Annotated in this window: 48 protein-coding genes, 1 tRNA gene and 3 rRNA genes (2 of these 52 only partly in view); 23 read left to right on the plus strand and 29 right to left on the minus strand. The window is 69.7% G+C overall.

Annotated features, from left to right (window positions below; all coding sequences use genetic code 11):
* Positions 1-106: the 3' end of an SDR family NAD(P)-dependent oxidoreductase gene (locus tag ACFPLC_RS25430; protein ID WP_378193723.1), read on the plus strand. Its footprint begins 641 nt before the window's first position; the window shows 106 of its 747 coding nt (coding positions 642-747); its start codon lies off the left edge, out of view; the stop codon is at positions 104-106.
* Here ACFPLC_RS25430 and ACFPLC_RS25435 read toward each other — a convergent pair whose 3' ends face one another.
* Positions 107-1318: an alpha-hydroxy acid oxidase gene (locus tag ACFPLC_RS25435; protein ID WP_378193243.1), complete on the minus strand. Its 1212-nt coding sequence runs from the start codon at positions 1316-1318 to the stop codon at positions 107-109. It lies immediately after the preceding gene.
* Between the two features lie 71 nt (positions 1319-1389).
* Positions 1390-4185 (minus strand): pyruvate dehydrogenase (acetyl-transferring), homodimeric type, encoded by a 2796-nt coding sequence (gene aceE / locus ACFPLC_RS25440; protein ID WP_378193238.1) that lies wholly within the window; start codon positions 4183-4185, stop codon positions 1390-1392.
* Between the two features lie 414 nt (positions 4186-4599).
* On the opposite strand from aceE, the gene ACFPLC_RS25445 reads away from it, so the two are divergent.
* From ACFPLC_RS25445 to ACFPLC_RS25465, 5 genes are all read left to right on the plus strand, one after another.
* Positions 4600-5031 carry a DUF3052 domain-containing protein gene (locus ACFPLC_RS25445; RefSeq protein WP_003084504.1) on the plus strand — a complete coding sequence of 144 codons (432 nt, stop codon included), beginning with the start codon at positions 4600-4602 and terminating at the stop codon, positions 5029-5031.
* 73 nt (positions 5032-5104) lie between these two features.
* On the plus strand, positions 5105-5569 hold the full coding sequence (locus ACFPLC_RS25450; protein ID WP_378193235.1) for a peroxiredoxin: 465 nt from the start codon (positions 5105-5107) through the stop codon (positions 5567-5569).
* A gap of 39 nt (positions 5570-5608) precedes the next feature.
* Positions 5609-5683 (plus strand) — tRNA-Val (locus ACFPLC_RS25455).
* A 16-nt stretch (positions 5684-5699) separates the two neighbouring features.
* Positions 5700-6461, plus strand: coding sequence for an arginase family protein (locus tag ACFPLC_RS25460; RefSeq protein ID WP_378193232.1), 762 nt, complete (start codon positions 5700-5702; stop codon positions 6459-6461).
* A gap of 42 nt (positions 6462-6503) precedes the next feature.
* Entirely contained in the window at positions 6504-7397 is an 894-nt protein-coding gene (locus tag ACFPLC_RS25465) for a class I SAM-dependent methyltransferase (RefSeq protein WP_378193229.1), read from the plus strand.
* On the opposite strand, the gene ACFPLC_RS25470 is transcribed toward ACFPLC_RS25465, so the two are convergent.
* Both ACFPLC_RS25470 and ACFPLC_RS25475 read right to left on the minus strand, forming a co-directional pair.
* Positions 7384-8829 carry an MFS transporter gene (locus tag ACFPLC_RS25470; RefSeq protein WP_378193226.1) on the minus strand — a complete coding sequence of 482 codons (1446 nt, stop codon included), beginning with the start codon at positions 8827-8829 and terminating at the stop codon, positions 7384-7386. The two genes, ACFPLC_RS25465 and ACFPLC_RS25470, sit on opposite strands and share 14 nt — an antisense overlap.
* Positions 8830-9072: 243 nt before the next feature.
* Positions 9073-10101, minus strand: a complete 1029-nt coding sequence (locus ACFPLC_RS25475) for a hypothetical protein (protein WP_378193223.1) — start codon at positions 10099-10101, stop codon at positions 9073-9075.
* Between the two features lie 81 nt (positions 10102-10182).
* Between ACFPLC_RS25475 and ACFPLC_RS25480 the strand changes: the two genes are divergently transcribed.
* Positions 10183-10821, plus strand: a complete 639-nt coding sequence (locus ACFPLC_RS25480; RefSeq protein WP_378193220.1) for a short chain dehydrogenase — start codon at positions 10183-10185, stop codon at positions 10819-10821.
* 7 nt (positions 10822-10828) lie between these two features.
* Here ACFPLC_RS25480 and ACFPLC_RS25485 read toward each other — a convergent pair whose 3' ends face one another.
* Positions 10829-11323, minus strand: coding sequence for a carboxymuconolactone decarboxylase family protein (locus tag ACFPLC_RS25485; RefSeq protein WP_378236282.1), 495 nt, complete (start codon positions 11321-11323; stop codon positions 10829-10831).
* Positions 11324-11448: 125 nt separating this feature from the next.
* Here ACFPLC_RS25485 and ACFPLC_RS25490 point away from each other — a divergent pair, with 125 nt between their 5' ends.
* Positions 11449-11913: a MarR family winged helix-turn-helix transcriptional regulator gene (locus ACFPLC_RS25490; RefSeq protein WP_378193217.1), complete on the plus strand. Its 465-nt coding sequence runs from the start codon at positions 11449-11451 to the stop codon at positions 11911-11913.
* A gap of 9 nt (positions 11914-11922) precedes the next feature.
* Here the strand turns inward: ACFPLC_RS25490 and ACFPLC_RS25495 are convergent, their stop codons facing one another.
* Together ACFPLC_RS25495 and ACFPLC_RS25500 are read right to left on the minus strand one after the other, a co-directional pair.
* On the minus strand, positions 11923-12216 hold the full coding sequence (locus ACFPLC_RS25495; RefSeq protein WP_378193214.1) for a hypothetical protein: 294 nt from the start codon (positions 12214-12216) through the stop codon (positions 11923-11925).
* 322 nt (positions 12217-12538) lie between these two features.
* Positions 12539-12955 (minus strand): cupin domain-containing protein, encoded by a 417-nt coding sequence (locus tag ACFPLC_RS25500; RefSeq protein WP_378193211.1) that lies wholly within the window; start codon positions 12953-12955, stop codon positions 12539-12541.
* A gap of 61 nt (positions 12956-13016) precedes the next feature.
* Between ACFPLC_RS25500 and ACFPLC_RS25505 the strand changes: the two genes are divergently transcribed.
* From ACFPLC_RS25505 to ACFPLC_RS25515, 3 genes are read left to right on the plus strand one after another with little or no spacing between them, the layout of a single operon-like run.
* Positions 13017-14153: an acyl-CoA dehydrogenase family protein gene (locus ACFPLC_RS25505; protein ID WP_378193208.1), complete on the plus strand. Its 1137-nt coding sequence runs from the start codon at positions 13017-13019 to the stop codon at positions 14151-14153.
* A gap of 40 nt (positions 14154-14193) precedes the next feature.
* A complete protein-coding gene (locus tag ACFPLC_RS25510; protein WP_378193205.1) occupies positions 14194-15141 on the plus strand; it encodes an SDR family NAD(P)-dependent oxidoreductase in 948 nt (315 codons plus the stop codon).
* Between the two features lie 44 nt (positions 15142-15185).
* A complete protein-coding gene (locus ACFPLC_RS25515) occupies positions 15186-16109 on the plus strand; it encodes a S1 family peptidase (protein WP_378235935.1) in 924 nt (307 codons plus the stop codon).
* Here ACFPLC_RS25515 and ACFPLC_RS25520 read toward each other — a convergent pair.
* A complete protein-coding gene (locus ACFPLC_RS25520) occupies positions 16106-17275 on the minus strand; it encodes an aminotransferase class V-fold PLP-dependent enzyme (RefSeq protein ID WP_378193199.1) in 1170 nt (389 codons plus the stop codon). The genes ACFPLC_RS25515 and ACFPLC_RS25520 overlap by 4 nt on opposite strands.
* A gap of 44 nt (positions 17276-17319) precedes the next feature.
* On the opposite strand from ACFPLC_RS25520, the gene ACFPLC_RS25525 reads away from it, so the two are divergent.
* Complete coding sequence (locus ACFPLC_RS25525) at positions 17320-17946, plus strand: GntR family transcriptional regulator (RefSeq protein ID WP_378193197.1); 627 nt, start codon at positions 17320-17322, stop codon at positions 17944-17946.
* The gene (locus ACFPLC_RS25530) at positions 17943-18701 is read left to right on the plus strand and encodes a metallophosphoesterase (RefSeq protein ID WP_378193194.1); all 759 of its coding nucleotides are present in this window, start codon (positions 17943-17945) and stop codon (positions 18699-18701) included. Before ACFPLC_RS25525 ends, ACFPLC_RS25530 begins: the two co-directional genes overlap by 4 nt.
* Before the next feature lie 49 nt (positions 18702-18750).
* On the opposite strand, the gene ACFPLC_RS25535 is transcribed toward ACFPLC_RS25530, so the two are convergent.
* The 5 genes from ACFPLC_RS25535 to ACFPLC_RS25555 are packed head-to-tail and all read right to left on the minus strand — an operon-like array spanning position 18751 to position 24788.
* Positions 18751-20376, minus strand: a complete 1626-nt coding sequence (locus tag ACFPLC_RS25535; protein WP_378193191.1) for a CocE/NonD family hydrolase — start codon at positions 20374-20376, stop codon at positions 18751-18753.
* A 50-nt stretch (positions 20377-20426) separates the two neighbouring features.
* Complete coding sequence (gene aspA, locus ACFPLC_RS25540; protein ID WP_378193188.1) at positions 20427-21818, minus strand: aspartate ammonia-lyase; 1392 nt, start codon at positions 21816-21818, stop codon at positions 20427-20429.
* Positions 21815-22726 carry an asparaginase gene (locus tag ACFPLC_RS25545; protein ID WP_378193185.1) on the minus strand — a complete coding sequence of 304 codons (912 nt, stop codon included), beginning with the start codon at positions 22724-22726 and terminating at the stop codon, positions 21815-21817. Before ACFPLC_RS25545 ends, aspA begins: the two co-directional genes overlap by 4 nt.
* A complete protein-coding gene (locus tag ACFPLC_RS25550; protein WP_378193182.1) occupies positions 22723-24144 on the minus strand; it encodes an amino acid permease in 1422 nt (473 codons plus the stop codon). The genes ACFPLC_RS25545 and ACFPLC_RS25550 overlap by 4 nt, the downstream gene beginning before the upstream one ends.
* Positions 24141-24788 (minus strand): FadR/GntR family transcriptional regulator, encoded by a 648-nt coding sequence (locus tag ACFPLC_RS25555; RefSeq protein ID WP_378193718.1) that lies wholly within the window; start codon positions 24786-24788, stop codon positions 24141-24143. Before ACFPLC_RS25555 ends, ACFPLC_RS25550 begins: the two co-directional genes overlap by 4 nt.
* Before the next feature lie 390 nt (positions 24789-25178).
* On the opposite strand from ACFPLC_RS25555, the gene dnaE reads away from it, so the two are divergent.
* The 6 genes from dnaE (at position 25179) to rrf (ending at position 37413) form a co-directional block, all read left to right on the plus strand.
* Positions 25179-28766, plus strand: coding sequence for a DNA polymerase III subunit alpha (gene dnaE, locus ACFPLC_RS25560; RefSeq protein ID WP_191316853.1), 3588 nt, complete (start codon positions 25179-25181; stop codon positions 28764-28766).
* Positions 28767-28832: 66 nt separating this feature from the next.
* A complete protein-coding gene (locus ACFPLC_RS25565; protein WP_378193179.1) occupies positions 28833-30302 on the plus strand; it encodes an MFS transporter in 1470 nt (489 codons plus the stop codon).
* A 427-nt stretch (positions 30303-30729) separates the two neighbouring features.
* On the plus strand, positions 30730-31911 hold the full coding sequence (locus ACFPLC_RS25570; protein ID WP_378193176.1) for a low temperature requirement protein A: 1182 nt from the start codon (positions 30730-30732) through the stop codon (positions 31909-31911).
* 359 nt (positions 31912-32270) lie between these two features.
* Positions 32271-33791 (plus strand): 16S ribosomal RNA (locus ACFPLC_RS25575).
* Positions 33792-34101: 310 nt separating this feature from the next.
* Positions 34102-37223 (plus strand): 23S ribosomal RNA (locus ACFPLC_RS25580).
* Positions 37224-37296: 73 nt separating this feature from the next.
* Positions 37297-37413, plus strand: a 5S ribosomal RNA gene (rrf, locus tag ACFPLC_RS25585).
* Together the 16S, 23S and 5S rRNA genes form the textbook arrangement of a ribosomal RNA operon.
* A gap of 381 nt (positions 37414-37794) precedes the next feature.
* Here the strand turns inward: rrf and ACFPLC_RS25590 are convergent.
* The 6 genes from ACFPLC_RS25590 to ACFPLC_RS25615 form a co-directional block, all read right to left on the minus strand.
* A complete protein-coding gene (locus tag ACFPLC_RS25590) occupies positions 37795-39006 on the minus strand; it encodes a L,D-transpeptidase (protein WP_378203617.1) in 1212 nt (403 codons plus the stop codon).
* A gap of 104 nt (positions 39007-39110) precedes the next feature.
* On the minus strand, positions 39111-39980 hold the full coding sequence (locus ACFPLC_RS25595) for a patatin-like phospholipase family protein (RefSeq protein WP_378203614.1): 870 nt from the start codon (positions 39978-39980) through the stop codon (positions 39111-39113).
* Between the two features lie 17 nt (positions 39981-39997).
* Positions 39998-40645 carry a DedA family protein gene (locus ACFPLC_RS25600; RefSeq protein ID WP_378203611.1) on the minus strand — a complete coding sequence of 216 codons (648 nt, stop codon included), beginning with the start codon at positions 40643-40645 and terminating at the stop codon, positions 39998-40000.
* A gap of 44 nt (positions 40646-40689) precedes the next feature.
* The gene (gene lipA, locus ACFPLC_RS25605; protein WP_378203608.1) at positions 40690-41691 is read right to left on the minus strand and encodes a lipoyl synthase; all 1002 of its coding nucleotides are present in this window, start codon (positions 41689-41691) and stop codon (positions 40690-40692) included.
* Positions 41692-41715: 24 nt separating this feature from the next.
* A complete protein-coding gene (locus tag ACFPLC_RS25610; protein WP_378203605.1) occupies positions 41716-42666 on the minus strand; it encodes an oxidoreductase in 951 nt (316 codons plus the stop codon).
* 18 nt (positions 42667-42684) lie between these two features.
* Positions 42685-43206 (minus strand): hypothetical protein, encoded by a 522-nt coding sequence (locus tag ACFPLC_RS25615; protein ID WP_378203602.1) that lies wholly within the window; start codon positions 43204-43206, stop codon positions 42685-42687.
* A 130-nt stretch (positions 43207-43336) separates the two neighbouring features.
* Between ACFPLC_RS25615 and ACFPLC_RS25620 the strand changes: the two genes are divergently transcribed.
* Together ACFPLC_RS25620 and ACFPLC_RS25625 are read left to right on the plus strand one after the other, a co-directional pair.
* Entirely contained in the window at positions 43337-43948 is a 612-nt protein-coding gene (locus ACFPLC_RS25620) for a TetR/AcrR family transcriptional regulator (RefSeq protein ID WP_103342363.1), read from the plus strand.
* Positions 43949-43952: 4 nt separating this feature from the next.
* Entirely contained in the window at positions 43953-44888 is a 936-nt protein-coding gene (locus ACFPLC_RS25625) for an LLM class F420-dependent oxidoreductase (protein WP_378203599.1), read from the plus strand.
* A 96-nt stretch (positions 44889-44984) separates the two neighbouring features.
* On the opposite strand, the gene lipB is transcribed toward ACFPLC_RS25625, so the two are convergent.
* The 5 genes from lipB to lpdA form a co-directional block, all read right to left on the minus strand.
* Entirely contained in the window at positions 44985-45728 is a 744-nt protein-coding gene (lipB, locus tag ACFPLC_RS25630) for a lipoyl(octanoyl) transferase LipB (protein WP_191316985.1), read from the minus strand.
* Positions 45725-46348 (minus strand): phosphatase PAP2 family protein, encoded by a 624-nt coding sequence (locus tag ACFPLC_RS25635; protein ID WP_378203594.1) that lies wholly within the window; start codon positions 46346-46348, stop codon positions 45725-45727. Before ACFPLC_RS25635 ends, lipB begins: the two co-directional genes overlap by 4 nt.
* Positions 46345-47220 (minus strand): TIGR01777 family oxidoreductase, encoded by an 876-nt coding sequence (locus ACFPLC_RS25640; protein WP_378203591.1) that lies wholly within the window; start codon positions 47218-47220, stop codon positions 46345-46347. The genes ACFPLC_RS25635 and ACFPLC_RS25640 overlap by 4 nt, the downstream gene beginning before the upstream one ends.
* A 271-nt stretch (positions 47221-47491) precedes the next feature.
* Positions 47492-49294, minus strand: coding sequence for a 2-oxoglutarate dehydrogenase, E2 component, dihydrolipoamide succinyltransferase (gene sucB, locus ACFPLC_RS25645; RefSeq protein WP_378203588.1), 1803 nt, complete (start codon positions 49292-49294; stop codon positions 47492-47494).
* 55 nt (positions 49295-49349) lie between these two features.
* The gene (gene lpdA / locus ACFPLC_RS25650; protein ID WP_378203585.1) at positions 49350-50723 is read right to left on the minus strand and encodes a dihydrolipoyl dehydrogenase; all 1374 of its coding nucleotides are present in this window, start codon (positions 50721-50723) and stop codon (positions 49350-49352) included.
* Positions 50724-50906: 183 nt separating this feature from the next.
* Here lpdA and ACFPLC_RS25655 point away from each other — a divergent pair, with 183 nt between their 5' ends.
* The gene (locus tag ACFPLC_RS25655) at positions 50907-51251 is read left to right on the plus strand and encodes a hypothetical protein (RefSeq protein ID WP_003071911.1); all 345 of its coding nucleotides are present in this window, start codon (positions 50907-50909) and stop codon (positions 51249-51251) included.
* Here the strand turns inward: ACFPLC_RS25655 and ACFPLC_RS25660 are convergent.
* The 5 genes from ACFPLC_RS25660 to ACFPLC_RS25680 form a co-directional block, all read right to left on the minus strand.
* Positions 51248-51700 (minus strand): GNAT family N-acetyltransferase, encoded by a 453-nt coding sequence (locus ACFPLC_RS25660; protein ID WP_378203580.1) that lies wholly within the window; start codon positions 51698-51700, stop codon positions 51248-51250. The genes ACFPLC_RS25655 and ACFPLC_RS25660 overlap by 4 nt on opposite strands.
* Positions 51701-51710: 10 nt before the next feature.
* Positions 51711-52802 carry an SMI1/KNR4 family protein gene (locus tag ACFPLC_RS25665; RefSeq protein WP_378203577.1) on the minus strand — a complete coding sequence of 364 codons (1092 nt, stop codon included), beginning with the start codon at positions 52800-52802 and terminating at the stop codon, positions 51711-51713.
* A 10-nt stretch (positions 52803-52812) separates the two neighbouring features.
* Positions 52813-53790: a TAXI family TRAP transporter solute-binding subunit gene (locus ACFPLC_RS25670; protein WP_378203574.1), complete on the minus strand. Its 978-nt coding sequence runs from the start codon at positions 53788-53790 to the stop codon at positions 52813-52815.
* Positions 53787-55751, minus strand: coding sequence for a TRAP transporter permease (locus tag ACFPLC_RS25675; RefSeq protein ID WP_378203571.1), 1965 nt, complete (start codon positions 55749-55751; stop codon positions 53787-53789). Before ACFPLC_RS25675 ends, ACFPLC_RS25670 begins: the two co-directional genes overlap by 4 nt.
* Before the next feature lie 123 nt (positions 55752-55874).
* A complete protein-coding gene (locus ACFPLC_RS25680; RefSeq protein WP_378203568.1) occupies positions 55875-57374 on the minus strand; it encodes a leucyl aminopeptidase in 1500 nt (499 codons plus the stop codon).
* A gap of 107 nt (positions 57375-57481) precedes the next feature.
* Between ACFPLC_RS25680 and ACFPLC_RS25685 the strand changes: the two genes are divergently transcribed.
* On the plus strand, positions 57482-57671 hold the 5' end (the start) of the coding sequence (locus ACFPLC_RS25685) for a hypothetical protein (RefSeq protein WP_378203565.1). The gene runs 656 nt beyond the window's last position; 190 of the gene's 846 nt are visible here — the first part of the coding sequence; its start codon is at positions 57482-57484; its stop codon lies beyond the right edge, outside the window.

The raw sequence follows: 57671 nt of genomic DNA on the forward strand, positions 1-57671 counted from the left end.
TGAACCGGCGGAAATCGCGGCCGCGGCGCTGTTCCTGGCGTCGGAGGAGTCGAGCTTCGTCAACGGCGTCGAGTTCTTCGTCGACGGCGGCCTCGCGCAGGTCTGATCAGCGCAGGGTGGCGTGGGAGGGCTTCAGGTCGGCGAGGGTGCGGACGCCGAGCAGCTGCATCGTGCGGACCATCTCCGTCCGCAGGATGTCGACGCAGCGCTGGACGCCGCGCTCGCCGCCGGCCATGAGCCCGTACAGGAAGGCGCGGCCGATCAGCACCGCGTTCGCGCCGCGGGCGAGGGCCGCCACGATGTCGCCGCCGGAGAGGATGCCCGTGTCGATCCAGACCTCCGCGCCGTCCTGGACCTCGTCGAGGACCGCCGGGAGCAGCTCCAGCGGCGTCGGCGCGCGGTCGAGCTGGCGGCCGCCGTGGTTGGAGATCAGGACCGCGTCCGCGCCGTGCTTGACGACGTCGCGGGCGTCGTCGACGTTCTGGATGCCCTTGACGACCAGCTTCCCCGGCCAAATCTGGCGGACCCAGTCGAGGTCGTCGAAGTTCAGCGTCGGGTCGAAGAGCTTGTTCAGCAGCTCCGCGACCGTGCCGCCGAAGTGGTTGAGCGAGGCGAACTCGAGCGGCTCGGTGGTGAGCAGGTTGAACCACCACGCCGGGTGCAGCGCGCCGTCGAGGAACGTCTTGAGCGTGAGGGCGGGCGGGATGGTCAGGCCGTTGCGGACGTCGCGCAGGCGGGCGCCGCCGACCGGGGTGTCCACGGTCAGCATGAGCGTGTCGTAGCCCGCGGCCCACGCCCGATTCATCAGATCTTCACCCGCGCCGTGGTCGCGCCAGACGTAGAGCTGGAACCACTTGCGCGCGCCCGGCGCGGCCTCGGCGAGATCCTCGATCGACGTCGTCGCCATCGTCGAGAGCCCGACCGGGATGCCGGTGCGCTCGGCGACGCGGGCCACCGCGCGCTCGCCCTCGTGCTGCATCATGCGGGTGAAGCCGGTGGGGGCGAAGGCGAACGGCAGCGCCGACGTCTTGCCGAGGATCTCGCGGGTGGTGTCCACATCGGACACCCCGCGCAGCACGTTCGGGTGGAACTCGATGCGGCGGTACGCCTGCCGGGCCCGCAGCAGGCTGTCCTCGAGCTCGGCCGCGCCGTCGGTGTAGTCGAACGCCGCCCGCGGGGTCCGCTTGCGCGCGATCATCCGCAGGTCGGCGATGGTGTGCGCGTTCGCGAGCCGTCGGTCGGTCGGGTTCAGCACGATCGGCTTGGGCCGCAGGATCTGCTGCAGCTCGCTCGGCTTCGGCAGTCGGCGCTTCGTCACCTACATCAACTCCCTACGCGCAAGGGCCCGGCAGACATCGGATGTCTGCCGGGCCCGAACCTAGCACCCGATCACGCGTTCCCGGAATCCGACGTCTGCGGCCCGGCGGCCGCGATGTCGTCGAGCCGGTACTTCGTGGCCGCTTCGAGGACCTTCGCCTGGTCGACCTCGCCGCGCTTGGCGAGGATCGACAGCGCCCCGACGGTGATCGACTCGGCGTCGACCAGGAACTTCCGCCGCGCCGCCGGCCGGGTGTCGGAGAACCCGAACCCGTCGGTGCCCAGCGTCAGCATGTCGGTCGGGACGTACGGGCGGATCAGGTCCGGCACCGCGCGCATCCAGTCCGACACCGCCACGACCGGCCCGTTCGCGCCCTTGAGCGCCTCGGTGACGTACGGCACGCGCGGCTCGCTGCCCGGGTAGAGCAGGTTGTCGTGGTCGATCTCGACGGCTTCGCGCCGCAGCTCGGTCCACGACGTGGCCGACCACACCGCGGCCCGCACGCCCCACTCCTCGGCCAGCAGCTTCTGCGCCTTCAGCGCGTCCGGCATCGTGACGCCCGAGACCAGGATCTGCACCTCGGGACCGTCGCCCTCGGGGGCGTCGGCGTACTTGTACAGGCCCTTCAGCAGGCCGTCGACGTCGAGGTTCTCCGGCTCGGCGGGCTGCTGGTACGGCTCGTTGTAGATCGTCATGTAGTAGAAGACGTTCTCGCCGTTGCCGTCCGGGCCGGTCTCGCCGTACATCCGGCGCAGGCCGTCCTTGACGATGTGCGCGATCTCGAACGACCACGCCGGGTCGTAGGCCACCGCGGCCGGGTTGGTCGCCGCCAGCAGCAGCGAGTGCCCGTCCGCGTGCTGCAGGCCCTCACCCGTCAGGGTGGTCCGGCCGGCGGTGGCGCCAAGGACGAACCCGCGGGCCATCTGGTCGGCGGCGGCGTACAGGCCGTCACCGGTGCGCTGGAACCCGAACATCGAGTAGAAGATGTAGATCGGGATCATCGGCTCGCCGTGCGTCGCGTACGACGTGCCGACGGCGGTGAACGACGCGGTCGAGCCCGCCTCGTTGATGCCCTCGTGCAGCAGCTGGCCCTTCTCGGACTCCTTGTAGGCCAGCATCAGGCTCGCGTCGACCGAGGTGTACGTCTGGCCGTGCGGGTTGTAGATCTTCGCCGTCGGGAACATCGAGTCGAGGCCGAAGGTGCGGGCCTCGTCCGGGATGATCGGGACGACGCGCTTGCCGATCTCGGAGTCCTTCGCCAGCTCGCGGACCAGCCGGACGAACGCCATCGTCGTGGCGACCTCCTGCTTGCCGGAGCCCTTCCGGATGCCCTCGTAGACCTTGTCGCCGGGCAGCACCAGGGCCTTGGCGGCCTTGGGACGGCGTTCCGGCAGGAAGCCGCCGAGCGCCTTGCGGCGGCCGATCATGTACTCGATCTCGGGCGAGTTCGCGCCCGGGTGGTAGTACGGCGGCAGCTTCGGGTTGCGCTCGAGCTCCTCGTCGCTGATCGGGATCCGCTGCGAGTCGCGGAACAGCTTGAGGTCGTCGAGGGTGAGCTTCTTCATCTGGTGCGTGGCGTTGCGGCCCTCGAACGCCGGGCCCAGGCCGTAGCCCTTGATCGTGTGGGCCAGGATCACCGTCGGCTGGCCATGGTGCTCCAGCGCCGACTTGTACGCCGCGTACACCTTGCGGTAGTCGTGGCCGCCGCGCTTGAGGTTCCAGATGTCGGCGTCGGAGAGGTCCTTGACCAGGTCCTTCGTCCGCGGGTCGCGGCCGAAGAAGTGCTCGCGGACGAAGGCGCCGTCGTTGGCCTTGTACGTCTGGTAGTCGCCGTCCGGGGTGACGTTCATCAGGTTGACCAGCGCGCCGTCGCGGTCGGCGTGCAGCAGCGAGTCCCACTCGCGGCCCCAGATCACCTTGATGACGTTCCAGCCGGCGCCGCGGAAGTACGACTCCAGCTCCTGGATGATCTTGCCGTTGCCGCGCACCGGGCCGTCGAGCCGCTGCAGGTTGCAGTTGATCACGAAGGTCAGGTTGTCGAGGCCCTCGCCGGCGGCGACGTGGATGAGGCCCCGCGACTCGGCCTCGTCCATCTCGCCGTCGCCGAGGAACGCCCAGACGTGCTGGTCGTCGGTGTTCTTGATGCCGCGGTCGCGCAGGTAGCGGTTGAACCGGGCCTGGTAGATGGCGTTCATCGGGCCGAGGCCCATGGACACCGTCGGGTTCTCCCAGAACTCCGGCATCAGCCGCGGGTGCGGGTACGACGGCAGGCCGCCGCCCTCGCCGGCGTGGCTGTACTCCTGGCGGAAGCCGTCGAGCTGCGACTCGGAGAGGCGCCCCTCGAGGAACGCGCGGGCGTAGATGCCGGGGGAGGCGTGACCCTGGATGTAGATCTGGTCGCCGCCGCCGGAGTGGTCCTTGCCGCGGAAGAAGTGGTTGAAGCCCACCTCGTAGAGCGCGGCCGAGGAGGCGTAGGTCGAGATGTGGCCGCCGACGCCGACACCCGGGCGCTGCGCGCGGTGCACCATGATCGCCGCGTTCCAGCGGATCCAGGCGCGGTAGCGGCGCTCGATGTCCTCGTCGCCGGGGAACCAGGGTTCGTTCTCGGTGGGGATCGTGTTGACGTAGTCCGTCGAGGTCAGGGCCGGGACGCCGACGTTCCGCTCCCGCGCGCGCTCGAGGATGCGCAGCATCAGGTACCGGGCCCGCTGCTGCCCGCCCCTCGCCAGAGCCTCGTCGAAGGAGTCCAGCCACTCGGCGGTCTCCTCCGGGTCGATGTCGGGCAGGTGCGCCGCCAGTCCGTCACGGATGACGCGTACGCGTGCCGGGGTCTCCTTGCCGGAGGCGCCGTCGTTCTGCGGGGCCAAGGGGTCTCCTTGCGAAAAGTTGTAGCCGGTGGTGCTCGTACGCGGGGGTGTACGACTCTCCATCGTCGTCTTCCGTCCCGGCTTCCGCACCGCTACTTGGCGGTAACATAGGCCGACCCGGTCGAGCCACTCCCTGCGCGCGGTGTATCGCGCGCGCGTTTACTTCCTCCCCACCCTAGGGGACGACCCTCGGAGGGGTGGCAGACCGGGGGCGCCAGGTACCCGAAACGCCGTCGCGGCGGCCCGGTGGCGGGCCGTATCCTGCGACACGAGTTGTCACAGATCCGGTGTGGACGGTTGCGCGCGGAGCCTCACCAGTGTTCGCTATCGGCAACCGGGTAGCCGAGTGTGGCCCAGACGTACCCTCCGGGGTGTCCGACGCCACGCTCCGTCGTAGTTGGAGGAGTGAAAGCAGTGGTCGCCGCGGGAGACGCTGATCAGAGCAGCGTCGCCGAGAGGCTCGGCATCAAGCCCGAGATGGTGGTCCAGGAGATCGGCTGGGACGAGGACGTCGACGACGACGTCCGCGCGGCGATCGAGGAGCAGATCGGCGGGGACATCCTCGACGAGGACGCCGACGAGGTCATCGACGTGGTGCTGCTCTGGTGGCGCGAGGACGACGGCGACCTGGGCGACGCGCTCATCGACGCCAGGGGCCCCCTGGAGGAGACCGGCGTGATCTGGGTCCTCACCCCCAAGACGGGGCAGCCCGGGCACGTCGAGCCGAGCGAAATCGCCGAAGCGGTGCCCGCCGTCGGACTGGCACAGACCGCCAACATCAGTGTCGGCCCGAACTGGATCGGCACCCGCCTGGTGTCGCCGAAGTCGAAGTCGAAGCAGCGCTGAGCCGGTTTCGCCGGACGGACACGATAGGGTTGTCCTCGCAGGCACGTGTCCGTTCGGGAGAGGAAACGCTGGTATGACCGTCAAGGTCGGTTCTGAGGCCCCTGACTTCACGCTCAACGACTACAACAAGCAGCCGGTCCAGCTGTCGTCGTTCCGGGGTGACAAGCCGGTGCTGCTGGTCTTCTACCCCTTCGCGTTCAGCGGCATCTGCACCGGCGAGCTGTGCCAGCTCCGCGACGAGTTCGCCGACTACGACAACAAGGGCGTCCAGGTCCTGGGCGTCTCGGTCGACACGCCGTTCGCGCTCAAGGCATGGGCCGAGAAGGAGGGCTACCAGTTCCCGCTGCTGTCCGACTTCTGGCCCCACGGCGAGGTGGCTCAGGCGTACGGCGTGTTCAACTCCGACGCCGGCCTGGCGGTCCGCGGCACGTTCCTGATCGACAAGGACGGCGTGGTCCGGTTCGCGGAGGTCAACGGCCCGGGCGAGGCTCGCGACCAGCAGGGCTGGAAGAAGGCCGTGGCCGAACTGACGGCATGAGTTTCCCGGCGGCGGTCTGGTTTCGGGCCGCCGCCGACCGGGCGCATAGCTCAGCGGAAGAGCACTCGGCTTACACCCGAGCGGTCGCAGGTTCGAACCCTGCTGCGCCCACCAGCGAAAACGAGGTTCCATGACCATCGTCGTGCCCTATCACCAGGATGAACGGCTGCCCGGCAGCAGCATTCCGCTGCCCGGGGGAGCCGTCGTCGATGCGTCCTTGCCCGAAGGAGACGTCTGGACCCGGCTCGTGGCGTTGTTCGACGTGGTCGCGGACCTCGTGGCTGCCCGGCTGGGGAAGCCGGAGGCCGACGTCCCGGTGGTGGTGTCCGGGGACTGCCTGGTCGCCGGCGCCACGATCACCGGTGCGCAACGGGCGGGCCTCGACCCGTCGGTGGTCTGGTTCGACGCGCACGGCGACGTGCACACCCTGCGCAGCTCGACCTCGGGCTACCTCGGTGGCCTCGCGCTGCGGCTCGTCCTCGGCGCGCACGAGGAGCTGTTCGCGGGGCCGCTGGGGCTTCGTCCCCTGGCCGAACGCCAGGCGGTGCTGGTCGACGCGCGCGACCTCGATCCGGCCGAGGCCGACTTCCTCGCCGGCAGCGACGTCCGCCGTCACGGGGTCGAGGAGCTCCAAGCGGAAATGGTGCCCGGCGGACCGCTCGTGCTGCACGTCGACGTGGACGTGGTCGACACCGCCGAACTGCCGGGGACGCGCTTTCCCGCCCCGAACGGACCCACGCAGCGAGCCGTCCTCGACGCCGTGCGGCGGGTGCTGGCCACGGGCCGGGTCGTCGCCGTCGACATCGCTTGTCCCTGGCACCCCGCCCGTGACGAGCAGGAGACCGCCGCCCGTGCCCGCCTGCTCGCCGAACTCCTCGCCGCGGCGGCGTAATTCGCTGGCCTGCCCGGAGGCCGCGTCACTAGCGTCTGCCGGGTGATCCACGAAGATCCGCGTGCCTACCTGCTGGGGCTCGAGGGCATGGCGCTGCTGCGGGCGTTCACCGGAGAGTTCGGCCGCGACTTCGTCGAAGCCCGGATCGCCGAGGTCCGCCGGGTGCTCGCCGACGAGGCGCTGGCGGACGCCGCCGTGGACGTGGACCGGGTCGACACCGTCACCGGCTATCGGTGGTGGTCGGCGACGTACGACCGGCCCAACTCGGCGTTCGACCTCGACGAGCCCGTGGTCCGGGAGATCGTGGACGGCCTGCCGGTGGGCGTGGCGCTCGATGCCGCGTGCGGGACCGGCCGCTACGCCGAATTGCTCGCCCGCCGCGGCCACCGGGTCGTCGGCGTGGACGGCTCGCCCGACATGCTCGCCCGGGCGCGGACCCGGGTGCCGGAGGCCGAGTTCCTGCTCGGCGACCTGCACCGGCTGCCGGTGGCGGACGCCGAAGCCGACCTCGTCGTGTGCGGCTTGGCGCTGACGCACGTCCCGGCGCTCGAGCCGGTGCTGGCGGAGTTCGCCCGGGTGCTCCGGCCCGGCGGGCACCTGGTGCTCGCCGACATGCATCCCGACCGGGTGGCGCAGGGCGCGATCCCGCCCGTGCGCGGCGCCGACGGCCGGCCCGGCCGGCTGAGGAGCTACCGCCACCCGATCGGCGACTACCTGCGTGCCGCCCTGGCGGCAGGACTGCAGGTGCGTCGCTGCGAGGAACCGCTCCTGCCGGCCGGCGACCCGCCTGCCGCGGGGGAACCGGCAGGCGGGCCCGGACCGTGGGAGCTGTGGCCGTGGAGCCTGGCCGGCCTGGTGCCCGAAGCGGCCCGGGCCGTCAACGCGGGCGCGCCGGCTCTGGTCATCTGGCACTTCCAAGCGCTCACTCCGCCATGACCGGCTCGGGGACGGCGGCCGTGGCGCGCCGCATCGTCGTCACCAGGAGGGTCAGCCCCGCGAACAGCACCGCCGCGATCACACCCGTCACGTTCAGCGCCGTCGTGAACGCGTCCTTCGCCTGCTCGGCCAGCTCCGGCCGGGTGACGTCGACGGCGAGGGTCGTGCCCGCCGGGAACACGCCGTGGTACACCGCCGCCGCGGTCAGGCCGATCAGGGCCATGCCCAGTGAGCCGCCCAGGTAGTTGCCGGTGTCCGCCATCGAGGCCGCCGAACCCGCGCGCTCCGGCGGGACCGAGCCCACCACCAGGCCGATGCCCAGCGCGAACAGCGGGCCCGTGCCCAGCGTCAGGACCGTGATGCCCACCACGACCGGCACCAGGCCGTCGGTGACGGCCAGCAGGAGGCTGCCCGCCGCGGACACCGCCAGGCCGGCCGCGATCGCCGTGGCCGGGGTGACGAACCGGGTCAACGCCGGGGCCGCCGTCGTGCCCGCCGCCACGCCGAGGCCCATCGGGGCGAACAGCAGCGCCGAGACGAGCGGGGAGTGGCCGAGCACACTCTGCAGGTACTGCGTCACCAGCAGGCCGACGCCGGCCATCGCGACCCCGGCGAACACCAGTGCGACGAGCACCGCGGTGAACGGGCGGTTCCGGAACAGCCGCAGGTCCAGCAGCGGCGACGCGGCGGTCAGCTGACGGCGGGCGAAGACGGCGCCCAGCAGCGTCCCGGCGGCGATCGCCGCGACCGGGAGGACCGGCGACCCGGTGGACAGCTGCTTGAGGCCGAACACGATCAGCAGCACCGCGGCCAGCGAAAGCGCCACCCCGGGCAGGTCCAGCCGCCCGGACGACGGCGCGCGGAACTCGGGCAGCAGCACCGGCCCCGCGACGAGCAGGACGGCCACGGCCGGGACGGCGACCAGGAACACCGAGCTCCACGAGAAGTGCTGGAGCAGGAAGCCGGCGAACACGGGGCCGGCCGCGCCGCCCGCGAACTGGCAGGTGGCCCAGATCGAGATGGCCTTCCCGCGCTGCTTCTCGTCGCGGAACATGTTGGTGATCAGGGCGAGCGTCGACGGCATCAGCGTCGCCCCGGCGACCCCGAGCGCCGCGCGGACGACGATGAGCATCACCGGCCCGGTCGAGAACGCCGCGACGATCGACAGCAGCCCGAACGCCCCGCCGCCGGCGAGCAGCAGCCGCCGTCGCCCGATCCGGTCGCCGAGCGTGCCCATGGTGATGACGAACCCGGCGACGACGAAGCCGTAGCTGTCGGTGATCCACAGCTGTTCGGTGCTGCTCGCGCCGAGGTCCGCGCTCAGCTGCGGCAGCGCGAGGAACAGCGAGGTCATGTCCATCGCGACGAGCAGGGTGGGCAGCACGAGCACCGCCAGTCCCAGCCACTCCCGCCGTCCGGCCGGCTTCTCCATGTCCGCTCCTTCTCCGTGGTCTGTTTGCCAGGAGGTCGGAGCCGGGGCGGGGGACCGGACACGGGGTGCGGGATTTTTTTTCGAGGGTGTTCGTAGGCAGCCGCGGTGGGAGTGGATGCCGTTGCGGAGTCCGGTCAGCCGGGTCGTGCAAGGCGGCGAGGGAGAACGCGCGCTTGAGCTTCCGGTTGCCGTCCGGGCGGGGCCCGCCGCCCCGGCGAACGCGCCGGGGCGGCCGGAGAGCGGTCAGCCGCAGTGCCAGCGCACCACCGCCTTCGCGGGATCCGGCGAGTACACCGTCGCGGTGCCGAACACGTCGCCGGTCTCGGTCACTTCCCGTGGCCGGGTGTCGTGGCCGGGCAGGGCGACCGTCTGGGCCGGGCCGCCGCCGGGCGGGAGGAACAGCATCGCCCCGTCGAGCGCGTGGCCCACGACGGCGCCCGCGGAGTTCATCGCCGCCGCGGACTTCAAGCCCGGGAGCGCGCGGTCGACCGAGCCGTCGTGGTTCCAGAGGAACACTCCCGCGTCGCCCGCCGTCCCGGCGATCCGGTGCGTCGTGATCACCTGGGGCACCACGTCACCGGCCGGAACCGGCGACGCCAGGCGGATCGGGGCGCCACCCTGCGGCAGCACCTGGCCTACCAAGTGGCCGCCGGTGGACCAGTCGACGACCGCCGCCGCGACCGTGCCGTTGTCGTCGATGCCGCCCTGGACCTGCCAGCCCGGTGCCGAGAGGAGCACCTCGACGGTTCCCGGCGCGTCCGCCGGCCACACGACCGTGGTGTTCACCCCGGTGGCCGCGGTTTCGCCGACGGCGCCGAGGATGTCGCCCCGCGCGTTGATCGCCAGCGCCTCGGTGTTCGTGTACCCCGGCGGGTCGGGCAGCCGTTCGAAGTGGCCGCCGGTGTACCGGACGGCGTGGTGGAGCGGGAACTCCCCGTACTCGGTGTACGAACCGACCGCGACGCCGGAGGCGTTCACGTCGGTCAGCTCGGTGTCCAGCCCGAACGCGGTGCCGAGCAGGTGCGGGCCGTCGGCGCGCCAGACCACGCCGGCGAGCCTGCCGCTGATCGACGCCGGCTGCAGCGTGCCGGCGACCGCCCCGGCTTCGTCACCCGAGCCGAGATCGTGGACCCGGTAGCCGTCGGGTACCGGCAGCGTGGCGGGTGCCCACTGGCACCCCTCCACCGCTTCGGCAGCCGGCGCCCCGGCCAGGATCCCCCCTGCCAGCACCGCCGCGACGACGGCCGCGGTGTACTTCCCTGGTGTTCTCAAGCGTCCTCCTCGGACCTCGGATCAGCCTCTGACCGAACACCGAAATTCTACCGGCGACCACCGACAAAAACGGGATTCCTGTTGTACGGCAAAGGGTTCTACGCAAATCCGGTTGCCGCGAGCGCTACCGTCGAGGGCATGAGGATCATCCTGCTGGGAGCCACCGGGCTCGTCGGACGAGCCGTCGCCGCCGCCCTCGAACCGCGGCACGACGTCGTGCCCGTCTCGCGCACGTCGCCGGTCGAAGCGGATCTGGCGAATCCCGCCTCGCTCGACGCGCTGTTCGGGACGTCCCCGGATGCCGTCGTGTGCTGCGCCGCCAACGTCCCGCTGCGCCCGCTCGCCGACCTGACCGACACGCAGGTGCTCGACGACCTGCGCGCCAAGCTGCTCGGCCAGGTCGCGCTCGCCCGGCGCGCGGTGGAGCGCCTGCCCGCCGGGGGCTCGATCACGCTCACCGGCGGGACCTTCACCGAGCCGATCCCGGGCAGCGCGCTCGGTGCGCTCGTCAACGCCGGTCTCGAGGGCTTCGTCCGGTCGGCCGCCGCCGAACTGCCGCACGGGCCGCGGATCAACGTCGTGAGTCCGGGCTGGATCGGCGAAACCCTCGAAGCGATGGGGGAGGACGGCGGCCGCGGGACACCGGTGGCGGTCGTCGCCGAGGCCTACCGCGCCCTCGTCGAAGGGGACGCGAACGGCCGCACCGTCGTCCCCCGGTGAGCCGGGGTCATGCCGCGTGCCAGGCGTGCTCGGCGAAGGCGTCGTCGAGCGGGGCGCGGGTGAGCCGGTTCGCGAACGTCGACAGCGTGTACGTCCCGATTCCCAGCACCACCTCCAAGGCGTTCCGCTCGGTGTAGCCGGCACCGGTGAACGCCTCGAGCCCCGCGGCCGGGACTTCGCCCCTGGTGTCCATGACCGCGTGGACGAAGAGGCGCAGCGCCTCCAGCCGCGGCTCCGGCAGCGGGGCCTCGGCCCGCATCGCCGCCACCAGTTCCGGCGATGCGGGCAGGCGGGTCAGCGTGGCCGTGTGCATCGCCACGCAGAGGTGGCATTCGTTGCGCGCGGCCACGGTCATGATCAGCACTTCGCGTTCCAGCGCCGTCAGGGTCGTGGTTTCGAAGACGGCGCTGAGCTTGAGGAAGCCGTTGAGCAGTTCCGGCGAGGTCGCCAGCCGGGCGACGGCGGACGGCACGCGGCCGAACTTCTTCGCGGTGGCCGTCATCGCGGGGCGGGCGGCCGGGGGTGCAGACTCCGGGGTGTGATCGGCGAACAAGGTGACTCCCGAGCTGGGATCGACAACGTGGTTGTCGAAACCGTAAACCAGGTTGTCGAGTTTGGCAAGCAGCCATGACCGACACCCCCGGTTACGAGCTGCCCTTCCTGCTGTTCGGCGGCTTCCGCACGCTCATCGACCGCCTGCACGCCGAGCTGGCCCGCCGCGGCCACCCCGGCCTGCGGCCGTCGTACGGGTTCGCGATGCAAGCTGTCGGCGTCCAGGGCGCGACGGCTTCGGAGATCGGCCGGCGCCTCGGGGTGTCCAAGCAGGCGGCGGGCAAGACCGTCGAGCGGCTCGAGGCGCTCGGGTACGCCGAGCGCGCCGACGACCCGGCCGACGCGCGCCGCAAGATCGTCCGGCTGACCGCGCACGGCGTCGACGCGCTCGGGAAATCGGCGGAGATCTTCGACGAGCTGCGCGCGGACTGGGCGCGCGTGGTGGGTGCGGAGCGGATCACCGCGCTGGAGAACGATTTGCGCGCGGTCGTGGAGCCGGCGGCGTACCGGCTCGATGCCGCCGGGTGGCTGTCGAGCTGATCCCCGGAGTCAGGCCCCGGTGTCGCTGATCACCTTCGGCCGGGACTTCCGGCCGCCGCTGCCGTCGAAGTAAGCCTCGACCTCACGGGCTTGGCTGTCGGACAGCCACCGCGCCGAGTACGTCGTGCCGTACCAGCCGATCTGCCCGGACGCCAGTTCGGCGGCGGTGTCGTAGTCGTCCGGATCGGCGCGGTCGCTGTAGTACCAGGTGCCGTCGCCGCCGTCCCGGAGGAACTCGAGCAGGAGGTCCGGTCCGACGAACAGGTACCCGCAGGAACGCTCGCCGCGGTGCAGCGAAGCCACTCGCCGGGGCCGGTTCGCCTCTGGTGTTCGCCGCCGGAGTCGAAGAACCGGTCCAGGTATTCCGGCGGCGGCAACGGGCTGTCGCGGAGCAGGGAGAAGACTTCGCTGCCAGCCCCGGGCCGCTCCCCGCCGATCTCGTACGCCTGGGCGAGATCGAGATAGGTGACCCCGGCGTTCTCCGCGTACTCTTCGGCCTCCGCTTCGGCGAGCGCGATGGCCTTGTCAGCGTCGGCGGCGTGCCAGAGGGTGATCCGTTCCTCGTACGGGCCCGTCCACCGGAAGAGGCAGCGCACTGCGTACCACTGCCTGGCTTCGCCGCCCGTCAAAAGCCGCAGCCGGGGTCCGGGGCGTCCTCCGAAAGCGGGCTGCCCGCCGGGAGCACGTACAGGACTTCCAGCACCAGCGGCGTCGAGCCCAGGTTGCGGCCGATGTGCACCTGGTCCGGCTTCTCGGTGAACGCGCGCCCCGTGCCGAAGATGCCGTCGATGCTGCAGTCGGCCAGGTTGTGGGTGAGCGTTCCGGACTTCACGTACGCGTAGAGCGTGCCGTCGTGGAAGTGCCAGCCGGTGTAGCCGCCGGGCTGGATCGTGACCTCCCGCAGCGTGTAGTCGGTGTGCCCGATGGTCTGCTGGGCCAGGATCGTGCCGGTGACGCCGCTGCCGGGCGTCGCGGAGGCGGTGGCGGGCAGCACCAGGGCCGCGGCGAAGGCGGCCGTGACAACAGCGATCGGCTTGCGCATCGGCCCAAGCTACCGCGTCCGGGTGTGCCCGTGGGGGCAGTGTTCCGGGTAGTTTGCGGCCATGGACGCGGACGTTTTCGGGCAGGTCCTCGGCGCGGTGCGGGAATTCGTGCGCAAGGAGGTCGTGCCGCGCGAGACGGAAATCGACGAACGCGACGAGATTCCCGCCGAAATCCGGGAAAAGGCCGCCGGGCTGGGCCTGTTCGGCTGGGCGCTGCCGGAGGAGTACGGCGGGCTCGGGCTCGGGATGGCCGAAGACGTCCGGCTGGCCGTCGAACTCGGCTGGACGACGCCCGCCTTCCGGTCCCTGTTCGGCACCAACAACGGCATCGCCGGCCAGGCGATCGTGCACCACGGGACGCCGGACCAGCGCGCCCGCTGGCTGCCCCGGCTGGCCGCCGGCGAGGCGATCGCGTCCTTCGCGCTCACCGAAGCCGAGGCGGGCTCGGACCCGGGCGGGCTGACCAGCCGCGCGGTCCGCGACGGCGACCGCTACCGGCTGTCCGGCACCAAGCGGTTCATCACCAACGCGCCGCTCGCCGAAGTGTTCGTCACCTTCGCGCGCACCGAACCGGAAAGCACCGGCAGCCGCGGCATCTCCGCGTTCCTCGTGCCCGCGGACGCGCCCGGCGTCACCGTCGGCCCGCACGACGCGAAGATGGGCCAGGCCGGCGCGTGGACGTCGGAGGTGGTCTTCGACGATGTCGAGCTGCCCGCCGACGCGCTGATCGGCGAAGAGGGCAAGGGCTTCGGCATCGCGATGGCCTCGCTGGCGCGCGGCCGCCTGCACATCGCGGCGCTCTGCGTCGGCCTGGCCGAGCGGGCGCTCGCCGAAGCCGTCGAGTACGCGCGGACGGCGCGCCAGGGCGGCCGGGTGATCGGCGAGTACCAGCTGGTGCAGGCGCTGCTCGCGGAGTCCCACGCCGAACTCGCGGCGGGCCGCGCGATGGTCCACGAAGCCGCGGCGAAGTACGACTCCGGCGAGGACCGCAAACTCGGGCCGTCGTCGGCGAAGCTGTTCTGCACCGAGATGCTCGGCCGGGTCGCGGACCGGGCGGTCCAGGTGCACGGCGGCACGGGGTACGTCCGCGGGGTGACGGTCGAGCGGATCTACCGGGACGCCCGGCTGTTCCGGATCTACGAAGGGACCAGCGAGATCCAGAAGCTGGTGATCGCGCGGCAGCTGCTGAAGGGCTGAGCTTGCTCTGGAGTCCGCTCCAGGTCGTAGCGTCGGCGGCATGACCACCGCACAGCACAAGATCGGCTCCGGCTTCGACGGCACCACCACGGCGGCCGAGGTCGTCGCCGGCCTCGACCTGACCGGCAAGCTCGCCGTCGTCACCGGCGGCTACTCGGGCATCGGCCTGGAGACCACCCGGGCGCTGGCGGGCGCGGGCGCGCACGTCGTCGTCCCGGCCCGCCGGCGCGCCACGGCGGAAGAAGCCTTGCGGGGCTTGGGAAACGTCGAGATCGACGACCTCGACCTCGGCGACCTCGACAGCGTCCGCGCGTTCGCTTCGCGGTTCCTCGAGTCGGGACGGGCCATCGACGTCTTCATCGGCAGCGCCGGGATCATGGCGCTGCCCGAGACCCGCGTCGGACCGGGCTGGGAGGCGCAGTTCGCCACCAACCACCTCGGGCACTACGCGCTGGCGAACCGCCTCTGGCCGGCCTTCCGCCCCGGCGCCCGCCTGGTTTCGGTGTCCTCGCGCGGTCATCACTACGGCCCGGTGCGCTTCGACGACCTGAACTTCGAGCACGGCTACGACAAGTGGCTCGCCTACGGGCAGGCGAAGACGGCGAACGTCCTCTTCGCCGTGCACTTCGACAAGCTCGCGCGTGACCGGGACGTCCGCGCGTTCGCCCTGCACCCGGGCCGGATCCTCACCGAGCTCGTGCGCCACCTGGAGCGGCAGGAGCTGGTCGACGCGGGCATGGTCGACGAGTCCGGCCGGGTGACCGGCGGCACGAAAACGCCGGAGCAGGGCGCGGCGACGCAGGTCTGGGCGGCGGTTTCGCCGCAGCTCGACGGCCTCGGAGGCGTGTACCTCGAGGACTGCGACGTCGCCGAGCCCGCGGTCGACGGCGTGCGGTCGGGCGTCAAGGACTACGCGATCGACCCCGTCCTCGCCGAGCGCCTCTGGACGGTGTCGGCCGAGCTGACCGGCGTGAACGCCTTCGCCTGAGCCGGACGGCGGAGGGTGGGGCGGACCCCACCACCCGGCGTCGCGTGGCCGCCCCGGCGGATCCGGTGGCGGACCTGATGGTTCCGGCGGGGACCGACGACGAAGCTGATCTTCAGCAGTCCGAAGTCGTCGAACGAAGGAACAGCATGTCGAAAGCGGAATCCGTGCGCCGCACCGTGGTCCGGGTGGCGGGGGTCGTCCTGGCCGGAGCCTTCTGCGCGCTGGCGGTGCCCGGCAGTGCCGGCGCCGTGGTCAACGGGGAGGACTCCACCGAGCGCTACGGTTTCATGGCCTCGATCCCGGAGGTCGTGCCCGAGCTGGGCAACGCCAAGGGCGTCTGCGGGGCGGTGCTGATCCACCCGCAGTGGGTGGTGACCGCGGCGCACTGCGTCGATCCGGGGCGCAACCCGGCCAGGCCGGAGGGAACCGTGCGGATCGGCAGCGAGCGGCGGAGCTCCGGCGGCACCGTGCGCGCGATCGATCGGTGGGTGCGTCACCCGGGTTACCGGCCCGGCGCGCCGAACGAGAACGACATCGCGCTGGTGCGCCTGGACCGGCCGGTGCCGCACCGGCCGATCCGCGTCGCCGAGCGTCCCGGCGGCCCCGGCACGCCGACCCGCCTGCTGGGGTTCGGCACCACCGTCGACACCGCCGACGTCACCGAGGCGGTGTTCCCCGAGCGGCTCCAGCAGCTCGACACCCGTCGCGGTGCGGAATCGGAGTGTTCGCCCGGCTACGCGGATCGGACCCGGCTGTGCACCGTGAGCCGCAAGCCCGGTGCGATGGCGTGCATGGGCGACTCCGGTGGCCCGCAGATCCGGCGCGGGGCGGAGGGCCGGTGGGAGCTGATCGGAGTCACCTCCGGTCCCGGCGACGACGACGTGCCCTGCGCCAACGGACCCGGCCTCTACACCAGCGTGCCCGCCTACGCCGGCTGGATCCAGCGCACCATCCGCGGGCGCGGCTAGAGCGCCTTCACCTGCCGCACCAGCAGGTCGATCTCGTCCTCGGTGTTGTAGTAGTGCACCGACGCCCGCACCATGTCCGGCAGGGCGCGCGCGGTGAAGTCGTACTGCGCGGAGGTGCGCGTCGACAGTGACGTGTTGATGTTCGCCTCCGCCAGCCGCGCCTTGACCTCCGCGGCCGGCGTGCCCTCCACGCTGAAGGTGACCAGGCCGCACTTGCGCGCCCCGGCGTCGTGGACGTGCGCGCCGGCTTCGGTGAGCCGCTCGCGCAAGCTGGCGGCCAGGGAGGCGATGCGCGTTTCGATCGCCGGGAGACCCCACTCGAGGGCATAGTCGATCGCCGCGCCGAGGCCGCACACCGCGGCGAAGTCGCGTTCCCACACCTCGAAGCGCTTGGCCGTCGGGTCGACGACGTACTCCGTCGGCGACTCCCAGCTCGCCGAGTGCAGGTCGAGCATCGCCGGCTCCAGCCGCTCGCGCAGCCGCGGGTGCACGTACAGGAAGCCGGTGCCGCGCGGGCCGCGCAGGTACTTGCGGCCGGTGCCCGACAGCGCGTCGCACTTCAGGCGGGTGACGTCGAGGTCGAGCTGGCCCGCCGACTGGCACGCGTCCAGCAGGAACGGGATGCCGGCCGCCTCGGCGACCGCGCCGATCTCCTCGGCCGGGTTGACCAGGCCGCCCTGGGTGGGCACGTGGCTGACGGCGATCAGCTTGACCTTCCCGTCGACGCGCCGCCGCAGCTCGTCGACGTCCAGCTGCCCGGACTCGTCGTCGCCGATCACCTCGACGACCGCGCCGGTGCGCCGGGCGACCTGCAGAAACGCGATCGCGTTGCTGGCGTACTCGGCCCGCGAGGTCAGGATCCGGTCGCCGGGGCCGAACGGCAGCGCGTAGAACACCGCCTGCCAGGAGCGGGTCGCGTTGTCGGTGAGCGCGATGTCGTCGGTGCCGGCACCGAGCAGCCGGGCCACCGACGCGTACACCGCGTCCAGGCGGTCCGCGGCCTCGGCGGCGGCTTCGTAGCCGCCGACCAGCGCTTCGTGGCGCAGGTACTCGACGACGGTGTCGGTCACGACGGCCGGGGGCAGCGCCGCGCCCGCGTTGTTGAAGTGGACCACTTCGGCGCAGCCCGGGGTCTCGCGGCGCGCACGTTCGACGTCGAAGCTCATACGAACTGAATACAGTAGATAGCTATTGTATGCAATACTGCGGCATGGACCGCACCCCGCTGCGCAGCGACCTCATCGAGCAGATCACCGCCCGCGTGCTCGACCGGCGGCTCGCGGCCGGCACCCGCGTCAACGAGGTGCACCTGGCCCGCGAACTCGGCGTCAGCCGGACGCCGCTGCGGGAAGCGCTGATCGGGCTCGCCGACCGCGGCCTGCTGGTCTCCGCGCCCGGTCGCGGGTTCCTCGTGCCGCCGTTCGACCCGGACGAGGCACGCCGGCTCTACCCGCTGGTGGCCGAGCTCGAAGCCCTCGCGCTGCGCTGGACGTCCCCGCTCGAGCTGGCCGGGCTGCCGGACGCACTCGACGCCGTCGCCGACGAAATGGCCCTGTCCGACGGCGGTGATCTGTCCGCTTTGGACGATCGGTGGCACGCGCTGCTGCTGTCCCGCTGCCCGAACCCGCACCTGCTGCGGCTGATCGAGCAGACGAAGCCACTGCTCAAGCGCTACGAATCGGCGTACTTCGCCCGGCAGGGCCACGCCGGGGAGAGCATCGGCGAGCACCGCCGCATCGCCGCGGCCCTGCGCGACGGCGACCTGGCCACGGCGTCCTCGGTGCTCGTCGCCAACTGGGTCAAAGCACTGGCGTACCTGGGGAAGGACGAAGGATGATCATCGCGCACCTGAGCGACCTGCACCTCGACGGCGGTTCGCGGGCGGAAGACCGCGTCGCGGCCGTGATGGGTTACCTCGGCGGGCTGGCGAAGCCGGTCGACGCGATCGTCGTCACCGGCGACATCGCCGACCACGGCACGGCCGAGGGGTACGCGCGCGCCGCCGAGCTGCTGAAGTACCCGGCGCCGGTGCTGGTGTGCCCGGGCAACCACGACGTCCGCGCGGCGTTTCGCACTGGCCTGCTCGACCTGCCCGCGTCCGACGGCCCGATCGACTTCGCCCGGGAGGTCGGCGGCGTGCTGTTCGCGCTGTGCGACTCGACGATCCCGGGCCGCGGCGCGGGTTTCCTCGCCGACGAGACCCTGTCGTGGCTCGACGGTGTGCTCTCCGGCGGCGACGGCCCGGCGTTCGTCGCGTTCCACCACCCGCCGGTCGAGGTCGGCGTCCCGCTGGTGGACGCGATCCGCCAGTCCGGGGCCGAGCGGCTGGCGGCCGTGCTGCGGCGGAACCCGCGGGTGACGGCGCTGCTGGCCGGGCACGTGCACACGGGTGCCTCGACGACGTTCGCCGGCGTCCCGCTGCGCATCGCGCCCGGCGTGGTGTCGGGCTCGTTGCTGCCGGTCGAGCCGGGGGCGGACCGCGGCTGGGCCGACGGCGGCCCACTGGACTACGACCGCCCCCCGGCCCTGCTGCTGCACGTCCTGCACGACGACGGCCGGGTGACCAGCCACCACCGCCCTGTCCCGCTCTGACCGAACCCCCGAGACGCAACTTTCCCTATGAAAGTGACACTTTCGGGCCTCAGCTGGTGAACACCGGGAGGGTCAGACGGGACGGGTGGGCCGCGTCGTGGAACACCTCGAAGCGGTTGGGCTTGCCGTCCACCGCCGACGTGACCGGCTCGCCCGTGCCGTGGTTGCGCGCGAACCGCGGGAACGCGCCGCCCGCCACCTGCACGCGCAGGCGGTGGCCGCGGCGGAAGCGGTACGCCGTCGGGCCGAGGGTCACCTCCGCCGTCACCACGCCGTCGGAGTCCGCCGCCGGGAAGCCCGGGCGCAGGCGCAGGATCCCGTCGGTCACGTTGCGGGAAACCCCGCCGGCGTCGACGTCGCAGAGCCGGACGTAGACGTCGGCGTGGCCCAGCTCGGTGCGCACATGCACGGTCGCCGACACCTCGCCGATGACGTCGAGGTCCGACGGCAGCGGCTCGCCGGTGAACACGAGCACGTCCGGCCGGGCCTCGACCTCCTGGTTGTCGCGCTGCTTCCACTCGCCCGTCAGCAGCGGGCCGCCGACCGCGGGGGTCGGGTCGGCCGGGTCGTAGGTGAACGTCGTCGGCAACGCCGGTTCGCCGACGTTTTCGCCGAGCCCGCCGATCGGCCGCAGGTGCGCGTCGGTCGCCTTCGACGGCGGCGGCCACGACTCGAAGTCCAGCCACGTCCCGGCGCCCTGCAGGAACAACCGGACCGGCGAGCGCTGCAGCTGGGTGCGGTCGCCGAGCAGGTGCGCGCGCAGGAAACCGAGCTGGTCGCGGATCATCGGGCCCATGCTCGCCGGCTCGCCGTGGGCCCACGGCCCGATGGTGATCCGCGGCGCCTTGCCCGCGTCGGCGAGGAGCCGGAAGTCGCGCAGTTGCGAGCCGATGAACAGGTCGTACCAGCCGGTGACCATCGAGACCGGGACGTCGAGCTTCGCGACTTCGGCGCTGTGGTCGGACATCGCCCAGTAGTCGTCTTCGGGGACGAAGTGCTCGGTGACGTCCTGCAGGAACTGCACCGGCTTCCCGATCGCGGCGACGTCCGCGCGGCTGAGCGGCAGGAACGACATCGCCTTCCGCGTCTTCCGGGTCTGCAGCGGGTTCGGCAGCGTGGCGAAGCGCTCTTCCTGGCGGCCGATCAGCGCCGACCACGAGATCATGTTGTCCGCCGCGAGCACCCCGCCCGGGTAGAACGTCGAGACGAACTCCGACGCGGTTACACCGAGGCACATCGCGGCGAGCGGCGGGTCGAGGTACGGCCCGACCGCCCACTGCGTGTGCCCGAGGTAGCTGGCACCGGCCATGCCGATGGTCCCGTCGCACCACGGCTGGGCGCGCAGCCACTCGGCGGTCGCGATGCCGTCCTCGCGTTCGAGGTGGAACGGCCGGAACTCGCCGCCGGAGCCGAACGAGCCGCGGGTGCTCTGGACGACCGTCTGCAGCCCGTGCCGCGCGAACGTTTCGCCGAAGAGCTTCGAGAGGATGCCCTTGCGCCCGTACGGCGTGCGGATCAGCACGACGGGCGCCGACGTCGTCCCGGCCGGGGCGTACCGGTCGGCGAGCAGCGTGACGCCGTCGGGCATCGGCACGGCGAGGTCCCGCGTCACGGCCGGCTTGGGGCCTTCGGCGCGGGGGAGTCCGAGCAGCTTGTCGACAAGTCGGTCCAGCACGGGCGCCCGCCTTCCGAAGTGGAGTAGATCCTTCCGGATCCGACGGTACCTCAGTTCGCGCGGGCGAGCGTTTCCGGCCGCAGCAGCTTCGCCAGCTCCTCGGCCGGGATCAGCCCCTTCTCGACGACGAGCTCGGCGACCCCGCGCCCGGTGGCCAGTGCCTCCTTCGCGATCTCCGTCGCGGCCGCGTAGCCGATGCTCGGGTTGAGCGCCGTCACCAGGCCGATCGAGTTCTCGACGTAGGCGCGCAGGACGTCGACGTTCGCCGTGATCCCGACGACGCACTTCGCAGCGAGGGTCCGGCAGGCCGCGCCCAGGTGCGTGATGCTCTCCGACAGCGAGTGCAGGATGATCGGTTCGAACGCGTTGAGCTGCAGCTGGCCGGCCTCGGCGGCCATCGTCACGGTGACGTCGTTGCCGATCACCTCGAACGCGACCTGGTTGACCACCTCGGGGATCACCGGGTTGATCTTGCCGGGCATGATCGACGACCCGGCCTGCACCGGCGGCAGGTTGATCTCGTTCAGCCCGGCGCGCGGACCCGAGGACAGCAGCCGCAGGTCGTTGCAGCTCTTGGAGAGTTTGACCGCGATCCGCTTGAGGACGCCGGAAAGGTGCACGAACGCGCCGCAGTCCTGGGTCGCTTCGACGAGGTCCGCGGCGGTCACGACGGGCAGCCCGGTGATCTCGCGCAGGTGGCGGCACGCCGCTTCGGCGTACCCCGGCGCGGCGTTGAGGCCGGTGCCGATCGCGGTCGCGCCCAGGTTGATCTCGTGCAGCAGCGCGACGGCTTCGTTCAGCCGCTGCCGGTCCTCGCCGAGCATCACCGCGTAGGTGCCGAACTCCTGGCCGAGCGTCATCGGCACGGCGTCCTGCAGCTGCGTGCGGCCCATCTTCAGCACGTCGTGGAACTCGACGGCCTTGGCCGCGAACGCCTTCTCCAGCACGACCATCGACTCGGACAGCTCGCGCACGGCGATGATCGTCGCGATGTTCACCGCCGTCGGGTACGCGTCGTTCGTCGACTGCGAGAGGTTGACGTGCTCGTTGGGGTGCACGACGTGGTAGTCGCCCTTGGCGTGGCCGAGCAGCTCCAGGGCCCGGTTCGCGATGACCTCGTTGGCGTTCATGTTGGTCGACGTCCCGGCGCCGCCCTGGATGACGTCGACGACGAACTCGCCGTGCAGCGCGCCTTCGCGGATCTCCCGGCAGGCCGCGCCGATCGCGTCCGCGATGCGGGGTTCGAGCAGGCCCAGCTCGGCGTTGGCCCGCGCGGCCGCTTCCTTCACCGAGGCCAGCGCCTCGACCAGGTGCGGGTACGCGGCGAGCGTCGTGCCCGTGATCGGGAAGTTCTCGCGGGCGCGGGCGGTGTGCACGCCCCAGTACGCCTCGGCGGGGACGTCCTTGTCGCCGAGCAGGTCGTGTTCGCGGCGGGTGGTCATCGCAAGCTCCCCACGGACGAGGTGAAACGCAGGTTCTCCGGGCCGGGCGGGACGTCGGCCCCGCACAGCCCGAGCAGCGCGGCCAGCACCGGGTACCGCGCCCGGTCGCCGCCGTCGGCGATCTTGACCGCGATCGCCGTGCCGTCGGGCAGCGCGGCGACCTGGACGGCCTCGAAGCCGTCCTTGGCGATCAGCCCGGGCACCGCGCGCATGACGGCGGTGACGTCCCGGCGGCTGCCGCCGACCAGCTCGGGGTGCCGCCGGATGCCGTCGGCGACCAGGCCCTCCGGCGTGCCGGGCGCGGCGGTGGCGATCTTCGACACGGCCGTCGCGAGCCCGCGCAGCGTCGTCGCGAAGAGCGGCGCGCCGCAGCCGTCGACGGCCACGCGGGCGATCTCCCGCCCGGTCAGGTCCTCGACGGTCGCGGCGATCGCGCGCTGCAGCGGATGGGCCGGGTCGAGGTAGCCCTCGGCGGCCCAGCCGTTGCGGTCGCAGGTCGCGAGCATGGCCGCGTGCTTGCCGGAGCAGTTGTGCCCGAGCCGGCTCGGGGCCCGGCCGGTCGCCACCCAGCGGTCGCGCTCGACGGGGTCGAACGGGAAGTCCGCCGGGTTGCCCAGCCGGCCGGGGGAGCGTCCGCCGAGGACCTCGAGCACGGCGTCGAGGTGCATCGCCTCGCCGGAGTGGCTGGCCGCGGCGATCGCGAACCCGGCGGGGGACAGGCGCAGCCCGAGCCGCGCCATCGCCGTGGCCTGCAGCGGTTTCGCCGTCGAGCGCGGGTACATCGGGGTGTCGACGTCCCCGGCGGCGAACCGCGTCGAACCGTCCGGGGCGAGCACCACGGCCGAACCGTGGTGGACGCCCTCGACCAGGCCGTCGCGGATCAGCTCGACGAGGGGTTCGTGGCTCACATGCCCTCCTCGTCGAACGCGCGCATGTCGATCCGCTTGCGCACGCCGAACCAGCCGGCGACCAGGGCGACGAGGATGGCGGGCAGCGCGAGCAGGGTGATCCGGCCGGTCTCGTCGAAGCCCATCAGCACCACGACGGCGGCGAGGAACACCAGCGTCGCGATCTCGGTGTACGGCGAGAACGGCAGCCGGAACGACGGCCGCTCGAGGCCGTCCCGCTTCGCCTTGCGCACGAACAGCAGGTGGCAGAGCACGATGATGGCCCAGGTGGCGAGGATGCCGATCGCGGCGAAGTTCAGCACGATGTCGAAGGCCTCCTTCGGCACCAGGTAGTTGAGCCCGACGCCGAGCACGCAGACGGCCGCGGTGAGCAGGATCCCGCCGTAGGGCACGTGGTTGCGGTTCATCACGCCGGTGAACTTCGGCGCCGAGCCCCCCGTCGCCATCGACCGCAGGATGCGGCCGGTCGAGTACAGGCCGGAGTTCAGGCTGGACAGCGCGGCGGTGAGCACGACCAGGTTCATCACGCTGTCGGCCGCGGGCACGCCCAGGTGCGAGAGCACGGTGACGAACGGGCTCTGGTCCTTCGTGTAGGAGCTCCACGGCAGCAGCATCGCCAGCAGCACGACCGAGCCGACGTAGAAGACCATGATGCGCCACATGATGGAGTTGATCGCCTTCGGCATGATCTTCTCCGGGTTCTCGGTCTCGCCCGCGGCGACGCCGACCAGCTCGACCGAGGCGTAGGCGAACACCACGCCCTGCACGATCAGCACCATCGGCAGGAGCCCGGACGGGAAGATCCCGCCGTGGTCGGCGATCAGCTGCGGGCCGCCCGCGACGCCGTCGATCGGCGTCTGCGTCACCAGCAGGAAGATGCCGATCACCATGAAGAGGACGAGCGCGGCGACCTTGATGATGGCGAACCAGAACTCCATCTCGCCGAACAGCTTCACCGACACCATGTTCAGCGTCAGGACGACGGCGAGCGCGATCAGCGCGAGCACCCACTGCGGGATCGGCGAGAAGAACGACCAGAAGTGCGCGTACAGCGCGATCGCCGTGATGTCGGCGATGCCGGTGGTCGACCAGTTGAGGAAGTGCATCCAGCCGGCGACGTACGCGCCCTTCTCGCCCATGAACTCGCGGGCGTAGGAGACGAAGGCGCCGCTGGAAGGCCGGTACAGGATCAGCTCGCCGAGCGCGCGGACGACGAAGAAGGCGAAGAGCCCGCAGACGCCGTAGACGATCGCCAGCGCCGGTCCGGCCTGGGCGAGCCGCCCGCCGGCGCCGAGGAACAGCCCGGTGCCGATCGCGCCGCCGATGGCGATCATGTTCACGTGCCGGGACTTGAGGGCCTTGCGATAACCGGCGTCGCCCGCGTCGGCGGTCGTGGCCGTGAGGGTCTGTTCGCTCACTTGTCCCCGTTCACGATGCTGGTCAGAGTGGCTTCGACGTGCGTCAGGTGCGCCGTCATGGCTTCGACGGCCTGCTGTTCGGAACCGCTTTCGATCGCGGTGACGATGTCCCGGTGCTCGATGTTCGACTGGCGGCGCCGGTCGCCGAGCTGGTTGAGGAAGGCGGACTGGCGGGCGAGCGCGTCCCGGATCTCCTCGATCACCTTCCCGAACACGGGGTTGCCCGAGGCCTGGGCGATGGTGATGTGGAAGAGCGAGTCGAGCGCGACCCAGGCGGTGTTGTCGGTCTCGGCGTCCATCCGGTCGAGCAGGTGGGCGAGCAGGTCGAGGTCGTCCTGGCTGCGCCGCACGGCCGCGTACCCGGCGACGGGGATCTCGACGTGCCGGCGCACCTCGATGAGGTCGCGGGCCGAGTAGGGCCCGAACGTCGGGTTGTCCGCCGGGCCGGTCGCGGTGACGAAGGTGCCCTTGCCGGTCTTGGACTCGGTCATGCCGAGCGCCTGAAGGCCGCGGAGGGCTTCCCGGATCACCGACCGGCTGACCTCGAACTCCCTGCTCAAGGCGGCTTCGGAGGGGAGCTTGGCGCCGACGGCGTACTCACCGCGTTCGATGGCGGCGCGCAGGTGGGCCAGCACGGCTTCCATGGCGCTCACCCGGCGAGGACCACCTTGTCCGGCTGTCTGGCTGTCAGACAGGTTCATGGCGGGAATGCTCGGTGCCGGTGCCGCCGCTGTCAACGCGAGTCTTGACGTCTGTGGCCCACCTCACCCGCGCGGCGCCAGATGCAGTGAACGACTCATTCCTGGCATCCGGCGCCAGGAATGAGTCATTCACTGCGTTCGGCCACCCGGGGTCGGCGTCCCGGTGTGACCGCCCGGGCGCGGCGCGTGTCGTGATCGTTTCCGCCCGAAGGAGCCGCGCGTCGGTGCACCCCCGCGGCGCCGCCGAGGCGCACAATCGAGCCCGGCGAGCGCGGGATAGGGTGGGAGACCCGCCGCGCGCCGGTCCGATCCACCTAGGGGAGGTTTTCGCTGGTGTCGAACGATTCCTTCGTCCACCTGCACGTCCACACCGAGTACTCCATGCTCGACGGTGCGGCGAAGATCGCCCCCCTCTTCGCGGAGGCGGCGCGCCTCGGCATGCCCGCGGTCGGCATGACCGACCACGGCAACATGTACGGCGGCGACGAGTTCTACCAGCAGTCCAAGAAGGCCGGCATCAAGCCGATCATCGGCATCGAGGCCTACATCGCGCCGGAGAGCCGGTTCCACAAGAAGCCCGTCTTCTGGGGCCAGGCCAACCAGCGCGGCTCGGACGAGTTCGGTGAGGGCGGCGACGTCTCCGGTGGCGGTGCGTACACGCACATGACCATGCTCGCGTCGAACGCCACCGGGCTGCGGAACCTGTTCAAGCTGTCCTCGCTGGCCAGCATGCAGGGCTACTACCGCAAGCCCCGGATGGACCGCGAGCTGATCGCCGAGAACCACTCGGGGATCATCGCGACCACCGGCTGCCCGTCGGGCGAGGTGCAGACCCGGCTGCGGCTGGGCCAGAAGGAAGCGGCCATCCAGGCCGCGTCCGACTACAAGGACATCTTCGGCGCCGACAACTTCTTCCTCGAGCTGATGGACCACGGCCTGCCGATCGAGCGGTCGGTCCGCGAGGGCCTGCTGGAGATCGGCAGGCTGCTCGACCTCAAGCCGATCGCCACCAACGACTCGCACTACGTCACCAAGGACCAGGCGGACACGCACTCGGCGCTGCTGTGCGTCCAGGCGGGCAAGACCCTCAACGACCCGACCCGGTTCAAGTTCGACGGCGACGGCTACTACCTCAAGTCCGCCGCCGAGATGCGCGAGTACTGGGACAAGGAGGTCCCGGGCGCGGCCGACACGACGCTGATGATCGCCGAGCGCGTCGAGTCCTACGAAGAGGTCTACTCGCACAAGGACCGGCTGCCGTTCTTCGAGGTGCCGGAGGGGTACGACCAGGGCGGCTGGCTGCGCGAAGAGGTCCAGCGCGGCCTCAAGTGGCGCTTCCCGGACGGCGTGCCGGACCCGTACTACAACGAGCGCATCGAGATCGAGCTCGACGTCATCATCGGGAAGGGCTTCCCGGCCTACTTCCTCATCGTCGCCGACCTCATCAGCTACGCCCGCAAGGTCGGCATCCGGGTCGGTCCCGGCCGTGGTTCGGCCGCCGGTTCGCTGGTCGCGTACGTGCTCGGTATCACCAACCTGGACCCGATCCCGCAGAAGCTGCTGTTCGAGCGGTTCCTGAACCCCGAGCGCGTCTCGATGCCCGACATCGACATCGACTTCGACGACCGCCGTCGCGGCGAGATGATCCGGTACGCGACGGACAAGTACGGCGCGGACAAGGTCGCCCAGGTCATCACCTTCGGCACGATCAAGACCAAGGCGGCGATCAAGGACTCCGCCCGCGTCCACTTCGGCCAGCCCGGGTACGCGATCGCGGACAAGATCTCCAAGGCGCTGCCGCCGCCGATCATGGCGAAGGACATCCCGCTCTCGGGCATCGTCGACTCCAAGCACGAGCGCTACGGCGAAGCCGCCGAGGTCCGCGCGCTCGTCGAGACCGACGAAGAGTGCAAGACGATCTTCGAGACCGCCCGCGGCCTCGAGGGCCTGATCCGCAACGCCGGCGTCCACGCCTGCGCGGTCATCATGTCCTGCGACCCGCTCACCGACGCCATCCCGCTCTGGCAGCGTGACGACGGCTCGATCATCACCGGCTGGGACTACCCGTCGTGCGAGGCCATCGGCCTGCTGAAGATGGACTTCCTCGGCCTGCGCAACCTCACCGTCATCGGTGACGCGATCGACAACATCAAGGCCAACCGCGGGGTCGACGTCGACCTCGACACGCTCGGCGTCGACGACCCCGAGACGTACAAGCTGCTGGCCCGCGGCGACACGCTCGGCGTGTTCCAGCTGGACGGCGGCCCCATGCGCGACCTGCTGCGGCGCATGGAGCCCACGGTGTTCGACGACATCGTCGCGGTCGGCGCGCTGTACCGCCCCGGCCCGATGGGCATGAACGCGCACAACGACTACGCCGACCGCAAGAACAACCGGCAGAAGGTCAAGCCGATCCACCCGGAGCTCGACGAGCCGCTGCGGGAGATCCTGGCCGACACCTACGGCCTGATCGTGTACCAAGAGCAGATCATGCACATCGGCCAGAAGGTGGCCGGGTACACGATGGGGCGCGCGGACGTGCTCCGCCGCGCGATGGGCAAGAAGAAGAAGGAAGTCCTCGACAAGGAGTACGAGGGCTTCGAAGAGGGCATGCGGAACAGCGACCTGGTCCCGGGCGGGTTCTCGAAAGAGGCGATCAAGGCCCTCTGGGACACGATCCTCCCGTTCGCCGGGTACGCGTTCAACAAGAGCCACGCGGCCGCGTACGGCCTGATCTCGTACTGGACCGCCTACCTCAAGGCGAACTTCACCGCCGAGTACATGGCGGCCCTGCTCACCTCGGTGGGTGACAACAAGGACAAGTCGGCGGTCTACCTGTCCGAGTGCCGCCGCCTCGGCATCAAGGTGCTGCCGCCGGACGTCAACGAATCGGCCCTGCGCTTCGCGGCCGTCGGGGACGACATCCGCTTCGGGCTGGGTGCGGTCCGCAACGTCGGCCAGAACGTCGTCGAGTCGATCATCAAGACCCGCGAGGAGAAGGGCAAGTACGCCTCCTTCACCGACTTCCTCGACAAGTCCGAGCTCGTGGCCTGCAACAAGCGGGTCATCGAGTCGCTGATCAAGGCGGGCGGGTTCGACTCGCTCGGCCACACCCGGCTGTCGATGATCCAGGTCCACGAGGACGCGGTCGAAGCCGTCGTCCCGCTCAAGCGCCAGGAGGCGATGGGCCAGTTCGACCTCTTCGGCTTCGGCGGCGACGAGGGGGAGGCGGCGCCGTCGTCGTCCCCGCTCGCGCACCTGAAGTTCGGCGAGGAGGAGTACCCGCGCAAGCAGCTGCTCGCCTACGAGCGCGAGATGCTCGGCCTGTACGTCTCGGCGCACCCGCTGGACGGCGCCGAGCGGATCCTGCGCAAGCACGCCCCGAAGCCGATCGCGAGCATCCTCAACGATCCGCCGAAGGAAGGCGAGCTGGTGATCTCCGGGCTGATCACCTCGCTCGAGCGGCGGGTCAACAAGAAGGGCGAGCCCTGGGCGATCTGCACGGTCGAGGACATGGACGCCTCGCTCGAGGTGCTGTTCTTCCCCAAGTCGTACGCGCTGTTCGCGAGTGAGCTGATCGAGGACAACGCGGTCCTGGTCAAGGGCCGGGTGAACTGGCGCGAAGACAAGATGTCGATCTTCGGTGGCGGCCTGGCCACGCTCGACCTCTCCGAGGTCGGCACCGGCAACGGCGACGACGAGCCGCCCCTGGTGCTGCTCGCGGCGGCGGAGAAGATCGACCAGTCGGTGGTGAGCGAGCTGCGGTCCACGCTGCTGGCGCACAAGGGGGAGACCCCGGTGCACCTCAAGCTGGTGGGGAAGAACCAGACGGTCTTCGCCCTCTACGACTACCCGGTGAAGGTCAGCTCGATGCTGATCGGCGAGCTCAAGGGCATCCGGGGCATCACGGCCTCGACGTAGCCCTTCGAAGGCGGGATCCGGGCGCACAGCGCGCGCGGATCCCGCCTTTCGTGTTTGCTGGACACGATGACTCACGAACCCGACCCCCGCCGCTGGAAAGCGCTTGCCGTCTCGCTCACGGCCGGGTTCATGGGCCTGCTCGACGTCAGCATCGTCAACGTCGCCCTGCCCTCGATGCAGGCGGGCCTGCACGCGAGCAGCAGCGGGATCCGCTGGGTCGTCTCCGGCTACGCGCTGGCGTTCGGCCTGGTCCTGGTCACCGGCGGCCGCCTCGGGGACGCGTTCGGCCGCCGGAACATGTTCCTCGGCGCCCTCGCCGCCTTCGTCCTGACCAGCGCGCTGGCCGGCGCGGCCCCGAACGAGACCACCCTGGTGCTGGCCCGCCTGGCCCAGGGCGTCGCGGCGGGCATGCTCACGCCGCAGAACACCGGCCTGATCCAGGACCTCTTCCGCGGCGCCGAGCGCGGCCGCGCGTTCGGGATGTTCGGCGCGGTCGTCGGGATCTCGACGGCGGTCGGGCCGATCCTCGGCGGGTTCATCCTCGCCGTCTTCGGGGCGGAGGACGGCTGGCGCTGGGTCTTCTACGTCAATGTCCCGATCGGCGTCCTCGCGTTCGCCTTGGCCCTGCGCCTGCTGCCGCGCAGCGAAAAGAAGCAGCTCAAGGTCTCATCGGAGATCGACTTCGTCGGGATCGCGCTCCTCGCGGTCGCCGTGCTCGGCGTGCTGCTGCCCGTCATCGATTCCGACAGCGGCGGCTTCAAGCAGCTGTGGTGGCTCTTCATCGTCGCCGCGGGGTTCGGGTTCGCGTTCGTGCGCTGGGAGCGGTCGGTGGTCCGGCGCGGCCGGTCGCCGCTGCTGGACACCCGCCTGTTCACCGAGACGCCGGGATACGCGGCCGGCGCGGCGGTGGGGGCGCTCTACTTCTGCGGGTTCGCCGGGATCTGGCTGGTCTTCGCGATGTTCTTCCAGCAGGGCCTGGGCTACTCGTCCCTGCAGTCCGGCCTGTCGGTGACGCCGTTCGCGCTCGGCTCGGCGGTGTCCGCGGCCGTCGCGGGGCGGCTGGTCCCGCGCTTCGGGCGGCGGCTCACCGTGACCGGGCTGGCCATGGTCGCCGTCGGGCTGCTGGGTGTCGCGCTGCTCGCCGAGCTGGTCACGCCGTCGGCGTCCGGCTGGGCGTTCGCGCTGCCGCTGCTGTTCGCCGGGGTGGGCGGCGGGATGGTGATCTCGCCGAACACGACGTTGACGCTCGAGTGCGTGCCGGTCCGGATGGCCGGGGTCGCGGGCGGCGCGCTGCAGACCGGGCAGCGGATCGGCACGGCGATCGGCACCGCCGTGCTCGCGTCGGTCTTCGGCATGGTCATCGGCCACGGCTATCCCGTGGCGCTCACCGTGGCGCTCAGCTGCGCGGCCTTCCTGACGTGTGGCGCGCTCGTCCTGGCGCTCGCCGAACTCCGCGCGCGGCGGCACCGGGCTTCCGAGCAGGAGCGGGAAGCGCGTGCGGCCGACACCGCCGCCGCGGACGTCCACCGGGGCTGAGAAACTACTTTCCGCAGATTCGCGATGCTCCATCCGAGTGACGAGCGCGGACAGACACTGGTGCTACGGAGAGCAACCGGGTAGATCTTATGGAGCCTTCACTGCGCGGCTTCGGCTACCGACAGTGGCAATCAGTCGGCCACCCGGGGATGGGGTGACCGACTTGAGCGATCGAGGCGTCCGGAGTTCGAGGGAATGGACACACTCGGTCACCTTCCGTCCAGTGGGTGTCGGCGTCCGCGGGGGACCGTCCGGCACTCGCGGAAGGGCTGCCCATCGGTGCCCGCCGGCGCGTGACGGCGGCGGGCGGGCCCGGGTGAGGGGGAACCGGGCCCGCCCGTCTTCTGCTCCCGTGTCGTGCGCACCCGTTCCGCGGTGATCGTGCTGGGATGATCGCGTCCGTCCGAGGCCGACGCGGGGAGTCCCGATGACCGAGCAGCCGTCGCCGATCCGGGTCTGGTACCGGCCGATGCGCTCCCGCGACCGCGAGGAGCACCACCGCGTCGCGACGCCGCTGGAACTGCTGTTCGACCTGTGTTTCGTGGTCGCCGTCGGCCAGGCCGCGGCCGCGCTGCACCACGCACTGGCCGAGGGGCACGCCGCACACGGCGTCACGTCGTTCGCGATGGTGTTCTTCGCGATCTGGTGGGGCTGGCTGAACTTCAGCTGGTTCGCCTCGGCCTTCGACACCGACGATGTCCCGTACCGGCTGGCCACGCTCGTGCAGATCGCCGGCGGGCTGACCATCGCGGCGGGCGTGTCCAGTGCCTTCGAAGGCGACTTCCGGCTGATCGTCGCCGGGTACGTCCTGATGCGGCTGGCCATGGTGACCCAGTGGCTGCGCGCGGCGCGCTCCGAGCCGGAGTGCCGCCCGGCCGCGCTGCGCTACGCCGCCGGGATCGTGGTGGTCCAGGTGCTGTGGATCGCGCGGCTGTGGGTGCCGGGTACCGCGGGCGCCGTCGCGTTCGTCGTGCTGGTGGTGGCCGAGCTCGCCGTGCCGGTGTGGGCCGAGAGCAGCCGGGGGACGACGTGGCACCCGCACCACATCGCCGAGCGGTACGGCCTGTTCACGCTGATCGTGCTCGGCGAGACGATCCTGAGCGCGACCAACGCGATCAAGGAGGGCACCATCGAGCCCGGGCACACCGGAGCGCTGATCTCGCTGGCCGCGGCCGCCCTGGTGCTCGTGTTCTCGATGTGGTGGTTGTACTTCGACCGGCCGGGCCACGCGCGGCTCGTCCGCCGCCCGACCATGTTCACGTCGATGAGCTGGGGGTACGGCCACTACTTCATCTTCGCCGCCGCCGCGGCCGTCGGTGCCGGACTCGAAGTGGCCGTTGCCTACGACACGGGGACGCTGCACCTCGGCGGGGTGGCGTCGGCGCTGCCGACGACGATCCCGGTCGCGGTCTTCCTGCTGAGCGTGTGGCTGCTGCACATCGGGCCGACGAACGAGTGCCGCCCGATCGCCATCGGGTTCCCGGTGACGGCGGTGCTCGTGCTGGCGGCGTCCTTCACGCCGGCGCCCATCCACGTGGCCGCCGGGCTCACGGCCGCTCTGGTCGTGCTGACGGTCGTCGCGAGCCACGGCTCGCGTTCGCCGGTCTGAGCGCGCATCGGTGCAGGTCAGGGGCCTGGCGCGAAAAAAAGGGACCCCCCTGTGCGAGGGGGTTTCGGGGGCATGTAAAGTTCTCCAAGTCGCCAGGGAAACCGAGCGGCCGCCGGGAACACGAACCAAGCTCCCACGATCGTGGTAGAGTGGGTGGTCCCGAACCAGGGTGGTATCCCTGGAACAAAGCTTGAAACAAAAGCCGAAGACCAAGGCGCTTCGCGGCGCGGCGGTCCGAAGTGTGTTGCTTGAGAACTCAACAGTGTGCTAGTGAACTAAGCCAGTAGAGCTTATATGAAACCCCCTCGTCGGGGTTTCCTTTGAGAGCAATACATTTGCCTCGATTGAATTCGAAGACATTGTTGGAGAGTTTGATCCTGGCTCAGGACGAACGCTGGCGGCGTGCTTAACACATGCAAGTCGAACGCTGAACCACTTTCGGGTGGGGATGAGTGGCGAACGGGTGAGTAACACGTGGGTAATCTGCCCTGCACTCTGGGATAAGCCTTGGAAACGAGGTCTAATACCGGATATCACCACATCAGGCATCTGGAGTGGTTGAAAGTTCTGGCGGTGCAGGATGAACCCGCGGCCTATCAGCTTGTTGGTGGGGTAGTGGCCTACCAAGGCGACGACGGGTAGCCGGCCTGAGAGGGTGACCGGCCACACTGGGACTGAGACACGGCCCAGACTCCTACGGGAGGCAGCAGTGGGGAATATTGCACAATGGGCGCAAGCCTGATGCAGCGACGCCGCGTGAGGGATGACGGCCTTCGGGTTGTAAACCTCTTTCGCCAGGGACGAAGCGCAAGTGACGGTACCTGGATAAGAAGCACCGGCTAACTACGTGCCAGCAGCCGCGGTAATACGTAGGGTGCGAGCGTTGTCCGGATTTATTGGGCGTAAAGAGCTCGTAGGCGGTTTGTCGCGTCGGCCGTGAAATCTCCACGCTTAACGTGGAGCGTGCGGTCGATACGGGCAGACTTGAGTTCGGTAGGGGAGACTGGAATTCCTGGTGTAGCGGTGAAATGCGCAGATATCAGGAGGAACACCGGTGGCGAAGGCGGGTCTCTGGGCCGATACTGACGCTGAGGAGCGAAAGCGTGGGGAGCGAACAGGATTAGATACCCTGGTAGTCCACGCTGTAAACGTTGGGCGCTAGGTGTGGGCGACATCCACGTTGTCCGTGCCGTAGCTAACGCATTAAGCGCCCCGCCTGGGGAGTACGGCCGCAAGGCTAAAACTCAAAGGAATTGACGGGGGCCCGCACAAGCGGCGGAGCATGTGGATTAATTCGATGCAACGCGAAGAACCTTACCTGGGCTTGACATGCGCCAGACATCCCCAGAGATGGGGCTTCCCTTGTGGTTGGTGTACAGGTGGTGCATGGCTGTCGTCAGCTCGTGTCGTGAGATGTTGGGTTAAGTCCCGCAACGAGCGCAACCCTTATCCTACGTTGCCAGCGCGTTATGGCGGGGACTCGTGGGAGACTGCCGGGGTCAACTCGGAGGAAGGTGGGGATGACGTCAAGTCATCATGCCCCTTATGTCCAGGGCTTCACACATGCTACAATGGCTGGTACAGAGGGCTGCGATACCGCGAGGTGGAGCGAATCCCTTAAAGCCGGTCTCAGTTCGGATCGCAGTCTGCAACTCGACTGCGTGAAGTCGGAGTCGCTAGTAATCGCAGATCAGCAACGCTGCGGTGAATACGTTCCCGGGCCTTGTACACACCGCCCGTCACGTCATGAAAGTCGGTAACACCCGAAGCCCATGGCCCAACCCCGTAAGGGGAGGGAGTGGTCGAAGGTGGGACTGGCGATTGGGACGAAGTCGTAACAAGGTAGCCGTACCGGAAGGTGCGGCTGGATCACCTCCTTTCTAAGGAGCACAACACATCCAGTGAGCTTCGGCTTACTGGAGTGGCCATCACTTAGCAGTCGAATGTACTGCTGCGATGGTTGCTCAAGGAATTGTGGAACTACTGGTTTATGTGAATTCTGTGGTGGCGCTGCCGCCGGCTAGTACTGATCGCTTGCGATCGTGGAACGTTGGCTTGCGGGCTGGGCGGGGTTCATGTTTCTGGCACACTGTTGGGTCCTGAGGCAACACGCCGAGGGGCTAGCCCCCTAGGGACGTTTGTTTCTGGTGTGGTGTTTGAGAACTGTAGAGTGGATGCGAGCATCTTTGTGGTCAAGTTGTTAAGGGCACATGGTGGATGTCTTGGCTTCAGGAGCCGATGAAGGACGTAGGAGGCTGCGATAAGCCTCGGGGAGCTGTCAACCGAGCTGTGATCCGAGGATTTCCGAATGGGGAAACCCAGCACCAGTGATGTGGTGTTACCCGCACCTGAATATATAGGGTGTGTGGAGGGAACGCGGGGAAGTGAAACATCTCAGTACCCGCAGGAAGAGAAAACAACCGTGATTCCGTGAGTAGTGGCGAGCGAAAGCGGAAGAGGCTAAACCGTTTGCATGTCAAGCTGTCAGGCGTTGTGCAGACGGTGTTGTGGGACCCGCCTTGAAGGGACTGACATTCCTTCGGATTTGCGCAGTGGTTAGTGGAACGCCTTGGGATGGGCGGCCGGAGTGGGTGAGAGCCCCGTACGCGAAAACTGCTGTTGTTGGTCTTGGTGGTGTTCCCGAGTAGCAGCGAGCTCGTGGAATTTGCTGTGAATCTGCCGGGACCACCCGGTAAGCCTAAATACTTCCTGAAGACCGATAGCGGACGAGTACCGTGAGGGAAAGATGAAAAGTACCCCGGGAGGGGAGTGAAAGAGTACCTGAAACCGTGTGCCTACAAGCCGTCAGAGCCTACTTGTTGGGTGATGGCGTGCCTTTTGAAGAATGAGCCTGCGAGTTAGTGCTGCGTGGCGAGGTTAACCCGTGTGGGGTAGCCGTAGCGAAAGCGAGTCTGAATAGGGCGATTGAGTCGCGTGGTCTAGACCCGAAGCGGAGTGATCTACCCATGGCCAGGGTGAAGCGACGGTAAGACGTCGTGGAGGCCCGAACCCACTTAGGTTGAAAACTGAGGGGATGAGCTGTGGGTAGGGGTGAAAGGCCAATCAAACTCCGTGATAGCTGGTTCTCCCCGAAATGCATTTAGGTGCAGCGTCACGTGTTTCTTGCCGGGGGTAGAGCTACTGGATGGTCTAGGGGCCTTACCGGGTTACCGAAATCAACCAAACTCCGAATACCGGTTAGTGAGAGCGTGGCAGTGAGACGGCGGGGGATAAGCTTCGTCGTCGAGAGGGAAACAGCCCAGAACACCAGCTAAGGCCCCTAAGTGTGTGCTCAGTGGGAAAGGATGTGGGATTGCCCAGACAACCAGGAGGTTGGCTTAGAAGCAGCCACCCTTGAAAGAGTGCGTAATAGCTCACTGGTCAAGTGGTCCTGCGCCGACAATGTAGCGGGGCTTAAGCACACCGCCGAAGCTGTGTCATTCACACAATACATCGGCTCAACTCCTTGAGGGTTGTGTCTAGTGGTGTGGATGGGTAGGGGAGCGTCCTGCATCCAGGGAAGCGGCGGCGGAAGCCAGTCGTGGAGGGTGTGGGAGTGAGAATGCAGGCATGAGTAGCGAATGCAGAGTGAGAAACTCTGCCGCCGGATGACCAAGGGTTCCTGGGCCAGGCTAATCCGCCCAGGGTAAGTCGGGACCTAAGGCGAGGCCGACAGGCGTAGTCGATGGACAACGGGTTGATATTCCCGTACCCGAGCATGTGCGCCCATGACGAGGCGTTTGATACTAACCACCCAAAGCCATCGGCCAATGTCTTCGGACGGAGGTTGGTGTGTGGAGCGTGGGACCTGATTTCGTAGTAGTCAAGCGATGGGGTGACGCAGGAAGGTAGCTCCGCCAGGCGATGGTTGTCCTGGTATAAGCGTGTAGGCCGAGTGGTAGGCAAATCCGCCACTCATATAGGCTGAGACGTGATGTGTAGCCGTTTGAGGCGAAGTAGAGTGATCCTATGCTGCCGAGAAAAGCCTCTAGTGAGTGCATGCACGGCCCGTACCCCAAACCAACACAGGTGGTCAGGTAGAGAATACCAAGGCGATCGGGTGAACTGTGGTTAAGGAACTCGGCAAAATGCCCCCGTAACTTCGGGAGAAGGGGGGCCAAACATCCTGAAGCTCTTTACAGGCTAGGGGTGGGTGGCCGCAGAGACCAGCGGAAAGCGACTGTTTACTAAAAACACAGGTCCATGCGAAGTCGCAAGACGATGTATATGGACTGACGCCTGCCCGGTGCTGGAACGTTAAGAGGACCGGTTAGCCTTTCGGGGCGAAGCTGAGAATTTAAGCGCCAGTAAACGGCGGTGGTAACTATAACCATCCTAAGGTAGCGAAATTCCTTGTCGGGTAAGTTCCGACCTGCACGAATGGCGTAACGACTTTCCGGCTGTCTCAACCACAGGCCCGGCGAAATTGCACTACGAGTAAAGATGCTCGTTACGCGCGGCAGGACGGAAAGACCCCGGGACCTTTACTATAGTTTGGTATTGGTTTTCGGTTCGGCTTGTGTAGGATAGGTGGGAGACTGTGAAGCTGCAACGCTAGTTGTGGTGGAGTCGTTGTTGAAATACCACTCTGGTCGAATTGGGAATCTGAACCTCGGGCCATGATCTGGTTCAGGGACAGTGCCTGATGGGTAGTTTAACTGGGGCGGTTGCCTCCTAAAGAGTAACGGAGGCGCCCAAAGGTTCCCTCAGCCTGGTTGGCAATCAGGTGTTGAGTGCAAGTGCACAAGGGAGCTTGACTGTGAGACAGACATGTCGAGCAGGGACGAAAGTCGGGACTAGTGATCCGGCACCTCCTGGTGGAAGGGGTGTCGCTCAACGGATAAAAGGTACCCCGGGGATAACAGGCTGATCTTGCCCAAGAGTCCATATCGACGGCATGGTTTGGCACCTCGATGTCGGCTCGTCGCATCCTGGGGCCGGAGTAGGTCCCAAGGGTTGGGCTGTTCGCCCATTAAAGCGGCACGCGAGCTGGGTTTAGAACGTCGTGAGACAGTTCGGTCCCTATCCGCCGCGCGCGTAGGATACTTGAGGAAGGCTGTCCCTAGTACGAGAGGACCGGGACGGACGAACCTCTGGTGTGCCAGTTGTTCTGCCAAGGGCATGGCTGGTTGGCCACGTTCGGAAGGGATAACCGCTGAAGGCATCTAAGCGGGAAGCCTGTTCCAAGATGAGGTATCCCACCCCATGTGGGTTAAGGCCCCCAACAGACCATTGGGTTGATAGGCCAGAAATGGAAGCACAGTAATGTGTTGTCGAGTTGACTGGTACTAATAGGCCGAGGACTTGCCTACGAAGATGTTACGCATCCACTCTACGGTTCTGAAACACCACACGAGAAGTATCGTGTGTGTTGTTTCGGAGTGTTTCGGTGGTTATAGCGTCAGGGAAACGCCCGGTCCCATTCCGAACCCGGAAGCTAAGCCTGACAGCGCCGATGGTACTGCAACCGAAGGGTTGTGGGAGAGTAGGACACCGCCGAACTTACTTTGAGAAAGGGCCTGGGCCCGGTCGAGACAATGTCTCCCGGCCCAGGCCCTTTTTCATGTCCGCCCGCCGACTCAGCCGGCGCCGTGATGCCCCTCCAGACACGCATGAAGCCTCCCGGATCACGCGTGATGCCTCGCGCCGCCCGCCGTGGACGCGAGCCAAGACGGAACTCGCGTGATCGGACCCGGAACTCGCGTGAGTGGAGGCGGGACTTGCGTGATCAGCGGCGCAACTCGCGTGCTTGGAGGGGCATCTCGCGTGCTTGGAAGGGCATCACGTGTGATTGGAGGGGCATCACGCAGCTGGCTGGCGGGGGCGGGGGACGAGAAAGGGGGTCAGGAGCGGAGCTCCTGACCCCCCCTTCGAGGTGGCTGGTTACTTGATGGCGGAGCCGGCTTGCCAGTCGGCCCAGGACTTGGACCAGTCGCCGTACAAGTCCCAGACCGGGAGCTGGGGGCCGCCCGAGTTGGTGACCTCGACGACGTCACCCAGGCCCATGTTCTGGAAGAACCACTGGGCGTTCGCGTCGTTCAGGTTGATGCACCCGTGCGACACGTTCGAACTACCCTGCTGGCCCACGCTGTTCGGGTTCTCGTGGACGAACTCGCCGTCGTTCGAAATCCGCTCCGACCACTTCTCGTTGGACCGGTACGCCTTCGGGTCCGGCGGGCAGACGCCGTACGTGCAGGAATCCATCGTGTAGTTCGCCTGCTTGTCCGAAATCACGTGCGCGCCCAGGTGGGTCGGTGTCGCGTCCTTGCCCATCGAGATCGGCATGGACTTCACCATCTGGCCGTTGTGGAAGATCTGCATCTGCTCGGTGTTCCCGTCCGCTTTCGCGATCCAGGAATCGTGCACCTTGTACGTTTCCGTACGATCCTCCGCGCCGAACACCCCGCCGCCGAAATCGACGCCGTAAATCTTGGCCGTCACCTTCAGCGTCGTGCCGGCCTGCCAGTACTCCTTCGGACGATAGTGGACGTTCGAATCGTCGATCCAGTACCAGCTGCCGTCCTGCTTCGGGGTCGACTCCACCGTCAGCGCCTTCTCGACCGCCGCCTTGTTCTTCACCGCGACCTTGCCGAAGCTGAACACGATCGGCTGGCCGACGCCGACACCCGTGCTCGCCACCGCGGACGGCGCCGGGATCAGGTTGGCGTTCGCCTGCTTCTTCGGCGACAGCGTCGTGATCTGGTTGTCCTGCTCGATCGGCTTCCCGTTGGCGCCCTGGGCGTGCGCGACGATCTTGTACGTCACGCCGTAGCCGAGCGGCTCGCTGGAGGTCCAGCTCGACCCGTCGGCCGCCAGCTTGCCGGCGACCGTCTTCCCCTTGGCCTGGTTGGTCACCGTGACGTCGAGCAGTTTCCCGTTGGCCGCCTTGACGACGATCGGCGTCGCCGGGTTCACCGCCGTGCCGCCCGTGGGCTCGAACGTCACCGCGACCGGGGTCTCGGACGGTGCGGCGGACCCCGACGCCGGCGCCCCACCGGCGGGTGTGCCGCCGTCGTCACCGGACGAGCAGGCGGAAAGCAACAGTGCTCCGGCGAGGATTCCGGCCACCGAAAGTAAAATCTTCTTGGGGAGCATATTGTCTCTTTTTGGGAATTGAGGATCGGCGGGCATTCGTCATCAAAAGTACGCGATAGCGATGACGTTCTTACCGGCGGATCGGTGCATCTTCGTGACGTGGATCACGTGATGACGAGCCCGGGTGCCCCGTACAGTCCGGGCCCGCTCACCGACAACGCGCCGAGGTACTCGCGCGCCGCCGTGTACGCCTCTGCCGCCAGTGCTTCCGTGTGCCCGAAATCCAACGGGTTCACACGGACCGGCGCGGGCCCCGGCAGGTACAGCACCGGCACCTGTGCGGCCGCCACCGGCGCCTCCAGCACGGCCTGGTTGCGCATGCTGATCATCGCGGTGAACATCATCACCTCGGCGAACGTCCGCGGCGCGTCCGGCAGCTTCCCGGGAAACGCGCAGTCGAGCACCACCAGGGACTTCGCCCCCATCGCGAGGGCCTGCCGCATCGGCACGTTCGCGACGAGCCCGCCGTCGTACAGCAGCCGCCCGTCGTGCTCCACCGGCGGGAAGATGCCGGGAATCGCACAGCTCGCCAGCAGCGGCTCCAGCAGGCGCCCGGAGCGGATCAGCAGCGGCTCGGCCGTGTCGACCTGCGTCGTGACGACGCCGAGCGGCAACGCCAGGTCCTCGAAGCGGGTGTCGGCGCCCAGGTGGTCGGCGATGATCCCGGCCAGCCCCGTGTTGGGGAACAGGTGCGTCTTGCTCTGCGTCAGCGTCCGGACGCGGCTCAGCACGCCGCCGGGGAACGCCTCGGCCCGCGTCATGTGCGCCCAGATCTCGTGCAGCCGCGCGAGGGCGTCGGTGCCGGAGCGGGCCAGCACGGCGGCGTTGAGCGAACCGACCGACGTGCCGGTCACGACGTCCGGCGTGAGCCCGGCTTCGGTCAGGGCGCGCAGCATGCCGACCTGCATGGCGCCGAGGCTGCCGCCCCCGCCGAGGACGAAGCCGATCGGCCGGGGAAGATCCGCGAGACTCATGCCGCCGAATGTAGTACTCAGGGCACGCGTTCGGGCTCCGGCTCGGGCACCGCCAGTGCCTTGCGCTTCTTCAGTCGCAGCAGGAAGAACACGGCGACCGCGGCCAGCACGCCGACCACGATCAGGCCGCCGGTGTTCAGGGCGCCTTCGATGCGCTTGGCGGCTTCGCCCAGCGCCGCGCCGATGCTGATGTGCACCAGCGACCAGCAGAACGCGCCCGCCGCGGCGGCCGGCAGGAACTTGCGGAACGGCAGGCCGGACGTCCCGGCCGCGGCCGGGGTCAGGGTGCGGATCACCGGCAGGAACCGGGCGAAGAAGACCGCCCAGGCGCCGCGGCGTTCGAGGACGCCGGTGGCCTTGTCCCAGGCCTCCAGGCCGTACTTGCGGATCATTTTCGTGTCACGCAGGCGTGGCCCGAACCGGCGGCCGATGCCGTAGCCGAGCGCGTCGCCCGCCGTCGCGCAGAGGGTGACGACCAGCCAGAGGACGAGGAACCGGGCGACGGTGTTCGCCGTCGTCGCGGCGATGAGCAGCCCGGATTCGCCGGGGGCGAGGAAACCCAGCCCGATCGTGCACTCGGCGAACACCAGGCCGCCGGTCGCGGCGACGAGCCCCGGTTCCGGGAGTCCTTGCAACCAGCTGAGGAGGTCCGAAACCAGGGCCATGGCCCCACTTTACCGATCCTTTAAGGATGGTGGGGTGACGTGCGTCACCGTGCCAGCAGCGACGCGGCTTCCTGGGCGGCGGGGCCTTCGGCGGCCAGGTGCTGCAGGTTCTCGGGCAGGACCTCGCCGCGGTGGGCCTTCGTCTGGGCGTAGAGCCGTCCCGCGCGGTACGACGAGCGCACCAGCGGCCCGGCCATCACCCCGGCGAAACCCATCGCCTCGGCCACCTTCGAGTGCTCGACGAACTCCTCCGGCTTCACCCACCGGTCCACCGGGTGATGCCGCGGCGACGGACGCAGATACTGCGTGATCGTCAGGATCTCGCACCCGGCGTCGACCAGGTCCTGCATCGCCGGACCGACCTCATCCGGCGTCTCGCCCATGCCGAGGATCAGGTTCGACTTCGTCACCAAACCAGCCTCACGAGCCTTCGTGATGACCTTCAGCGACCGCGCATACCGGAAACCAGGACGGATCCGCTTGAAAATCCGCGGCACCGTCTCCACGTTGTGCGCCAGCACCTCCGGCCGCGACCCGAACACCTCCGCCAGCTGCTCCGGGTCGGCGTTGAAGTCCGGAATCAGCAACTCGACCCCGGTACCCGGATTCAACGCGTGGATCTGCCGCACAGTCTCCGCGTACAGCCAGGCGCCGCCGTCCTCAAGGTCGTCCCGGGCCACACCAGTGACCGTGGAGTACCGCAAGCCCATGGCCTGCACCGACTCCGCGACCTTCCGCGGTTCCGACGTGTCCAAAGCGGCGGGCTTGCCCGTGTCGATCTGGCAGAAGTCACACCGCCGGGTGCACTGATCCCCACCGATCAGGAACGTCGCCTCCCGGTCCTCCCAGCACTCGTAAATGTTGGGACAACCGGCCTCTTCACACACCGTGTGCAGACCCTCGCGACGCACCAGACCCTTGAGCTCGGTGAACTCCGGCCCCATCCGCACCCGCGTCTTGATCCACGACGGCTTCTTCTCGATCGGCGTCTCACTGTTACGCACCTCGAGACGCAACAGCTTCCGGCCTTCAGGCGCAGCACTCACACGTCAACCGTACGCCCGTCCGGGCTAGGCGGGATCCGGGGTGACGCCGGTCAGCTTCGCGGTGACGTCCCACAACGCGGCCCCCAGCGACTCACTGCGTGCGGCCGGCAGCGGACGTCCCTTGACCGGGTTGCCGCGCATGCCGCCGAGGCCGCCCGGGACGATGTAGTCGCCGCCCTCGACGCCGTCCGCCGTGGCCGCGTACAGCTGCGGCAGCGCGCCCTGCCGGACGTTCTGCGCGAACAGGGTTTCGCCGATCTTGTGGCCGCCCGCGATCACCGAGCGCACGATCGGGTTCGTGTACGAGCGCGCCATGCCGCTGCCGAGGCCGGTCGCGGTGTAGCCGGGATGGGCGGCGACGCCGATGACGTCGTCGCCTGCCGCGCGCAGCCGCCGGTCGAGCTCGAAGGCGAACACCTGGTTCGCCAGCTTCGACTGCCCGTACGCGGTCGCCGGGTTGTAGCGGCGGTGCTCGGCGTTCGGGTCTTCGAGGTCGATCCGGGCGCCGACGGCGGCCAGGCTCGACAGCGCGACGACCCGGGCGTGCCGTCCGCCGCGCAGGGCGGGCAGCAGCAGCCAGGTCAGCGCCGCGTGCCCGAGGTGGTTGGTGCCGAACTGCAGCTCGAACCCGTCGGCCGTGCGGCCGCGGGCGGTGGCCATCACGCCGGCGTTGGTGATCAGTACGTCCAGGGTGTCGCCGGTGCGTTCCCGCACCGAAACGGCCGCCGCGCGCACCGACGCGAGCTCGCTCAGGTCCAATGGGATGAGCTCGGGTTCGGCGCCCGCGGCGGCCGCTTTCACGGTCTCGAGGGCCTTCGCGCCGCGTTCGGCGGAGCGGCAGGCGAGGAGCACGCGGGCCCCCTTGCCCGCGAGCACCTGTGACGTGCGCAGCCCGAGCCCGGAGTTCGCTCCGGTGACCAGGACGGTCCGGCCGCTCTGGTCGGCGATGTCGGCTTCGGTCCAGCGCTGTGTCATGCGCTTACTTAACTCCGTTTACGCGCTGGGCGCGAGCAGTCGCCGCAGGTGTCCGATCACCGGACGGCGGCGGGTCGTCTCCGAGCGGTTCGCCCGCAGCAGCGCTTCGAACGCGTGCCCCACCTTGACGATCTCGTCGACGGGCTCGCGCGGGTCGGCCAGCCCGGCCGTGACGGCGAGCATCCGCAGCTCGCCCTCGTGCATCCGGCGCAGCGACGCGTGCCGCTCGTAGGCGCCGTCGAGGACCGCGCGCAGATCGGCGTGCTCGTCGACGGCGGCGCGCCAGGCGCGGGTGACGGCGTCGACGTGGTCGCCGAGGCCGTCGGCGTCGTCCGGGTCGACGACCTCGGAGCGCAGGCGGCCGCTCAGCGTCCGCGTCCACTGGTACTGCAGGGCGGTGAGGACGTTTTCCTCGGTGCCGAAGTGCTCCTCGGCGCCGGGCACCTCCTCGAGCGGCAGCGGCTCACCCGGGTTGCGGGCGGCCAGGCGGACGGTCGCTTCGAGGATTTCCTGACGTCGGTAGAAGTCGGTCCAGCTCATGTGTGGGTCCCCTTCCGTGGCCCGGGTCATACCGCGGGTCTGCGGCATACTCCCGGTACGGACCTGACGCGCCGAACATACCATGAGTATGGAGAGCGGTTCCGGGCGTAAAGTTGTGAAGGTGGCGACAATGAGGTCCAGACGACTCGACTATTCCGAGTCGACCCGGTCCGCGCTGGTCGACAGCGCGGTCGAACTGTTCACCAAACGCGGTTACGCGGGGACCTCGCTCGACGAGATCGCCAAACGCGCCCGGGTGACCAAAGGCGCGCTGTACCACCACTTCAGCGGCAAGCAGGCGTTGTTCGAAGCCGCGTTCGACCAGGTCGAAAGCCTCGTCTACGACCGGCTCGACAAGATCATGACCGGCGAGGGCACGCCGTGGGAGCGGGCGCTCGCCGGGCTCAACGCGTTCTTCCGCGCCTGCCTCGACCCCGCCTACCAGCGGATCGCCATCCATGAGGCACCGGTCGTGATGGGCTGGGAGCGCTGGCGCGAGGCCGAGGAGCGGTGCAGCTTCGGGCTCGTGCGGTCCGGCCTGCAGTCGCTGATCGACGCGGGCGAGGTCGAACCGGTGCCGGTGGAGGTCACCGCGCGCCTGCTGTTCGGCGCCCTGTCGAGCGCCGCGACCGAAATCGCCAGTTCGCCCGACCCGAAGAAGGTCCGCGCCGAGATCGAGGACGTGATCGTCCGCATGCTGGTCCGGCTGAGGCGCACGGAACCCGACGTCTCTATAGGCTGACGTCGTGGACTTGAGGATCTTCACCGAGCCCCAGCAAGGGGCCAGCTACGACGACCTGCTGCGCGTCGCCAAGGCGACCGAAGCCGCCGGGTACGACGCCTTCTTCCGCAGCGACCACTACCTGAAGATGGGCTCGGCCGACGGCCTGCCCGGGCCGACCGACGCGTGGATCACCCTCGCCGGCCTGGCCCGGGAGACCAGCCGCGTCCGGCTGGGCACGCTGGTCACCGCGGCGACGTTCCGCCACCCGGGACCGCTGGCCATCTCGGTGGCGCAGGTCGACCGGATGTCCGGCGGCCGCGTCGAGTTCGGTTTCGGGGCCGGCTGGTACGACGCCGAGCACGAGGCGTACGGCCTGACGCTGCCGCCGCTGAAGGAGCGCTTCGACCGCTACGCCGAGCAGCTCGAGATCATCACCGGGCTGTGGAAGACGCCGCTGGGTTCGACGTACTCGTTCGACGGAGCGCACTACAAGCTGTCCGAGTCGCCGGCGCTGCCGAAGCCCGCGCAGTCCCCGGCGCCGCCGGTGATCATCGGCGGCGGGGGCAAGAAGCGCACGCCGGCGCTGGCCGCGCGGTTCGCCGACGAGTTCAACCTGCCGTTCACCGACCTCGAGACGGCGGCGGCCCAGTTCGCCCGCGTCGAGGCGGCCGCGGCGGAGATCGGGCGCGACCCGAAGGAGATCCTGCGCTCGGTGGCCCTGGTCGTCGGCGTGGGCCGATCCGACGCGGAAGTCGCGCAGCGCGCTTCGGTGCTCGGACGGGAGGTGGACGAGCTGCGGGCCAACGGCCTGGCCGGGTCGCCCGCCGAGGTCGTCGACCGGATCGGGCAGTGGCGGGAGAAGACCGGGATCACGCGGGTCTACCTGCAGCTGCTGGACCTGTCGGACCTGGACCAGCTCGACCTGATCGCCGCCGAGGTGGCACCGCAGCTGGACTGAGCAGCCCCCGTTTTCCACGCTAGCGGAAGGGGCTGACAGTTCCGCGGCTCAAGACGGTGAAGGCCACCTGTTGTCCACAGGTGGCCTTCACCGTTCTCAGTTCTGGAGGGCGAAGGTGACGCCCGCCGCCTTCGGGGCCTCGGGGCGGGGGAGCCAGCGGTCCTCGCTCACCGGGAGCTCGCCTTCGAGGGCCGCCAGGACCGCGTCGCGGGCCAGGGGGAGGACCGCTTCCACCGTCACGTCCCGCTGGAGCTCGTACGACAGCGACGTCACGCCCGCGTCGCGGATGCCGCACGGGACGATCGAGTCGAACGCGGCCAGGTCGGCGTTGCAGTTCAGCTCGAAGCCGTGCATCGTCACGCCGCGCTGGACGCGGATGCCGATCGCCGCGATCTTGCGCTCGATCCCGCGGTCGTCGGCCGGGATCCACACCCCGCTGCGGCCCTCGACCCGGCCGCTCGCCACGCCGAGCTGGTCGCACACGTGGATCAGCGCCTCTTCCAGGCGGCGCACGTAGTGGACCACGTCGATCGGGTCGGCGAGCTTGACGATCGGGTAGCCCACCAGCTGGCCCGGCCCGTGCCAGGTGATCTTGCCGCCGCGGTCGACGTCGATCACCGGGGTGCCGTCCGTTGGGCGGTCGGCCTCCTCCGTGCGCTTGCCCGCCGTGTACACCGACGGGTGCTGGAGCAGGAGCATCGTGTCCGGCGCGGTGCCGTCCGCGCGTGCGGTCAAGAAGCTCCGCTGGAGCTCCCAGGCTTCGGTGTAGTCGATCGTGCCGAGTTCCCGGACGTCGACGGGCTCGGTGCTGGCGCGGCAGGAAGTACGGGAAGAACTCACCCGTCGAGGCTACGCCCGTCACCCGGGGGAAGCAGCCGCAAGGCGCACGCTGAGAGCAGCCCGACACCGGTCACCGCCAGCACTGCGCCGATCGTGTCCGACACCCAGTGCACCCCGAGCACGACCCGGCAGGCGGCGCACACCACGACCGCCACCGCGGCGGCCGGCAGGACGCGCTTCACCAGCCTCGGCCACAGGTACGCGCACAGCAGCACCAGCACGAACCCGACGCTCGCCACCGACGTCACGTGCCCGCTGGGGTAGCTCAGGTCCGGGTAGTCGCGGGGGCGTTCCCGCAGGAACAGCGGCTTGGCCACCACGCTCGTCAGCCGGCACAGCAGCAGCACGACGGCGAGCCGCACGCACAACCCGGTGTGCTGCCGCTGCCGCAACCCCAGCGCGAGCAGCGCCACGCCGAGGATCCAGGGAAGCACCGGGCCGAGGACATCGCTGCCGATCTGCGCCGCCCGCCCGAGCGGCTGCGTGTAGACGCCGTGGAGGGCGTTCGCCACCTGGGAGTCGAGGGTCAGCGGGTGCCGGGCGACGCCGAGCCCGAGCGCCACGAAGGCTGCCACCAGCGCGAAACCGACGACGAGCCAGCGCTTGAGGGGGACCGTCATGCCGCGGCGAGCGCGCTGCCCAGGGTCCGGTGCCGGAACGCGTAACCGGTCCGCTCCAGCACGGCCGGGACGGCCCGCTGCCCGAACAGCGCCATCTCCTCACCGGCCTGCCCGAGCACCGCCTTGAGCGCGATCCCGGGGACCCGCCACGGCGCGGGCCGGTGCAGCGCGCGGCCGACGGCGCGGGTGAACTCGGCGTTGGTCACCGGCTCCGGGCCGGTCAGGTTCACCGGCCCGGACACCTCGTCGTGCGTCAGGACGTGCACGATCGCGCCGACCTCGTCCTCGAGGGCGATCCACGGCATGTACTGGCTCCCGTTCCCGAGCCGCCCGCCCAGGCACAGCGCGAAGAGCGGACGCAGCGTCCCGTACAGGCCGCCCTTCGCCGACAGGACCAGCCCGGTCCGGATCTTCACGACCCGCGCGTCCCCGGCGCCCGCCGTCGCCGCTTCCCACACTGCGCACAGCTCGGCGAGGAAGCCCCCGCCGCGCGGCGCGGATTCGTCCACAGTGGACGTACCGGTGTTCCCGTAGTACCCGACGGCGGACGCGTTGACGAGCACCCCGACCCCGTGTTCGGCGACGGCTTCGGCGAGCACCTCGGTGGGCTCGACCCGGCTGTCGGTGAGCTGCTGCTTGCGCATCGCGCTCCACCGGCCGGGGAACAGCCGCTGGCCACCCAGGTTCACGACGGCGTCGACCCCCTCGAAGGCACCGCTCGCGATGGTGCCCGACGGCGGGTCCCAGCGGAATTCGCCGCCTTCGCGCGCTTCCCGCCGCACCAGCCGGCGGACTTCGTGGCCTTCGCGCCCCAGGCGGTCACCCAGCGCCGACCCGATCAAGCCGCTCGCTCCGGCGATCAGTACTCGCATGGTTCGATCGTTGCGCATCCGCTGGCCGCCCGCATGCCCAGGTTTCCGTGCGGCCCGCGGACAGGCCGAATCCGCGGCAGCGTGACAGGGGAACGCCCGTGTAGCGCACAGTGCCGCCGAGGATCCGGCACACGTGCGCGGCGGCCGGTGAGTCTGCGACGCGAGGTGACGGTAAAAAGGCGAACAGCTCCGCTGCGGTGCCCTGTCTCCTTCCCCGGATGCGGCGAAGGCCGCCACGGGCATCCCGTGGCGGCCTTCGTCAGCGGTGACTTCAGAGACCGAGTTCGCTCTCGAAGTTGCCCTCTTCCAGGCGCTGCTTGATCGTCGTCAGGAAGCGGCCCGCGTCGGCCCCGTCCACCAGGCGGTGGTCGTAGGTCAGCGGCAGGTACGCCATCGACCGGATCGCGATCGTGTCGTTGCCGTCGGCGTCCGCGATCACCACCGGGCGCTTGACGACCGCGCCGGTGCCGAGGATGCCCGACTGCGGCTGCACGATGATCGGCGTGTCGAACAGCGCGCCGACGCTGCCGATGTTCGTGATCGAGAACGTGCCGCCCGACAGCTCGTCCGGCTTGATCTGGCCCGACCGCGCGCGGCCCGCCAGGTCGGCGATCCGGTGCGCGAGCCCGGCCAGGCTCAGCTCGCCCGCGTCGTGGATCACGACCGAGAGCAGCCCGCGCTCGGTGTCCACCGCGATGCCCAGGTGCACGGCGCCGTGGTAGGTGATCTCCTTCGTGTCCTCGTTGTAGGACGCGTTGACGTTCGGGTGCTGCTTGAGCGCCTCGACCGTGGCCTTCGCGAAGAACGGCAGGAACGTCAGGTTGACGCCCTCGCGCTCCTTGAAGGCCGCCTTCGCCCGCTGGCGCAGCTTGGCGATCTTCGTGACGTCGACCTCCTGGACCTGCGTGAGCTGCGCGGCGATCTGCAGCGACTCGCGGGTCTTGGTGGCCGTGATCTGGCGGATCCGGCTGGCCTTCTGCACGGTGCCGCGCAGCGCGGCGAGCTCCGGCGACACCGCGGCCGCGGGACGCGCGGCCGGCGCCGACGGGGCGGCAGCAGCAGCCGGGGCAGCGGCGGCGGGCGCCGGGGCCTGCTGCTTCTGCTTCTCCTCGGCCGCGGCCAGGACGTCCTGCTTGCGGATCCGGCCGCCGACACCGCTGCCGGTCAGCGTCGACAGGTCGATGCCGTGCTCCGACGCGAGCTTGCGGACCAGCGGCGTGACGTACGGGCCGTCCGCCGAGCCGTCCTTCGCCGCGGCGGCCGGGGCCGACTCGGTCGCCTTCGCCGCGGGCGCGGCCTGCGGCTTCGGTTCCGGCTTGGGCTCGGGCTTCGGTTCCGGCTTCGACTCCTGCACCGGCTCCGGCTTCGGCTCCGGCTTGGGTTCCGGCTTCGGCTCGGGCTTGGGCTCCGGCTTGGGTTCCGGCTTCGACTCGGCCTTCGGCGCCGCGTTCGCGTCGCCGATCACGGCCAGGACGCCGCCGACCTCGACGGTCTCGTCCTCGCCCGCGCGGATCTCCAGCACCGTGCCGGCCACCGGCGACGGCACCTCGGTGTCGACCTTGTCGGTGGAGATCTCGAGCAGCGGCTCGTCGACCTCGACCGAGTCGCCGACCGCCTTCAGCCAGCGCGTGACGGTGCCCTCGGTGACACTCTCGCCCAGCTCGGGCAGCTTCACCTCGGTGCCTTCGCCACCCGCCGCCGGCGCGGTGTCCGGCTTGCTCGGCGCGCTGTCCTCGGCGGCCTGGGCCTGCGGCTCCTCTTCCTGCGCGGGCTCCGGCTCGGACTTCTCCTCCTGCGCCGGGGCGGAGGACCCGGAGGACTCCGGCACGCCGCCGGTGCCGTCGTCGATGACGGCGAGCTCGCCGCCGACCTCGACGGTCTCGTCCTCCTGGGCGCTGATCTTCACGACCGTGCCCGCCACCGGGGAAGGCACCTCGGTGTCGACCTTGTCGGTCGAGATCTCGAGCAACGGCTCGTCGACCTCGACGGTGTCGCCCTCCTGCTTAAGCCACCGGGTGACGGTGCCTTCGGTGACGCTCTCCCCGAGCTCCGGCAATGTGACGGAGTAGGCCATCGTTCGCTGACTCCTCTTCCAAGTTCTGCGTGGTCTGGATTCTGCTGGTGGGACGTCAGCTGTGCACGTGCAGCGGCTTCCCCGCGAGGGCGAGGAACGCTTCACCGAGGGCCTCGGTCTGGGTGGGGTGCGCGTGGATCAGCGGGGCGACGTCCTCGGGGAACGCCTCCCAGCTGTAGATCAGCTGCGCTTCGCCGATCAGCTCGCCGACGCGGTCGCCGACCATGTGGATGCCCACGACCGGGCCGTCCGGGGCCTTGACCAGCTTGACCCCGCCGGAGGTCTTGAGGATCTGGCTCTTGCCGTTGCCGCCCAGGTCGTAGGTGAACGTCGTGACGTCCGAGCCGTACTTGTCCTTCGCCTGCGACTCGGTCAGCCCGACCGACGCGACCTCGGGGTGCGAGTAGGTGACCCGCGGGATGCCGCTCTCGTCGATCACGCGCGGGTTCTGCCCGGCGATCTCCTCGGCGACGAAGATGCCCTGCTGGAAGCCGCGGTGCGCGAGCTGCAGGCCGGGGACGATGTCGCCGACGGCGTAGACGTTCGGCAGGTTCGTGCGCAGCCGCTCGTCGGTGATGACGAAGCCGCGCTCGATCTTGACACCGGCCTCCTCGTAACCGTGGCCGGCCGAGTTCGGCCCGCGGCCGACGGCGACCAGCAGCAGGTCGGCCTCGATGGTCTCGCCGGACTCCAGCGAAACGCTCACGCCGTTGTCGTCCTGCTTCGCGCCGGTGAACTTCACGCCGGTCTTGAAGGCGATCTTGCGGCGGCGGAAAGCGCGCTCGAGCTGCTTGGACGCGAACTCGTCCTCGTTCGGGACCAGCCGCGGCAGGGCCTCGACGATGGTGACGTCGACGCCGAAGGAGGCCCACACGCTGGCGAACTCGACGCCGATGACGCCGCCGCCGAGCACCACGACCTTCTTGGGGACGTAGTCGAGGGCGAGGGCCTGCTCGCTGGCGATGATGCGGCCGCCGAGCTCCAGGCCGGGCAGCGTGCGCGAGTACGAGCCGGTGGCGAGGATGACGTTCTTGCCGGTGTAGCGGGTGCCGTCCACCTCGACGGTCGTGCCGCCGACGAACGTGCCCGCACCCTCGACGAGGTTCACCTTGTGCGCCTTGGCCAGGCCCTGCAGGCCCTTGTACAGGCGGGCGACGATGCCGTCCTTGTACTTGTTGACCCCGGCGATGTCGATGCCCTCGAAGGCGGCCTTGACGCCGACCGCTTCGGCGTCACGGGTCTCGTCGGCGACCTCGGCGGCGTGCAGCAGGGCCTTGGTCGGGATGCAGCCCCGGTGGAGGCACGTCCCGCCCAGCTTGTCCTTCTCGATCAGCGTGACGGAAAGGCCCAGCTCGGCCGCGCGGAACGCCGCGGCGTAGCCGCCCGATCCGCCTCCCAGGATCACGAGGTCGGCGGAGGTGTCGGTCACTTCATTAACTCCTCGGCAAGCAGTGGGGTGATGCTCTGTCGTCGCGCCCGCGCCCGGTATAACCGCGCGCGCGACACCGCCATCTTGTCACTACGCCGGACGGGGCTGCGAGCTAGCCGGGTGTGCGACGCCGACCACACGCGGACATCGGGATAATGAGTGGCGTACGTCTCGGGAGGAGAGGTGGTCGAGGTGGGGCTCTTCGACTCGCTGCGCAGGCGGGCCAAGGGTGGGCAACGGGCCGGTACGCTGCGGAAAGCCAGCTCCGAGGACACCCGCCACCTCGACGAGTGGGCGGCCACCCGAAGGGGTGTCGAAGCCTTCGTGGAGCCGAAGACCAACGTCACCGAGACCACTGTGGTGTTGATCGCCCACGACGGGGAGTGGACGCGGCGGCGCATCGGCAGCCTGGAGGCCGCGCAGCAGTTCGGTCACCGCCGGTCGATCCCGGTGTACGAGGTCGCGCGGGTGGGTTACCCGAAGCGGATGCGCGAGTACACCGAGCGCAAGAAGCGCGGTCAGGTCTAGAGCTCGATCCGGCCGACGACCTCGCCGTGGTGGGTCTGGCCGGTGGGCTGGAAGCCCAGCTTGAGGTAGAACCGTTCCGGGCCGTCGTCGCCCGGGAGCCACAGCACCGTCGCGACCTTTTCGCCCCGCCGCCGGGCCTCGTCGAGGACGGTTTCGACGGCGAACCGGCCGTAGCCGCGGCCCTGCACGCAGGCGCCGACGTTGAGCCGCCAGATCCCGCAGCGGAAGAAGTCGAGCTCGGCCGCCGGGTCGAAGCGGCCCATCACGAAAGCGACGGGTTCGCCGTCGGCGGCGATCACCCGCGGCCAGGCGATCTCCGGCTGGGTGTAGGCCTCGGCGAGCGAGACGGCGACGGGGGCGACGAACTTCTTCTGGTGCGGCTGGACGGCCAGCTGGCACGCGGCGGCGACGTTGTCCGGGGTGATCTTCTCCACGGTGAGGATGGTCACCGGGTCCAACTTACGTGGCTTGGGCGAGCAGAGTGGCGTGCTGGACCAACGCCGCCCGGAAGGACGCGTGGACGGTGGTGCCCAGGACCGGGTCGACTTCGACCACGTGCCCGGCCGAGAGCAGCAGTACGGCGGGGTCGCTGAGGATCACCACGCCGTTCTCGGTACGCAGGTCCGCGGTGCCGAGGAGGCGGGGGAAGACCACGTCGGCGGGGAGGCCGTCGCAGGTGCGGAGGAAGTCGCGGTGGTCGGCGGGGAGGTCGACGCCCAGGCGCAGCTCGGCTGAGCGGATCGCCGCCTCCGATGCCGGAGGTGGGAGCGGGGTCCGCCTGCGGAGGAGGGGCCCGGGGCGAGATTTTGCCGGGGCCGGGCCAGGGGGGAGTGCGGGTTCGGCCGAGCCGGGTGGGAGCGGTCCGGGCCGCGTTTCCGCCGGGGCTGCGCCGGGCAGGAGTTCCCCCACGCCGCGCAGGCGCAGGATCTCCGCGATCAGCTTCGGCCAGCTGCCCAGCTCCGGCGGGTACCGCTCGTGCAGCGCCGCGACCAGCGCGCCCGCCCAAGTGGGCGCCTCCTCCCGCAGCTCCAGCGGGTCCGCGCCCGCGACCAGCGCCGGAGCCAGGGCCCGCGTCGCGGCCAGCGTCGCGACGTCCGGGTGCGGCCCGGTGAGCGACGCCCAAAGCTCCAGGTCACCGTCGGCAAGCGCGGTCCGCACCCGGTCCGGGCGCGACGGCGCCACCTGGCGCACCACCTCCGCTACCGGGCCCGGCGGGAGCACACCTTCGAGTTCCGAAACCGGGCGCCGCAACCAGGCCGCGTGCGTGCGCTCCTCCGCGTCGAGATCGAGCGGCGGGAGGCCCGCGGCCCAGTCCGGACGTCCGCCCCGAGCCTCGAAGAGCATCGCCCACGCGCGCGCCCGCACCGGGTCCGCGGCCAAGGCCGTCACCGGGCGTTCGGTGCGGGCCAGCCACTGCGTGACCAGCCGGTCCGCCTCGTCGAGGGCGCCGGAGACCGCCAGCAGCAAGGCCGCGTACCCCACCTGGTCGTCGACGCGCGCCTCGGGCGCCGTCAGGACGTCGCGGACCGCCGCTTCGAGGAAGTCCTGCACCCCGCCGACCCTAGCCGAGGGCCTGCTTCGCGCCCGGGTGCAGCGGCACCGGGTCGGTCTGCGTCGCCAGCTGCTTGGAGATCTCCTTCGCCGCCGGGTGCACCTTCGCCAGCTCCGCCTGCTTGTCGAAGATCAGCTTCGTGATCGCGCACGCGTTGCCCGCCGGGAAGTCCTCGCGGACCAGCAGCAGGTTGGGCACCACGACCGTCGGCACGTCCGCCGGCTGCCCGTAGGCCGCCTTGGGGATCACCGCCTGGTCGTAGACCGGGTTCACCTTCTTCAGCGCCGGGAGCAGCGGCGTGACGTCGAGGAACTTCACCTTGTCCTGCAACGCCGTGGTGATGTCGGTGATCTGCGCGGTCGGCAGCCCGCCGGACCAGACGAGCCCGTCGAGCGTCCCCGCCTTCATGCCGTCCGCCGTCTTGGCCAGGTCGAGCCGCTGGGCCTGGACGTCGGTGTCGGGCTTGAGCCCGGCCGCCTCGAGGAGGCGGTTGGCGATCACCTCGGTGCCCGACTTGGGCGAGCCGGTCGAGATCCGCTTGCCCTTCATGTCCTCGACGCTGTTGATGCCGGCGTCCGTGCGCACCAGCACCTGCGTCGAGTTCGGGTAGATCCGGGACAGGGCCCGGATCTTCTGTGGCTTGCCGTCGAAGGCCCCCTTGCCGTTGACGGCGTCCGCCGCGGTGTCGGCCAGCGAAAACGCGACGTCGTAGTTGCCGGCGACCAGCTGCTGGATGTTCTGCACCGACGCGCCGGTTTCCGAGGCCGTCGCCCGCAGCTTCGTGTTGTTGCTGATCAGCTGGGCCAGCCCGCCGCCCAGCACGTAGTACACGCCGCCGCTGTTGCCGGTGGCGATGGTGATGCGGCCTTCACCCGCTTCGCAGGACTGTGCCGCACCGCTGGGCGCGGCCTGGTCGGTCTGCTGTTTCCCGCCGCAGCCGGTGACGGCCAGAGCGAGCACCGCGGCGGCGGCGACTGCGCGTTTCATGCTGTCCTCCTCTTGATCACGGCATGGGTGAGCAGAGCGCCGGCGCCGCACGCGGCACCGATCGCGATCGGCACCGGCTCCAGGTAGAGCAGGCACAGGGCGGCCGGGACGAACAACAGCCGCACCGGGAGGCTGACCGGGCCGAAGAGCCAGCCGCCGGTGACCACCGCCAGCGCGGCGACGGCGAGCGCGGACACCGCCGTCACCCACAGCACGGTGAGCACGTCGGACTCCAGCAGCAGCGCGGCGCCGTTGTCCGTCAGCACGAAGGCGATCGGCACCAGGAACGCCGGGAGCGTGTACTTCCAGCACTGCCACATCGTGCCCAGCACCGAGCCGCCGGTGATCGCCGCCGAAGCGACCGCGGCGAGCGCGGTCGGCGGCGTGACCTCGGACAGCACGGCGTAGTAGAAGATGAACATCGCGCGCTCGGCGTCGGCGACGCCCAGCGTCTCCAGGGCCGGGCCGATCACCACCCAGGCGATGATGAAGCTGGCGGTGACCGGCACCGCGAGCCCGAGCACGCCGACGGCGACCGCCGAGAGCAGCACGGTGAGGATGAGGACCACCGTGCCGTTGTCGGTCAGCACGCCGGCCAGTTCCACCAGCGCGTCGGCGAGTTCGAGGCCCAGCCCGGTCTTGGTGATGGTCGAGGTGATCACGCCGGCCGCCGCGCACACCGCGATCACCGGCAGGGCGCCCCGGACACCCGCCGACAGCGCGTCGACCATGTCCTTGGCCCACCCGCGCACGTCGTGGCGCCGGGCGATCAGCGCGAACAGCGCGGCGACGCCGGTGGCGTAGACCACCGCGGCGAACGGCGGGATGTCCAGGGCGAGGAACACGACGATGATCGCCAGCGACAGGAAGTGATAACCGCCGCGCCGCAACAGATTCCAGGGATCGGCGTGCGGGACGTCGACGGCTTCGGCCTTGAAGCGCCGCGCGTCGGCCTCCATCGCGAACACGATGCCGAGGTAGTAGAGCAGGGTCGGAACGGTCGCCCAGACCAGCACCTTCAGGTACGACGTCTGCAGGTACTCGGCGATGATGAACGCGGCCGCGCCCAGCGTCGGCGGCGAGAGGATGGCCCCGATGCCCGACGCGGCGAGCAGCCCGCCGGCGTTTTCCTTGGGGTAGCGGGCTTTCTCGAGGATCGGCCAGGTGATCGAGCCGAGGCTGACGGCGGTCGCGGTGCCCGAACCCGATACCGTGCCGAGCAGGAAGCCGGACAGCACGGTGGTCCGGCCGGGTGCGGTCCGGGACCTGCGGAACGCGGCGAAGGAGATGTCCACGAAGAACTGCCCGGCTCCGGAGGCGTTGAGCACCGCGCCGTAGAGGGTGAACAGCACGATGTAGCTCGCCGCGACGTCCAGGGGAGTGCCGTAGAACCCGCTGGCGTCGTTGAAGAGCGCGTTGACGATCTGGCTGAAGTCGATGCCCGCGTGGGCGATGCCCCAGTTCTGCGGGAGGAAGCCGCCGTAGTAGGCGTAGGCCAGGAAGAGCAGGCAGACGATCGGCAGCACCAGCCCGGTGGTGCGGCGGGTGGCTTCGAGGATCAGCACCAGCAGCAGCGCGCCGGCCACGATGTCCAGCGGGGACAGAATGCCCTGGCGGTTCAGGAAGTCGTCGTAGCCGACGAACACCGGGTAGAGGCCGACGGCCAGCGCCAGGACGGCGAGCGCCCAGTCGGTCCAGCCCGGGTCGTCGCGGCCGCGCAGCCGCGGGCGGTAGCAGAGGAAGATCAGCGGGAGCGTCACGCCGAGGAAGAGGACCAGGTAGAACTGGTTGCCCTTGGCGAACGGGAAGAACACCTGCTTGAGCACGAGGACCGCGACCGCGAGGGCGACGAAGTAGACGACGCGGTCGGGAACGCGGGACAGCTTCCGCGCCGGGCGTTCCTCGTCGTGCTCGGCGGCGATTTCGGCGGGGGAGTCGCGTTCCACCGGCTCGGTCGTCACCCGGTCACCGTACGGTGTCGCGGATCACACCGAAAGCGGCAATTCGATCACCGCCGCCGAAGCGCCGTGAATGACTCATTCCTGGCGTCCGACGCCAGGAATGAGTCATTCACGGCATCGGGGTCAGCCGTTGGCGGCGATGTCCGCGAGGACCGCGGCGATCGAGCGGACCGGGACGCCGGTGCCGCCCTTGCCGGTGTAGCCCCACGGCGAACCGGTGTTGAACGACGGGCCCGCGATGTCGATGTGGACCCAGTCGAGGCCGTCGGCGACGAACTCGCGCAGGAAGATCCCGGCGGCGAGCATGCCGCCCCAGCGGTGGCCGGTCACGTTGGCCAGGTCGGCCAGGCGCGAGTCGAGGTCGGCGCGCAGCTCCTCCGGCAGCGGCATGGCCCAGCCGTTTTCGCCGGTGGCCTGCATGATCGCCGCGACGCGGTCGCGGAAGTCCTCCGAGCCCATCACGCCGGCGGTGCGGTTGCCGAGCGCGACGACCTGGGCGCCGGTCAGCGTGGACGTCTCGATCAGGTAGTCCGGGTTCTCCTCGGCCGCGCGCACCATGGCGTCCACGAGCACGAGCCGGCCTTCGGCGTCGGTGTTGAGCACCTCGACGGTCTTGCCGCCGTACATGGTCAGCACGTCACCCGGCCGGTACGACGTCCCGGACGGCAGGTTCTCCGCCAGCGGGATGTGCGCGACGACCTCCAGGGGGTACTTAAGCTTCGCCGCCAGCACCACCGACGCGAGCACGCCGGCCGCGCCGGACATGTCCGAGGTCATGTGGTCCATGTTCGCGGCGGACTTGAGCGAGATGCCGCCCGAGTCGAACGTGATGCCCTTGCCGACGAGGGCGACCTTCTTGGCGGCCTTGGCCGGCTTGTACGCCAGGCGCAGCAGCCGCGGCGGGCGGGACGAGCCGCCGCCGACGCCGAGGATGCCGCCGAAACCCTTGCGCTTGAGGGCCTTCTCGTCGAGCACCTCGAACTCGAGGCCGTTGTCCTCGGCCAGCTTCTTCGCGCGGTCGGCGAAGGAGGCCGGGTAGAGGTCGTTCGGCGGGGTGTTGATCAGGTCGCGGGCCACGATGACGGCCTCGGCGATGGCGCCGGCCGCCTTCAGGGTCGCCTTGTGCTCGCGGGCGGTGCCGTCGGCCGGGCTCGCGAAGTCCGCCTTCGCCAGCGGGGCGTCGCCCTTCTCCGAGCGGTAGGCGGTGAAGACGTAGGAGCCGAGGACCGTGCCCTCGACGGCGGCCTGCAGGTCGAGCTCGGACAGCGTGACGAAGGCGCGGTCGGTGCCGGCCAGCGCGCGGCCGGCCGCCCCCGCGGCCCGGCGGACCTGCTCGGGGGTGACGGTGTCGCCCGCCTTGCCCAGGCCGACGGCGAGCACCACACCCGCCGGGAGCTTGCCCAGCGTCGGGACCTTGACGACCTCTTCGGCCTTGCCGCTCGCCCCGAGCGTGGCCAGCAGGCCGGCGAGCCTGCCGTCGAAGGCGGCGTCCACGGCGGCGGCACCGGGAGCGAGCACCGGACCGTCCTCGCCGGCCAGGGTGCCGATGACGACCACGTCGGCGCGCGTCTTGGCCAGTGCCTCCCCGGTGTTGTCGGACAGGGCGAGCTTAGGCACGGTCACTTCTGGCTCCTCGCGCGTTCTCGGGTACCGGGCACCGGCCCGGTCGGGATCGTGAGCCATGCTAATGACGACGGAACCGCGGGTGAACACAGGTACGGGAGGGCTGCGTGCGGCTGGGCGGTGGGCTGCTGGTCGCGCTGGCGGCCGGGGCGGCGGGCGCGGGCTGGTGGCTGCTCGCCGGGCTGGTGCTCGCGGCGGTGGCCGCCGGCGTGTCGGCGCGGGTGCCGGAACCGGGGGACACCCTGGTGGAGCGGGTCGTCGTGGCGGTCGCGCGGCTGTCGGAGGTGACCGTCTACG

Origin of the sequence: Amycolatopsis plumensis, assembly GCF_042652605.1 — a bacterium.
GTDB lineage: Bacteria > Actinomycetota > Actinomycetes > Mycobacteriales > Pseudonocardiaceae > Amycolatopsis > Amycolatopsis plumensis.

Coding starts and splice junctions, on each gene's coding strand:
- ACFPLC_RS25670 (WP_378203574.1), bottom strand. CDS start 53,790: ATGAAACGCGCAGTCGCCGCCGCCGCGGTGCTCGCTCTGGCCGTCACC.
- ACFPLC_RS25635 (WP_378203594.1), bottom strand. CDS start 46,348: ATGACGGTCCCCCTCAAGCGCTGGCTCGTCGTCGGTTTCGCGCTGGTG.
- ACFPLC_RS25500 (WP_378193211.1), bottom strand. CDS start 12,955: ATGCGCAAGCCGATCGCTGTTGTCACGGCCGCCTTCGCCGCGGCCCTG.
- ACFPLC_RS25565 (WP_378193179.1), top strand. CDS start 28,833: ATGACTCACGAACCCGACCCCCGCCGCTGGAAAGCGCTTGCCGTCTCG.
- ACFPLC_RS25470 (WP_378193226.1), bottom strand. CDS start 8,829: ATGGAGAAGCCGGCCGGACGGCGGGAGTGGCTGGGACTGGCGGTGCTC.
- ACFPLC_RS25610 (WP_378203605.1), bottom strand. CDS start 42,666: ATGACACAGCGCTGGACCGAAGCCGACATCGCCGACCAGAGCGGCCGG.
- aspA (WP_378193188.1), bottom strand. CDS start 21,818: ATGACCACCCGCCGCGAACACGACCTGCTCGGCGACAAGGACGTCCCC.
- ACFPLC_RS25620 (WP_103342363.1), top strand. CDS start 43,337: ATGAGGTCCAGACGACTCGACTATTCCGAGTCGACCCGGTCCGCGCTG.
- ACFPLC_RS25525 (WP_378193197.1), top strand. CDS start 17,320: ATGGACCGCACCCCGCTGCGCAGCGACCTCATCGAGCAGATCACCGCC.
- ACFPLC_RS25460 (WP_378193232.1), top strand. CDS start 5,700: ATGACCATCGTCGTGCCCTATCACCAGGATGAACGGCTGCCCGGCAGC.
- ACFPLC_RS25490 (WP_378193217.1), top strand. CDS start 11,449: ATGACCGACACCCCCGGTTACGAGCTGCCCTTCCTGCTGTTCGGCGGC.
- ACFPLC_RS25485 (WP_378236282.1), bottom strand. CDS start 11,323: ATGACGGCCACCGCGAAGAAGTTCGGCCGCGTGCCGTCCGCCGTCGCC.
- ACFPLC_RS25510 (WP_378193205.1), top strand. CDS start 14,194: ATGACCACCGCACAGCACAAGATCGGCTCCGGCTTCGACGGCACCACC.
- ACFPLC_RS25570 (WP_378193176.1), top strand. CDS start 30,730: ATGACCGAGCAGCCGTCGCCGATCCGGGTCTGGTACCGGCCGATGCGC.
- ACFPLC_RS25615 (WP_378203602.1), bottom strand. CDS start 43,206: ATGAGCTGGACCGACTTCTACCGACGTCAGGAAATCCTCGAAGCGACC.
- ACFPLC_RS25520 (WP_378193199.1), bottom strand. CDS start 17,275: ATGAGCTTCGACGTCGAACGTGCGCGCCGCGAGACCCCGGGCTGCGCC.
- ACFPLC_RS25530 (WP_378193194.1), top strand. CDS start 17,943: ATGATCATCGCGCACCTGAGCGACCTGCACCTCGACGGCGGTTCGCGG.
- ACFPLC_RS25555 (WP_378193718.1), bottom strand. CDS start 24,788: ATGGAAGCCGTGCTGGCCCACCTGCGCGCCGCCATCGAACGCGGTGAG.
- ACFPLC_RS25590 (WP_378203617.1), bottom strand. CDS start 39,006: ATGCTCCCCAAGAAGATTTTACTTTCGGTGGCCGGAATCCTCGCCGGA.
- sucB (WP_378203588.1), bottom strand. CDS start 49,294: ATGGCCTACTCCGTCACATTGCCGGAGCTCGGGGAGAGCGTCACCGAA.
- ACFPLC_RS25505 (WP_378193208.1), top strand. CDS start 13,017: ATGGACGCGGACGTTTTCGGGCAGGTCCTCGGCGCGGTGCGGGAATTC.
- ACFPLC_RS25600 (WP_378203611.1), bottom strand. CDS start 40,645: ATGGCCCTGGTTTCGGACCTCCTCAGCTGGTTGCAAGGACTCCCGGAA.
- ACFPLC_RS25450 (WP_378193235.1), top strand. CDS start 5,105: ATGACCGTCAAGGTCGGTTCTGAGGCCCCTGACTTCACGCTCAACGAC.
- ACFPLC_RS25640 (WP_378203591.1), bottom strand. CDS start 47,220: ATGCGAGTACTGATCGCCGGAGCGAGCGGCTTGATCGGGTCGGCGCTG.
- ACFPLC_RS25595 (WP_378203614.1), bottom strand. CDS start 39,980: ATGAGTCTCGCGGATCTTCCCCGGCCGATCGGCTTCGTCCTCGGCGGG.